Here is a 57,671-nt window from a genome sequence, read left to right on the forward strand (position 1 = left end):
ATTAACGCGAAACGCCGGGACATGCACCTCCTGATCGCGCGTCATCCATAGCGCACCTTTCTCACCCATGGTCACAATAATATTGTTTAACCCTTTATCCACCAGGGAACGGGCGGCGGCACGAATATGGTCATACGACTCCACCGGCATACCGGTTAATATTTCCAGTTCAGTTTCATTTGGTACAAAAAAATCACATTTACAGGCATAAGACATATCTAATTCCCGTAATGCCGGCGCGGGATTTAATAATACTTCGATGCCATGCTTTTTGCCGAACTCAATGGCGTGGTAAACCGTCTCCAGTTGAACTTCCAGTTGCAGGACAATAAGCTGACATTTTTTTAAGTCTTCCGCAGCGCGATCGATATCTTCCGGGGAGAGAAACTTGTTCGCGCCTTTAATAATAAGAATGCTGTTACTGGAGTTCGCATTCACAAAAATCGGCGCCACGCCGCTACTGGTGCACGGGACCTTTTCGACATAGGTGGTATTGATGCCCCAGGATTCGAGATTGCGAATGGTGTTATCTGCAAAGATATCATCGCCGACTTTGGTCAGCATCAGCACTTTGGAGTTGAGCTTCGCCGCCGCAACGGCCTGATTCGCGCCTTTCCCACCGCAGCCGATTTTAAACGCCGGCGCTTCCAGGGTTTCGCCTTCTTTGGGCATCTGGTTGGTATAAGTGATGAGATCCACCATGTTGGAGCCAATAACCGCGATATCCATTTTACACCCTCTCAGAAACAATCACATAACAATGATAATAAAATAACATTATCATGTTACTTCTGTATCATTTGTGACTACGATCGCGATTGGAAGATCATTTCTCTGTTTATTTATTGCACACCCCAGGACTCACTGTTACCTAAAAACAGCATCTAAACTGTTACAATTAACTGAAATTAAACCAGTTACAATCAAAAAAACGCGAACAAACGCGCTTTTAATTCCCGCCAGCCAGACGTATAGTAATGCAGCAAGATGATGTTCTGAGAGACACAAAAATGTTACTCATGGAACATACGCAACATGAATCGCGGAGAAGGTGAATGGAAACCAAGCAAAAAGAACGTATTCGACGTCTGATGGAACTGTTGAAGAAGACCGATCGCATCCATCTGAAAGACGCCGCGCGGATGCTGGAAGTCTCCGTGATGACCATTCGCCGGGATCTCAGCCAGGATGACGAGCCGCTGCCCCTGACGCTGCTCGGCGGCTATATAGTGATGGTCAGTAAACCCGCCGCGCCAGCGGGTGCTCCCTTGCTGGCCAAAAAACCCCATCATCGCGACGATCTGCCCATCGCTATCCTGGCCGCCGGTCTGGTGAGCGAAAACGATCTGATCTTTTTTGATAATGGCCCGGAGATGCCGTTGGTGATCAGTATGATCCCGGATGAGATCGCCTTTACCGGGATCTGCTACTCGCACCAGGTCTTTATCGCGCTCAATGAAAAACCCAACGCCACGGCGATCCTCTGTGGTGGAACGTATCGGGCGAAGAGCGACGCCTTTTACGATGCGAATAACCCGTCGGCGCTGGATTCCCTGAATCCGCGAAAAGTCTTTATCTCCGCCAGCGGCGTACACGAGCACTTCGGCGTCAGTTGGTTTAACCCGGACGACCTCGCCACCAAGCGCAAAGCAATGGATCGCGGACTGCGTAAAATTTTACTGACGCGTTACGCCCTGTTCGATGAGGTCGCCCCCGCCAGCATTGGTCCGCTTTCCACCTTTGATGTCCTGATATGCGATCGTCCGCTACCGGCAGATTATGTCGCCCACTGCCGGAACGGTTCCGTCAAGGTGATTACCCCTGATTCAGACGGCGATTAAGTTACTCAAAGAACACAGCAATTTTGTTGAACATTGTGGGGTCTGACTGATTACGCACCACTTTCACCACATCTTCCAGCTTATCGATTTGGCTGATCATCTGCTCCAGACGCTGATCGTCGTTGACCAGCAACCAGATACGGCTCTTGTCGCTGCTCTGAATCGGTAGACAGAGGATCCCCTCAACGTTAAATGCACGGCGGGCGAACAGCCCACAGACGTGGGTCATCACGCCTGGGTGGTTGCGGACGGTGAGTTCCAGAATGACGTTCTCATGTGATTGTTTCTGCATGGCTTATTCCCCCACCATCTCAGTATTTGCCGCGCCTGGCGGTACCATTGGATACACTTTTTCTTCCGCATCAATGCGGACATGGATCAGCGCCGGCCCCGGTTGGCTGATAATCTCCTGCAATGCGGCCTGCGGGTCAGCTTCGTTATTCAGATCGCAGGTCTGTAAACCAAACCCGGCGGCAATCTGCATAAAGTTGATTGTCCCCGGATACGTCGCAGCAAAAACACCCTGCTTGTAGAACAGGCTCTGCTGCTGATGCACCAGCCCCAGCGCTTCGTTGTTCATCAGGATGATTTTCACATCCAACTGGTTTTCGCTGGCGGTCGCCATCTCCTGAATGTTCATCATCAGACTGCCGTCTCCAGAGAAGCACAGCACTTTCTTATCCGGGTTCGCCAGTGCCGCGCCAATCGCGGCTGGCAGACCAAATCCCATGGTGCCCAGGCCGCCAGAAGTCAGCCACTGGCGAGGACGGTTCAGCGGATAGGCCTGCGCGGCCCACATCTGATGCTGGCCCACATCGGTAGTGATAATCGCGTTATCATCCACGCAGGCCGCTACCGCATTGATCAGGCCGTAGTGGCACAGCGGATCGCTCTCCTGTGGGATAGAGCACGGGAATTCGCGTTGCAGATCGCTGACCAACTGCAGCCACTCCGCGCGCGGGTTCGCGTCAATATGCGGAATCAACTGGGCCAGAACCTCATCCACATCAGCCTGAATAGCGATGTGTGGCTGCTTAATTTTTCCCAGTTCCGCGCGGTCAATATCGACGTGGATAATTTTGGCATTTGGGCAGAACTGCTCGGTTTTGCCAATCGCCCGGTCATCAAAACGCGCGCCCAGCACTACCAGCAGATCCGCCTCCTGCAGGATGTAGTTGGTGCTGCGCGCACCGTGCATTCCCAGCATGCCTAACGACAGCGGGTGCGCCTTCGGTAACATCCCCAGCGCCATCAACGTCATGGTGGTTGGCAGTTGCGCCTTTTCTGCCAGCTCACGCACCCGCTGCGGCGCATTAATCACCCCGCCGCCGAGGTACAGCACCGGGCGCTGTGCGGCGTTAATCATCGCGGCAGCGTCACGAATGCTGTCTGCACTGAATTCCGGCGGCGCCATTTTCTCTGCCGGTTCTGGCATCTCGTCAATCTCGAGAATCGCCATCTGGATATCCTTAGGTATGTCTATCCACACTGGGCCAGGACGTCCGGACTGAGCGAGACGAAATGCGTCGCTCATCACCTGCGGGAGTTCATCGATATGTCTGACCAGATAGTTATGTTTTGTGATGGGGATAGAGATGCCGTAGGTGTCCACTTCCTGGAAGGCGTCGGTGCCAATCATTGAGGCAGGGACCTGTCCGGTGATACACACCATGGGGATAGAATCCAGACGCGCATCGGCGATAGCGGTCACCAGATTGGTAGCACCTGGTCCGCTACAGGCCATACACACCGCCGGTTTACCGTCGGTTCGCGCCATACCCTGCGCAATGAACCCCGCCCCTTGTTCGTGGCGTGCCAGAATATGGCGGATTTGCGTGCTCTGACTTAAGGCATCATAGACGGGAAGAATCGATCCGCCCGGAATGCCAGTGACAATCTTGATGCCCTGACGTTCCAGAAAATGAACGATAAATTCAGCGCCCGTAAAACGCGTACGCTGGGATGTTGATGTTGTGCCCGAACTTGCCATACTCCAGTCCTTTTGTTCTGGGCCGACGCTCCGGGCAGGTCTCTTAAACGAAAAACCCCGCCCGGTTTGCGCCGGCGGGGTTTTGGAATCGTGTGTTGTTCCGGACCCTACGGCGCATTGCCGACGACCACCACCACACGCACGACGACCGCTGCGCTAGATGGCGCAGTTTTTAGTAGGGTCGACGTCAGCATGGAAGAGTTCATTAGGGACCTTGTCTGTTTAATGATTAACAGGATTTATACAAGCACAGCTTTCATAAGCTGACAACGGAAAAATTATCATCTGCGTAAAAATGCGTCGACGATCACGTTTCGCCAGGAAAAAGCGGCCAAAACAAAAAACCCCGCCGGAGCGAGGTTTTTTCAGCGTTATGCGGTTGGTTGCCGCAAAGCACACTGTGTTATGTCAACAGCAAAAGTATACGCGTTCTGCGAAGAACACGCAATTTCGACACGAATTTTGACGCTTTTGAGTATGGATCAGAAGCTCGGTACTGTCCATAAATAACTGTTCATTTATACAGTGTTTATCTATAATATCTCAGTACGCAATGTGTTAGGTGGGGCCGCATCGTAAACCGGCGCAACAAAGTCCTGGCTGAAACGGGTGGTGCCGTCAGCGCCTTAACCCCCCGGTGAGCACACTGTGTTATGTCAACAAAGGTGCTGGTAACAGGCGGCGGAAAGGTACGTCAGCACCGTGCTCCTTTGCCAAAAGGAGACGCGTATGAGCCTCGTGGATATCGCTATTCTTATCCTGAAACTCATCGTTGCAGCCATGCAACTGCTTGATGCTGTTCTGAAATACCTGAAGTAATTCAGATTCAAGTCGCACCAAAGGGGAGCGGGCAACCGCTCCCCTTTTACATCGCAGATGCTTGTGTAGCGATGATATGTTACGTTTTTATGACACTCCCTGATGACGCCTGTGCTATGACCCTTTCTGTTTTCTGCATTTTGTTGTTCGCCGCGCTGCTGCACGCCAGCTGGAACGCCATTGTGAAAGCCGGAAACGACAAGCTCTACGCTGCCATCAGCGTCAGTGGTTCCGCCGCCATCATGGCGCTTGTGTGTCTGCCCTTTGCGCCACAGCCTTCAACCGCCAGTATCCCGTTTTTAGCCGCCTCAACCGTATTACAGGTGGTCTACACCGTGCTGGTCGCCAGAACCTATACTGTCTCCGATATGAGCCAGACTTATCCGCTAATGCGCGGGACGGCACCGCTGCTGGTGGCTATCATCAGCGTACTGTTTCTTGGTGACAGCCTGTCCGCGCTGGCCTGGACGGGTATTGCGGTGATCTGCGCCGCCATCCTCGGCATGGCATTTAATGGTCGCGCTCGTTCGCAGCAGGGCATTGTGCTGGCGCTGATTAACGCCTGTTTCATCGCCGGATATACGCTGGTCGACGGCACCGGTGTCAGGCTCTCGGAAACGGCGCTGGGATATACGCTCTGGACCTTCTTTTTGAACGGCTCCTGCCTGCTGGGATGGGCGATGATGGCCCGTCGTCGTGAGGCATTGCGCTATCTGACGCAGCACTGGAAGAAAGGGATTTTTGGCGGCATTGCCACCATGGGTTCTTACGGACTGGCGCTCTGGGCGATGACCCTCGCGCCGCTGGCAGTGGTCGCTGCACTGCGTGAAACCTCAATCCTGTTCGGCGCGCTTATCGCCTGGCTACTGCTGAAAGAGCGGGTCGCGGGATTACGCCTCGTGGCTGCCGGTGGGATTGCCGCCGGAGCCATTCTGTTACGCCTGTCCTAGAACACACACTCGGCAACATTTGTTGCCGTTTTTTGTTTACATATCCTGCCGTTCAGCCTCTTTTCATTCCCGCCTGCCATCTGGCCTTCTTTTTTTAGTGTGGTAGATTTCACTCGCATTTATGGGAATGCGCAGCACCTTATTCTTATTTTTTCTCTTTTTGAAAAGTATTCAGCGAAATGAAAAGGCAGAGAAACGTCAATTTGTTGTTGATGTTGGTATTACTTGTGGCGGTGGGTCAGATGGCGCAAACCATTTATATTCCTGCCATTGCCGACATGGCTCGCGAGCTAAACGTTCGCGAAGGGGCCGTACAAAGCGTTATGGCAGCCTATCTGCTGACCTATGGCGTATCGCAACTGTTTTATGGCCCGCTTTCTGACCGCGTAGGACGCCGCCCGGTGATCCTCGTCGGAATGTCGATTTTTATGCTCGCCACGCTGGTCGCCATTACGACTCACAGCCTGACGGTGCTGATCGCCGCCAGCGCGTTGCAGGGAATGGGAACCGGCGTCGGCGGGGTGATGGCACGGACCTTGCCGCGCGATCTGTATGAAGGCACGCAGCTGCGCCACGCCAACAGCATGCTGAATATGGGTATTCTGGTCAGTCCGCTGCTGGCGCCGCTCATTGGCGGACTACTGGATACGATGTGGAACTGGCGCGCCTGTTACGTTTTCTTGCTTGTACTCTGTGCGGGCGTCACCTTCAGCATGGCGCGCTGGATGCCGGAAACACGTCCCACTGGCGCGCCGCGCACGCGGCTGATGACCAGCTATAAAACCTTGTTTGGTCACAGCGCGTTTAACTGCTATCTGCTAATGCTGATTGGTGGACTGGCCGGTATCGCGGTATTCGAAGCCTGTTCAGGCGTGCTGATGGGCGCGGTGCTCGGGCTGAGCAGTATGGTGGTGAGTATCCTGTTTATCCTGCCGATCCCGGCGGCGTTTTTCGGCGCATGGTTTGCCGGTCGCCCGAATAAGCGCTTCTCAACGCTAATGTGGCAATCGGTGGTGAGTTGTCTGTTGGCCGGGCTGATGATGTGGATCCCCGGCTGGTTTGGCGTGATGAACGTCTGGACACTGTTGATCCCCGCCGCACTGTTCTTCTTCGGTGCCGGGATGCTATTCCCGCTGGCGACCAGCGGCGCGATGGAGCCATTCCCGTTCCTCGCTGGTACTGCGGGCGCGCTGGTGGGCGGTCTGCAAAACATCGGCTCCGGCGTACTGGCATGGCTTTCCGCCATGCTGCCGCAAACCGGGCAGGGTAGCCTCGGGCTGCTGATGACGCTTATGGGGCTGTTGATTTTGCTTTGCTGGCTACCGTTGGCGGCGCGTTTTTCACACCAGGGGCAAGCGATTTAACAACCGTCTGGCCGGGCGTTTCGCAGTCCGGCGCTATCATCGCCCTTAACAGCGGCTCGTGCGCGGGCCGCCAGGCCCCTTCTTCCCCATCGTAAAACTGCGTATCGGCGTTGATCGCGTAGGGAATTTTCGCCTTCTTCAGCTCACATGCCATGAACGTGGCAAAGGAAAGTTGAGAAGAGGACGGTGGATTCTTGCTGGTTTCTCCCGGGGCCCAACCACCAACCCAACTGACATGCCCACTTTTTTGCTGCCAGTGCACAGCGGTATTGATGCGCGCGCGAATCGCCGCTTTCTCTGCTGCCGTCCCGGACGTCCAGGGGTATTTACCGTTATTTTTCACCGGCCCCCACGGGAAGATATGCCATTCAGCCAGGACATAGTTCTGACTCTGCGACGGTAGCCTGAGATTGAGCAAATCTTCCGGTGCAGCACGCAGACGCGGTGCGACAAAAATCATCCGTTGCGGATCGATGGCGTGGATAGTACGAATAGTTTTGTCATACACCCGGTTCAGGGACGTCAGATTATGATTCAGCTTACCGGCCGGTTCGTAAATCAGATCAAACCCCAGCAGCGGTGCACTGTGGGCAAAATAGTGCGCCACCGCGACCCACCAGTTGATCACCTCTTTTTCGTTGCTCGCACTGGGGTCATTTTTATACTCGTCCGCCTGAAAAGCGATAATTGGGATCACGCCGAACTGCTCGCAGGCCTCCACCAGTTTACGCAGATGAATAAGTCGCGCCTCTGTGGGTTCTCCGATGACCCGAATACGCACATGAGCAATCCCTTTTGCCTTGAAGTCCCGCACCACCAGCGGGTCGAACTCCCGAATACCTTGCTCGGTACGCGCCCAGTCGACGTCCATTCCCACACCGAGTTGCTGCGCATAATGCGCCGCCGTCAGCGGCGGTTGCGCTGCCCCCACGGCAAAACTGGCAAACACAAACAGCGAGACAAGAGGTTTAATCACGATGATCCTCAGCAATGTTGCAGGCGCGATATCACGTATTTAGCACGCTTTTTTATTTACCGTGTAGCAGTTTCGCTTGCGGAAAACGACTTCGCCTGCTCATGCAGCCAGTTGATAAAGGCCTCAATTTTCGGCCATTGCCTGCCGGGTAGCGTCGTCATGTAGTAATGCTGGTGACAGGTCAACGCCATCTCACCGAAAGGAGCGACCAGCTCACCGCTCTCCAGTCGCTTTTGTACCAGACGTCTGCGTCCCATCGCCACGCCGATATGGTTCATGGCAGCAATCACCGCTAAATCCGAACGATCAAAGCCAATTCCCGACGATGTCGGCAAATTCACGGCAAAATGTTGCGCCCAGCTATGCCACTCGTCGGTCCCTGAATCATTGCTCCAGGCCTGGCGATCGTGCAGCAGCGTACAATGCGAAAGATTCACCAGAGATCCCATTAAATCAAAGCGTTGGGCATAATCCGGGCTACAGACGGGGAGAATCGCTTCGTCCATTAGGAAGTGATGCTCCAGTTGGGCCGAAGGCGCATCGTCAAAGTAGAGCGCCAGATCGACACCAGCGCGCTGCAGGTTCACGTTGTCGTTGCCCGTTAATATGGTGAGCGAAATCGACGGATAGCGGCGGGTGAAATCACCGAGCGCTGGCACCAGCCAGCATTGCGCAATAGACGGACGAGAATAGACGGTCAACGTCCCGGAGAGTTCCTGGTTTTTGATATCGAGGATCTCCTGGTTCAGCGTATCCAGCGACGATTTCAGCGCCCAGAATACCCGCTTACCTTCATGGGTGAGTTCCACTTTGCGGTGCGATCGCACGAAAAGCTGGATCCCCAACTCCTCTTCCAGTTGGTTAATGCGGTGGCTGATGGCGCTGGGACTCAGCGATAACTCGTCTGCGGCCATCGCAAAAGACTGATGCCGCGCCGCCACTTCAAATGTGTACAGTTTGGATAATTGCCAACCGTTCAGAAGATGGTTTCTGACTTCGCGAAGGGGTTCCATGAGTACCTCGGTGACTTCAGCTTCAGTCCGGCGAAGTGTAAAAAAGATCGCAGAAAAAATCAGCTTAAAGATGAATGAGAGTGAACCATATCGCAAAATTGAGCGAATATTCGATACAAATCACCTCTTTGATTCAATCTGATTCATGTGTAAGAGGATTTATATCGTTTGTCACCGCACGCCGAATTTTTGTCCAATAGGGGCAGGTAAATCACAGGGCAAGGTGAGATATGCACTCTCAAATCTGGGTTGTGAGCACGCTGCTAATTAGCATTGTGTTAATTGTACTGACCATCGTGAAATTCAAATTCCACCCATTCCTGGCACTGCTGCTCGCCAGTTTCTTTGTGGGGGCCATGATGGGCATGGGACCGCTGGACATGGTCAATGCTATCGAAAACGGGATCGGCGGTACGCTCGGCTTCCTCGCCGCCGTCATCGGTCTTGGTACCATTCTCGGTAAAATGATGGAGGTTTCCGGCGCGGCGGAACGCATCGGCTTAACGCTACAGCGCTGCCGCTGGCTCTCCGCTGACGTCATTATGGTGCTGGTGGGGTTGATTTGCGGGATCACGCTGTTCGTTGAAGTGGGCGTGGTATTGTTAATTCCTCTCGCATTCTCCATCGCGAAAAAAACCAACACTTCTCTGCTGAAACTGGCTATCCCACTGTGTACCGCACTGATGGCCGTTCACTGCGTCGTGCCGCCGCATCCGGCAGCGCTGTTTGTTGCCAATAAACTGGGGGCGGATATTGGTTCGGTGATCGTCTACGGCCTGCTGGTTGGCCTGATGGCGTCGTTGATCGGTGGCCCGCTGTTCCTGAAGTTTCTTGGCAATCGCCTACCGTTCAAACCGGTTCCCGCTGAGTTTGCAGACCTCAAAGTCCGCGAGGAAAACACGCTGCCGTCGTTAAGTGCAACACTGTTTACCGTCCTCCTGCCGATTGGTTTGATGCTGGTGAAAACCGTGGCTGAGCTGAACATGACCAAAGGCAGCACGCTGTACACCCTGCTGGAATTTATCGGCAACCCGATTACTGCCATGTTTATTGCCGTCTTTGTGGCGTATTACATTCTCGGCCTGCGCCAGCATATCGGCATGAGCACACTGCTCACCCATACCGAAAACGGTTTTGGTTCTATCGCCAATATCCTGCTGATCATCGGGGCGGGCGGCGCGTTCAACGCCATCCTCAAGAGCAGCGGTCTGGCAGATACGTTAGCGGTGATCCTCTCCAACATGGATATGCACCCGATTCTGCTGGCCTGGCTGGTCGCATTGATTCTGCATGCGGCGGTCGGTTCTGCCACAGTGGCGATGATGGGCGCCACGGCGATTGTCGCGCCGATGCTGCCGATGTATCCCAACGTCAGTCCGGAGATCATCGCCATTGCCATTGGTTCCGGCGCCATTGGCTGCACGATCGTCACCGACTCCCTCTTCTGGCTGGTTAAGCAATACTGCGGCGCCACCCTGAATGAGACGTTCAAATACTATACGACCGCGACATTTATCGCCTCGGTCATTGCACTGGCTTGCACATTCCTGCTTTCCTTTATCATCTAAGCGCAAAGAGACGTCCTATGGAAAACATACAAAAACTCATCGCCCAGTATCCTTTGGTGGAGGAGCTGGTGGCTCTACGAGAAACGACCTGGTTCAACCCGGGAACCACCTCTCTGGCGGAAGGTTTACCTTATGTGGGGCTGACGGAAGAAGACGTTAAAGGTGCCCACGCCCGTCTGGCGCGCTTCGCCCCGTATCTGGCAAAAGCCTTCCCGGAAACCGCTGCGACCGGAGGGATCATTGAATCTGAGGTCGTCGCCATTCCGGCTATGCAACAACGTCTGGAAAAGCAGTACGGACAGAAAATCAGCGGGGAAATCCTGCTGAAAAAAGACAGTCATCTGCCAATATCTGGCTCAATTAAAGCGCGCGGCGGCATTTATGAAGTCCTGACGCACGCCGAAAAACTGGCGCGGGAAGCCGGTATGCTGACCCCCGAAGAGGACTACAGCGTTCTGCTTTCGCCAAAGTTCACAGCCTTCTTTAGCCAGTACAGCATCGCCGTGGGTTCAACCGGCAACCTGGGGCTGTCTATCGGCATTATGAGCGCCCGCATTGGCTTTAACGTTACGGTGCATATGTCTGCGGATGCCCGTGCATGGAAGAAAGCCAAACTGCGTAGCCACGGCGTCACCGTTGTCGAATACGAAGAAGATTACGGCGTGGCGGTTGAGCAGGGTCGCAAAGCAGCGGAGTCCGATCCAAACTGCTTCTTTATTGACGATGAAAACTCCCGCACGCTGTTTTTAGGTTATGCGGTTGCCGGGCAGCGTCTGAAAGCGCAATTCGAACAGCAAGGCCGCGTGGTGGATGCCGATCACCCGCTGTTTGTTTATCTGCCGTGTGGCGTGGGGGGTGGCCCTGGCGGGGTGGCGTTTGGTCTGAAACTGGCATTTGGCGATAACGTGCACTGCTTTTTCGCTGAACCCACCCATTCCCCATGCATGCTGCTGGGCGTGTATACCGGGCTGCACGACAAGATCGCCGTGCAGGAAATCGGTATCGATAACCAGACAGCGGCAGATGGTCTGGCAGTAGGACGTGCATCCGGCTTTGTCGGCAGAGCGATGGAACGTCTGCTGGACGGGTTGTATACCCTCAGCGATCGGTCTATGTACGACATGCTGGGCTGGCTGGCACAGGAGGAGGACATTCGTCTGGAACCGTCAGCACTGGCGGGAATGGCCGGGCCTCAGCGCGTCTGCGCATCCACTGACTATCAGCAGATGCAGGGCATTAGCGCTGAGCAACTTAATAATGCCACGCACCTGGTCTGGGCGACGGGTGGCGGCATGGTGCCAGAAGCAGAAATGGCGCAATACCTGGCGAAAGGACGCTAACATTCTGCGCGCAGCATCGCCATCAGCTCTGTCGGTGAGCGATGCTGCCTGATCAGATCGCGCATCACGCGCATGTGCGGCGCGGTATAATGGATAAACTCACTGTATCCAGCGCACAGCACACTTTTCCCCCTCTCATCGTGATGTTTTGGACAATCTCCATGACAAAAACGAAATACTGTGCAGCGCTGACAGTCAGGGCTGACCGCCGTTTTTTCCTCATACCGTGAATACCCACACCACACATTCAGCACGATATCAAAAAGCCGGATATGTATACGTCCAATATCTTCACGCACCCAGATATCAAATACCGCAGTGAGAAATGTTCCCCACACCTGCGGCTCCACCGATTCTGCCGTCAGCATGCCGCGTTCATCTCGCTCCACGAGTGGAATAAACTGCAGCAGAGAAGCGCCGCTCTGGCGAAGTTGCTGATACAACGGTTCAGGCCATTGACTGTTCTGGCGATTTACCACCACAGACAGGTAAGCAGTATCATTGTAGAAGCAGTGACGACAATCCAGGTTACAACAAGAGCTGGCCGGTTTGGCCATGACCTGACATCCTGTCATGCTAAATTTCCGATCAAGAGGATAAGTTGGCGAACGTGCGTTACAGCAAACAATATTGCGAGAGATAACACCGCGAGGGAGATCATAAATTTGTCACGAACCGCGCGAGATTGGGAAAAATCGAGGAGCGAAACATCCATCAGATTACGCTTGCGGGTATAGCCCCAGAGAATGATGGCCACGATTGCCAGCACCACAATTGAGACCCAGAACAAAAGCCCCGCCTGATGCCAGTGATGTTTCACTGCCAGCGCCATCAGCGCGCCATAGCCCAGCAGAGTACGAAACCATGCCAGCGAGGTACGCTCCGGCTGCAGTCCCGGATCGGTTATGCGACGGGCCTTACGGCTATCCGGCATACAGCACTAGCGCCATAACGACGATCGCCACAATCGTCAAAATCATACTGATAACCAGCAGAGCGCGGGTATAAGGTAAATCTTCCTTCAGCCGCATCGCCTTTTCATTGCGTAACCAACGCAGATAACCGTAAATCGCCAGGCCGCCAGCAAACAAACAGAGCAGCAATGCTAACAGCTCGCGGATCACCGGCGTGGCGAAGTCTGGCGCCAGTTGGTCAAGTCCGACGCCTGCGGCGAGAAAACCCAGCGCAGTGCGGATCCACGCCAGATAAGTACGCTCGTTTGCCAGCGAGAAGCGGTAATCCGGTGATTCTCCGAGGCGAGAAAGTTTCATGAATATTCCTTGTCGGGCTGCAAGCAGGTTCCAGAATAGCCTAAATCGACAGGAACGAGGAGACCGGCATCGTCCGATGCCGGTCAGGAGGTTTAGTGTAATTCCGGCCAGTAGCCTTTATTCGCCTCAATTAAATCATCGAGAATGACTTTTGCCACAGACGCGCTGGGTACCGTTTTGGATAAGGTGATCGCCTGCCAGAGCTTCTGGTAAGAACGTTGTTCCCAGGCATCCACCACCAGTTTTTCAACCGCCACCTGCTGACTCATAAGCCCTTTCTGGAAGTGCGGAATATCGCCTACGGTTAACGGTTCCGGGCCGTTATGTCCCACCAGGCATGGAATTTCTACCATTGCCGTCGCATCAAAGTTATGAATTGCCCCATTGTTCGGCACAATCAGTAACATCCGCTCCTGAGTATTAAAAGCGATAGCTGCCGCCAGATCGACAATATAGGAAGCATGTTCATCAATCTCCAACTCACCCGCAGAAGCGTTACCGGCATTGATAATCGCCCGACAGGCGCTGAAGACATGCTTCTCACGGTGATCCATCACTTCGTTGGCGCGGGTGCGTTCCGGGTTGGAATGCGCCACCACATAGTCCGGGAAGAGATAGTATTTCAGGTAGGTGTTGGGCATCGTTTGGGGATCGAGCGCCTGCACGTCTTTGGCCTTGGCAAACGTGTCATTCCAGCTTGCTTCGGTATGTACATTGTCAGAAGGCGGCACATAGCCATTTTTCGCCACATATTCGCGTAATTTTGGCATCAGATCGTTTCCGTTCAGATCTTCAATCGACGTCCACCAGCCAAAATGGTTCAGGCCATAGTAACGAACACGCATCTGTTTACGATCTTTAAGGCCAACGATCTGCGCCATGCGTCCTTCAATCCCGATCGGCATATCGCAGATATTAAGAATTTTAGCTTTCGGCCGTAGACGACGGGTTGCTTCCGCCACAATCGCCGCCGGGTTGGAGTAGTTCAGCATCCAGGCATTGGGCGAGTATTTTTCCATATAGTCCACCAGTTCCAGCACGCCGCCGATTGAACGCATGCCATAGGCGATCCCTCCGGGTCCACACGTTTCCTGGCCCAATACACCGTGACGCAGCGGGATTTTTTCGTCTTTTTCGCGCATCGGGTATTTCCCTACGCGAATGTGCGCCATCACGAAATCCACATCGGTAAAGGCTGCTTCGGGATCGGTGGTGTAACTAAACGCGATCTCCGGCGCCTGCTCTTTGAGAATGATTTTGCACGCCTCGGCAATCACCTCCTGACGCGCCCCGTCATTGTCATAGAATTTCAGTGAACGCAGGGGAAACCGGTCCTGATTTGCCAGCAACATCAGTACGATACCTGGCGTAAAAGTACTCCCGCCGCCCGCGATTACCACCGAGAATTTTTTCATGATACTGCCTCCGTCATGGGGATATGTTCGTTTGATAAAGAAGATTTCATTAGCGTTTCGAGCTGGTCGCGAACCTGAGGAACATGCAGGCCAACAATCACCTGAATACCGTTACCGCGACGCACAACGCCGTGCGCACCGAGCGCTTTGAAGACGTCATCACTTTGGGTTTTTGCCATGTCAATCAGGGTGATACGTAACCGGGTGGCACAGTTGTTAATACTTTCGATGTTGGCAGCGCCACCGAGCGCCTGTAGTAAACCGGCAGCCTGACCCAATTGGTTATCAGAAGCGGCTGCTGCGCTGGTTTTTCCGCGCGCGGCCTGGTAATCGGCTTTGCTGTAGAGTTTGATTTCACTCTCTTCACGACCCGGCGTTTTCAGGTTGAAACGCAGGATCAGTGCGCGAAAGATGGCGAAATAGAGGCCCGTAAAACAGACGCCAACGGCAATCTGAATAAACATCATTGACGCATGGTTATGGAACATCGGTATCCAGTTCTGTGGCAGGAATTGATCCAACAGACCACCGCCAAAGTTGCCCACCACACCGCACAGGTACATTACTGTCGCCATTGAGGCTGCCAGCACCGCGTGCACAGCAAAAAGCAACGGCGAGATAAAGAGGAAAGTAAATTCCAGTGGTTCGGTAATCCCCACCAGCATGGCCGTTAGCGTCGCTGGGATAAGTAAACCGGCCACTTTTACACGGTTTTCCGGGGCGGCGGTAAAGTAGAGCGCCAGCGCAATGCCGACTGAGCCAAAGACTTTAGAATTACCATGTAGCGCAAAGCCACCTTCCGGGAACAGGGTTTTCAGCGGTTCAATACTCTGGCTAAATTCCTGCAAGTGCTGTGCCCAGTAAACCTGAATACCACTTTCAACCACCGCCGGACCAAAAATGAACGGCCCATAGACAAAGTGGTGTAAACCGGTTGGGATAAGGATGCGTTCGAGGAAAATATAGACCCACACACCAAGGGCTCCGGCAGAACGCAAAAACGCCTGCAGCGATTCAATACCCATTTGTACTTTTGGCCACCCCAGCAAAGTGAGCCAGGCGCAGGGAATCATCACCAGGAAGGCAATGATGACCACAAATGACGATCCCTGGAAAATCCCCAGAAAAACCGGCAACGGCTTATCGAAATAACGGTTATGGAGCGCGGTGACAATACCTGAAATGGCAATAGCGCCAATAATGCTGGTATCAAGCGTTTTAATCCCGGCCATCATGGTCAAACCGCTACCCGCTGTCGGATCTACGCTGAAATCGACGCCAAAAAAATGGCCCCAGGTCATCCCCATCGCATTGATAAAGTAATTCCATGTCAGGAAGCTGACCAGTACTGCGAGACAGGCACGTCCCTGAGCCTGCTTTGCCAGACCAATGGGCAAACCGACGGCAAAAATCAACGGCATATTGCGGAACACCGCCCACCCGCCTTCTTCAATAATGGTGACGATTTGTGCAAAAAGACTGTTGGGATCGGTGAGCGCTTCACCCACAAAAAGTGGGTTACGGAGCATGATGGCAATACCCACCACAATACCGGCAAAGGGAAAGAGCAGTACCGGGGTGAACATCGCGCCACCAAAACGTTGTATTTGACTGAGCATTTTCACATCCTCATGTAACAACCAGTAGGGAGAGGCCTTTTTTGTAGTGATTGCTGGCCTGACACGAGAATAGAAAGTTGCGATCCTCAGGACATGACATGTCGCGACGATTCGTGATCGCTTTCATGGTTTTAATTTCATCAATGAGGTCTACTTTTTTAATAAAAGTTAGACATCTGAAGGTTTTATCAGCGGTGTTTAAAGGGAAAAAGAGGTCTGGTAGTGATCTACAAATCAATAGCAGAACGACTACGAATTCGCCTGAACTCTTCCGATTACAACATCGGAAGCCCGTTACCGGGTGAAAAAAAGCTCGCCGTCGAATTTGCGGTCTCGCGAATGACGATCCGTAAAGCGATTGAGGTGCTGGTGGGTTGGGGTTTAGTCGTGCGTCGTCACGGGAGTGGCACCTACGTGGCGCGCAAAGATGTCCATCATGAAACCACCAACCTGACCGGACTGGCAGAAGTACTGAAGCAACAGGGGAAAGAGGTGACCAGTCAGGTACTGATTTTCGAACTCATGCCTGCGCCCCCGGCGATTGCCAGCCAGCTTCGTATTCAGATTAACGAACGTATCTATTTTTCGCGCCGCGTACGTTATGTTGACGGTAAGCCCTTAATGCTGGAAGACAGTTATATGCCGGTAAAACTCTTCCGCAACCTCTCACTTATCCATCTGGAGGGGTCAAAATTCGATTACATCGAAAAAGAGTGCGGGATCACGATCAGCGGTAATTATGAAAGTCTGTCACCTGTACTTGCGGATAAACAGCTTTCAACCCAAATGAATGTTCCGGAGCAGACACCGTTGCTACGGATTACGTCACTGTCCTACAGCGATAGCGGGGAGTTTTTGAATTATTCAGTCATGTTCAGAAACGCCAGCGAGTATCAGGTGGACTACCATTTACGGCGCGTCCACCCGGACTCCGTCTGAGGTTAGCCGAGTCCCCAGAAAATCACCGCCAGCAATTGCGGGGTGATAATGCGCAGGAACATTACCAGCGGATACACCGTCGCATATGACAGCGCCGCCGCACCGCTGGTGGCATGCAGGTTGTTGGCGAACGCCAGCGCCGGCGGATCGGTCATCGAACCAGCCAACATCCCGCACAGCGTCAGGTAGTTCATTTTGGCAAAAATACGTGCCAGTAAACCGACGGTGATAAGCGGGATAGCGGTAATAAAAATACCGTAGCCCACCCAGCTCAAACCGTCGCCCTTCGTCAGCGTATCGATAAAGTCACCGCCCGATTTCAGCCCCACCACCGCAAGGAACAGCACAATCCCCAGTTCACGTAGCGCAAGGTTCGCACTCGGCGGCATAAACCAGTACAGCTTACCAATGCTGCCAATACGCCCCAGAATCAATGCCATAATCAGCGGCCCGCCCGCCAGGCCTAGTTTTAATGCTACCGGGAAGCCGGGAACAAAGAGCGGAATTGACCCCAACAGCACACCCAGACCGATGCCAATGAACACCGGCAGCATCTGTACCTGTTGCAGTTTTTGCTGGGCGTTACCGACAACATTGGCAACGGCATCAATCGAGGTCGGTCGCCCCACCAGATTGAGGATGTCACCAAATTGCAGACTGGCATCACTGCTGGCTACCAGTTCAACACCCGCACGGTTTAGGCGCGAGATCACCACGTCATAACGCTCTTTAAAGTGCAAATCGCGGATGCGTTTGCCGAGCACTTTTTCGTTGGTCACCACGACACGTTCAACGCGCAAATCGGTCCCCCGGGTCGACAGTGAGGTATCTACCTCCTGACCAATCACCAGTCGTGCGTTATGCAGATCGCCAGGCTGCCCAACCAGGTGCAGCAAATCACCCAGTTGAATCACGGTTCCTGGCGACGGCACCATCAGCGTCTCCTCACGTTTCAGGCGTGAGCAGATAATTTTATCGCTGTTGAGGATCGGCACATCCTGAATCGCCATATTATTCAGGTTTGGGTTCTCAACGCGGATATTGATGGTCTGAATCAACGAATGCCCGTTAGTGAGCGTCGATTCATGCTGCCGCGCTTCCGCTTCCACATTGACGCGGAATATCATGCGCATCAGCCACATGGTCAGCAAAATACCGCAAATCCCAAACGGATACGCCATGGCGTAGCTCATCCCCATCTGGTCCACCAGCTCCATTGGTGTACCCAGATCGCGCAGGATTTGTTGTCCGGCACCCAGCGCTGGGGTATTGGTGACCGCACCGGAGAATATCCCCAGCACCACCGGCAGCGGAATGGCAAAAATTTTATGCAGAATTGCGGTGACCAGCCCACCCATGATGACGATCAAAATCGCAAACAGATTGAGACGCAGGCCAGAAACCCGCAACGAGGCGAAGAACCCCGGTCCCACCTGAATCCCAATGGTGTAGACAAAAAGAATCAGGCCAAATTCCTGGATGAAGTGCAGCATATCGCCGCTCAGCGTCACTCCAGCCTGATCGACGAAGTGACCGACGATGATACCGCCGAACAACACGCCGCCGATGCCAAAGCCGACACCCCGCACCTTGATATTGCCGATCCATAATCCGACAACCGCCACCAACGCCAGAACGCTGACCGTCAATGCTATATCACTCATTTTTTTGTTCCCTGTGAATAACATTTCTATTTAAGTGGATTATGACTGAACCGTTCAGGCATATATGCAGGGTGGCGCACATTCTGATGCTGAAACGACGCTAAAGCGCCCTTATGATGGGCGTTTCCACCTCTTTTTCCTCATCGCAAACTGAAGTTGCTGAATGCTTTCTTCAGGTAATGGCATCACTCCCTACATCCGGGGCTGTCTTCGCGCACAAAAAAGCCCCGTCATTTCTGGCGGGGCAAAGGCAAGGAGCTAAATTAGCTATTTAATGCAGGACGTTCGCTAATGGCAATGCGTTGTGGAGCCACTGCTTCCGGGACGTTACGGGTTAAATCGATATGCAACAACCCGTTAGTAAACGTCGCTCCGGAAACCTCCATATTTTCAGCCAGCGTAAAGCTCAGGCTGAACGACTGGGTGACCAGTCCCTGATGCAACCACTTGGTTTCTTTTTCAGGCTGCTGCGGCGCGCCCTTAACGGTCAGGCGGGTGCCTTCCAGTTGAATATCCAGATCTTCCTGACGGAAACCAGCCAGCGCAAGCGTAATGCGATAGTGATTATCGTCGCTTTTTTCAATGTTATAGGGTGGGAAGCTCTGGCTTTCGCCGGTGTTTTGTAACGCGGTGGCCAGTTTGTCAAAACCGATCCATTGACGCAGCAGTGGGGATAAATCGTAGTTACGCATAATCATAATCTCCTTCTAAGAAGCGAGTGATATCTGCAAATCCGTAGATTCGCATCGGCTCCCTGTCGGCAAGCCTGGGATAACAGGCCGCGTAGCGCGGCCCGACAGAATTAATTGATTTCGATACGGCGCGGTTTGTTCGCTTCCGGAATCACACGCTCGAGATCGATGTACAGCAGACCATTGACCAGATTCGCGCCGCGAACATGGATGTTCTCAGCTAACTGGAACTTACGCTCAAAGTTGCGTTCCGCGATGCCCTGGTAAAGGTAAGTCCGTTCTTTTTGCTCGTCCGCATGCGCACCTTTCACCACCAGCAGGTTATCCTGCGCGGTGATTTCCAGCTCGCTCTCCGCGAAACCGGCAACGGCAATAGCAATGCGGTAATGATTTTCGTCTACCAGCTCAACGTTGTACGGAGGGTAGCCGCCATTACTCTGGCTCTGGTTATTTTCCAGCAGATTAAACAGACGGTCGAAACCAATAGCAGAACGGTATAGCGGGGATAAATCAAAGTTACGCATAATCAATAGCTCCTGAAATCAGCGAGAATGTCATTGACCTTCCATCATGGACAGGCCGGGTAGTCAGAACACCCATCAGGCGTGTTCTTCATTTGCCTACACCATCAAAATGGGTCTGATTGCGAACTTTTCAAGCATCCCTGACTGACTTTTTTTACAGTTTGCTGTCTATTGCATAGACTGGGTGGAAGCGCACTAAACGTTAAAGTGCGATAGCCGCCACAATGCGACGTGATGAGGATGTTATTTCTGGCAAGGGATCGTTATAACTCATCGTGCAAACACCGATGATCAACAGATGAATAAATCATGATAAGAAATGTGTTGTTAACGCTGATGATGTGCAGTGGGATGGTTTTACTGAGTGGTTGCTCCAGCGTAATGTCACATACCGGTGGTAAAGAGGGAACTTATCCTGGCACCCGCGCCAGCGCCGCTATGATAGGAGATGACGAAACAAACTGGGGTACTAAATCGCTGGCCATACTGGATATGCCCTTTACTGCGGTAATGGACACGCTCCTGTTGCCGTGGGATCTGTTCCGCAAAGATAATTCGGTCAGATCGCGTGTCGAAAGAAGCGAGGAGAGAACACAGGTAACCAACTCCGTCATCCCTCCTGCGAAAATGCCGGCTCCCTGATTACCGCCCGGTTTCTGTCATCCACAGCTGACGGAAACCATCTACCTCTTCCATCCACGCCACGAACTGACCGTCTGGCGAAAATACCACGGCATCCGCAGAGGGTGGATTGCCGTGATTCTGGGTTAAAAAGATAATGTCGCCGCTGTGGACATCACAGCAGGCGATACGGTTATCCAGCACAAATCCCAGCCATTTCCCCGACGGGTGCCAGTTAAACGCGGATTGAATGCCCGTGGCATGATGCGTCAACTGGCGAGGCTCGCCTCCCTGGGCCGGGATCAGCCAAAGTTGCACAATCCCCACGTCATCGCGCATCAGGAACGCAATCTCTGTTGCCTGCGGATTGCTGCGCACCCAATGGCGCGGAACCGTCGCCAGCCCGGGAAAGCGGCGTGCATGGGTAAACGTCAGCCGACGCTGGACAACACCGCGCGGCGGTGAGGGCAAGGTTGCGTCGGTGCCTTCCAGAGGGGCCTCTCCTGGCGTTTTCCAGCCCTCCTCATCCTGCGGCAGTTCTACCAGAAACAGCTCAGGCACTTTCTCACCATTGACGGAAAGCGTATCACCGATAAACGCCAGCGCATGATTTCCCACCCAGCCCTCTTCATAGGCACGAGTGATTTCATCGCTGCCCGGCGTGGGGTCAGGCGTTGTCTGGCTGACCAGTACGCACCAGTGACTACCGCTGTATTCACGCGGGTGCTGCGCGGATACCGCCACCGGTCCATAAGGCACCGCGACGCCAACGTTGCGTAAATCCAGTGCCAAATCACGTTCATGCATCACATGGTCGTTATAGGTAAAGCTGACAAACTCGCCGTCAGGGCTGAAAACATGAACATGACTGCCGCCGCGCAGTGCACCCGGCGTGTAGGGAGAAGTGATATCCATCGCGTCCAGATTTGTCACCTGTCCCTGTTCGGCAATCACGCCACGACGATGATGAAAGTCGTATTGCCACGTCGCGTCCGGGTTTTCAGGCCCATGAATAAACACATATTTCTCCGCCTGCGGATGCACTGTTACCACACCGACGTGCGCTCCCTGCGTTGCGCGATAAATCACCTCCCCCTCACCGGTATGGACATTCACCCGTTCAATGGTCTCGCCGGTAAAAGAAGCCCCTGACGGACGGACGTCAAAAACCAGCCAGTGGCTGTCAGGCGTCCAGGTCCGGGTATTGGTAAGCTGATGATTACGCGGCGTAAAGGTGACTTGCTTCATGGGATGCTCGGGTCAAGGACAATTTCATCAATCATACTTCACAAGGACTTCACTTTCAGGCTTTAGCGTAGTGCCAACTTCATTTTTGTGGATAAAGAGATGGAACATTTCGACGTAGCGATTATCGGTCTCGGCCCGGCCGGCGCAGCGCTGGCGCGTAAACTAAGCGGCAAGATGCGTGTGCTTGCGCTGGATAAAAAACGGCAGTGCGGCAACGAGGGGTTTACAAAACCCTGTGGCGGTTTACTGGCGCCGGACGCACAGCGTTCGTTCATCCGCGACGGGATCACGCTACCGGTGGATGTCATTGCCAACCCGCAGATTTTCAGCGTCAAAACGGTGGATGCCGACGCATCGCTGAAGCGCAATTACCAGCGCAGCTACATCAATATTAATCGTCATGCCTTTGATTTATGGATGAAATCATTGATCCCGGATGAGGTACAGGTGTACCACGACAGCCTGTGTCGAAAAATCTGGCGAGAAGAGGGGAAGTGGCACGTGATTTTTCGCGCCGACGGTTGGGAACAGCAGATTACCGCCCGCTATCTGGTGGGTGCCGACGGGGCAAACTCGTTGGTGCGTCGCTATCTTTATCCGGACCATCAGATTCGCAAATATGTCGCCATCCAGCAGTGGTTCGCGGAAAGTCATCCGGTCCCGTTTTACGCCTGTATTTTCGATAACGCCGCAACGGACTGCTACTCCTGGAGTATCAGCAAAGACGGCTATTTCATCTTTGGCGGCGCGTATCCGATGAAGGATGGCCAGGCGCGCTTCGAGGCGCTGAAAGAGAAAATGACTGCGTTTCAATTCCGCTTCGGCACGCCGGTAAAAAGCGAGAAATGTACCGTACTCTTCCCGTCGCGCTGGGCGGATTTCGTCTGCGGCGAAGAGAACGCGTTTCTGATTGGCGAGGCAGCCGGATTTATCAGCGCCAGTTCACTGGAAGGAATTAGCTACGCCCTGGATAGTGCGGAGATCCTCAGGTCCGTACTGATGAAGGATGCGCCGGATATTAACCGCGCTTACCGGAAAGCCACCCGCAAATTGCGCTGCAAGCTATATGGCAAAATCCTGAAGAGTCGCTGTTTGACGGCGCCCGTATTGCGAAACGCGATTATGCGAAGCGGCATCGCGCATATCCCACTTAGCCAGGATGACCAGCCCACCGCAACGTCTGGCGGGCTGGTAAAGGAGTATTAGCCCACGCGTTTTACATCGCCCACCAGCAGGATGTAAGAGAGAGCGCCAATCAGGGCAACCACGGAGATGTAGACCAGCGCAGGGCCAAATCCATAGTCTTGCGCAAGGTAGCCAATCACCAGCGGAACGGTGATCCCACCCAGTCCACCGACAAAGTTAAACACGCCTCCTGTCAGGCCGATAAGACGCATTGGTGCCAGCGAAGAGACCAGAGACCAGGTGATGGAAGCAAACCCGTTGCCGAAGAACGCTATCGCCATCAGGGTCATAATCCACACCGGATCGTTAGTGTAGTTTGCGCCCATAATGCAGGTAGAGATTAACAGGCCGCAGATAATCGGTGTTTTACGCGCCACGCCAAGCGAGAAGCCTTTTTTCACCAACTTATCCGCCAGCCATCCGGAAAGCAGCACGCCAAAGAATGCGGCCAGAAACGGAACGGTGGTCATAAAGCCCGCCTTCAGCGCGGTAATGCCTTTTTCCTGCGTCAGGTAATTCGGGAACCACGTCAGGAAGAACCACAGCGTAGAGGTGACAGCAAACTGGCCCAGATAAACGCCCACCAGCTTCCGGTGGAACACGAGCTTCCAGTCTGCTTTAGTCAGAGGCTGACGCGCCTCTTTCTTAACAGGCGCATCGCCATCCACCAGACCGCCGCCGTCACGAATATAGTCCAGTTCCGCTTTAGTGATACTTTTGGTTAAACGGGGCGGCTGATACACCTTAAACCAGACAAGCGACCAGACAATGCCGATTCCCCCGGTGACAATGAACACCCAGTGCCAGCTCAGCATCTCCTGAATCCAGATCAGCAGCGGAGTCAGGAATGCCAGACCGACAAATTGTCCTGAAGTATAAAAACCGACGGCGGAAGCGCGCTCATGTTCAGGGAACCAGCTCGTCACCATCCTGTTGTTGGTCGGGAAGGCTGGCGCTTCAAAAATCCCGGTAATCGCGCGCAGACCAATCAGCGACATCAACCCGGTGGCGAAACCCTGGAAGAGGGTTGCCACCGACCAGCCAAATATGGCGATGAAGTAGGTCAGGCGCGAGCCAACACGGTCAAGGAACCAGCCCCCCGGAATCTGGCATAGCGTATACAGCCAGGCAAAAGCCGAGAAGACGTAACCCATTTCCGCTTTCGTAATGCCAAACTCTTCCTGAATATGTGCCGACGCCACCGCGAGATTGGCGCGGTCGACATAACAGATGACCACGGTAATAAAGATCATAACCAGCGTCAGGTAACGGCGACGACCGGTTTTTGCAGCAGTAACTGGAATATCCATCGCAATCTGTCTCCAGATTTTGGGCATAGCGAAGCCGCTCACCATGCCCTGTCATTTACAGAGGGTGTTTGTTTTATTTTTAAAATAAAAAAATTACGCTAATGCGCTAAATAATTCGTGCTGGGGGAAGGCGGCAAGTTTTCGCATCCCCGGGAGCATACAAAAGTATGTGACCGGGGTAAGAAAACGCAGCCAACGCACCACCAGCGCGAAGTATGACGCGCATTTACCACTCCGCTACACTGCCGTCTTCATGACGCCACAGCGGATTACGCCAGTCCGGCGCATTTTTACTCAGCTCAATGACTTTGGCCTCATCAATATCCACGCCAAGTCCCGGCCTCATCAACGGTTTGAAGAACCCGCCTTCCATGTTGAAATCATCTTTGTTTTTCACAAAGTCGAGCAGCTCCGCGCCCTTGTTATAGTGAATGCCCATGCTCTGTTCCTGGAACACCGCATTGCGCGAAACAAAGTCGACGTGCAGACACGCAGCCAGCGCGATCGGCCCCAGCGGACAGTGCGGAGCCAGCGCCACATCATAGGCTTCCGCCATCGCCGCAATTTTGTAGCACTCGGTGATACCGCCCGCATGTGACAGATCCGGCTGCAAAATCGCCAGTCCGCCTGCTTCCAGTACCCGTTTAAACTCAAAGCGCGAGAACATACGTTCACCCGCCGCGATCGGAATATGCGTCTGTTCCGCCAGTTTCGGATAGTACTCCGCCTGTTCTGCCAGCACCGGCTCTTCAATAAACAGCGGACGATAAGGCTCCAGCTCTTTAATCAACACTTTTGCCATTGGCGCGCTAACGCGGCCGTGGAAATCCAGACCAAACTCAATCTCATTGCCAAAGGCTTCGCGGATCTGCGCCACGGTGTTCACTGCACGATCGACCGCTCGCGAGTTATCAATCACTCCCATCTCTTCGCAGCCATTGAGCTTAAAGGTGTCAAAGCCGATATTGCGCAGTTGCTTAATGCCGTCGATCACTTCCGCAGGACGATCGCCGCCAACCCAGCTGTAGGCTTTGATTTTGTCGCGCACCAGACCCCCCATCAGCTGCCAGACCGGGGCATTCAGCACTTTACCTTTGATGTCCCACAGCGCCTGGTCGATACCGGCGATAGCGCTCATCATAATCGGGCCACCGCGATAGAAGCCTGCGCGGTACATCACCTGCCACAAATCGTTAATACGCGCCGGATCCTGACCAATCAGGTAATCACCCAGTTCATGTACCGCCGCTTCGACGGTACGCGCACGGCCTTCAATCACCGGCTCGCCCCAGCCGACGACGCCTTCGTCGGTTTCAATTTTCAGGAACATCCAACGCGGAGGTAAACGGTACGTGGTGAGTTTGGTTATTTTCATTTCACAGCCTCTCGATATGCCTTAACAAATGCCGCCGCCTGCTGCGCGGTACGCGCTACGGACTGTCCGGCGCGATACAGATCGCTGCCCAGCCCCGCGCCTGCACACCCGGCGTTCATCCACTGCGCCAGATTATCTGGCGTTACGCCGCCCACGGCGAAGACTGGAACGCTGGCGGGCAATACCGCTTTCAGCGCGTTGATATAGTCCGGACCAAATGCCGATGACGGGAAAATTTTCAGCGCCTGTGCGCCAGCGTCCAGCGCGGTAAAGGCTTCTGTGGCGGTGGCGCATCCGGGGCAAACCGTCATGCCGTACCCCACCGCACGGCGAATGACCTCTGCATTGATATTCGGCGTCACAATGAGCCGACAGCCCATCTTCGCCAGGCGGTCCACCTGCTCCGGTTGCAGCACCGTCCCGGCGCCGATCAGCGCTTTATCGCCATACGCATCCACCACGGCCGGAATACTTTTTTCCCATTCGGGGGAGTTAAGCGGGATCTCTACCGCGTCAAATCCGGCGTCAATCACAGCGCCAACGTGTGCGATCGCCTCCTCGGGAGTAATACCGCGCAAAATCGCGATAAGCGGAAGATTAGTTTGCCACTGCATGGACGATGCTCCTTATACCTGCCTGAAATGCCGTATCGCCGGACACTGCGGAGACATTGCGCCCAATGGCGTGGAATGCCTGCTGGTAGCGTGACGTCAGCGCTGCGCCAGCGACGAGGGTGATGGACTGCGACCCGGCGAATTGTTCACTCATGCTGGCGACTTCTGCGCCAATCAACAGGCCGGAGAGAAATTCGCTGACCTGCTCGCGCGGGAGATGACCCAGCACGTGAGAGGCGCGGACCTCAAAAAGTTGCGGCAAAACGGCAGCGGCGTGGATCCCACGATCAAGTCCAGCAGTAAATGCGGCTGAAGAAGCCTGCTGCTCCGGCAAACCAGCGCCCACCAGCGAGTGTTGCAGCAGCAAATGGTGTAATTCGCCGGTCATCGCGGTGCAGAAATCGTGAATTTGCTCAGCATCCGTTTGTACCCATTTGCTGTGCGTCCCGGGCATGACATAGACAGGAGAAGGAGAGAGCGTGCGTGCGCCGAGAAGCTGTGTCTCTTCACCACGCATCACATTGTGGTTGTCGTCGCGTGAAACGCACAAGCCGGGAACGATCCAGACATTGTCGTCAACGGCTGTTAACTGCTCGCCAATGGCAGAGAAATGGGCAGGAACCGGCAGATAAGGAGCAATCTTCCAGCCGACGTTGCTACCCACCATCCCTGCCATTACCACCGGTGTGGCGCTGTTGCGCCAGTCCTGTGTGACCTCTGCTAACACCGCTTCGGGGGATTTCCCGTTCAGGCGCGTAACGCCTGCTTCTGAGTACCTGCTTTCCAGGCATTTGTCGCCCTGGTATAACCAGGCGCGCAAATTGGTCGATCCCCAGTCAATAGCGATGTAGCGAGCTGTCATGTGATTTCCTTCAACCTTCGTGTTGAGCTGGCGATCATGGTCAGGGCCGCCTGCTCTGCCGCATTGCTATCCTGATGCCGTATTGCATCGAATAGCGCCTTATGTTCCTGGAGCGTTTTTGGCATGTTGGCTTCATCGCCCATCCAGGTCCGTTCAAATACCGCCCGCTGAAGCGAGGTGATCGCCACGCTCAACTGCTGTAAAACCGGGTTATGCACCGACTGCAATACCGCCTCGTGATAACGGATATCCGCTTCATTAAAAGCTTCCCGGTCCTGGTTGTTGGCGATCATGTCATTGAGCGCCGATTCAATTTCAGCCAAATCACTCGAGGTTGCGCGTTCCGCTGCCCAGCGAGCAATGGCGGGCTCCACCAGGTTTCGTACTTCACTCATCGCGCTGATAAGCCGCGGGTCGTAGTCGTTTTCCAGTACCCATTGCAGCACGTCGGTATCGAGGTAATTCCACTGATTCCGCGGTGTTACAAAAGCACCGCGATAACGTTTCATCTCTATCAGCCGCTTCGCCATTAACGAGCGAAACACTTCGCGAATGATGTTGCGTGAGGTTTCAAACTCCTCACACAGCTCCGCTTCCGCGGGGAGCGCCGCCCCGGGTACGTATTTACCGCTGACAATCTGTTTACCCAGCGTGATCACGATGCGATCGGTTTTATTGAGAGTCATGGAGAGTCCTTTTGCTCTGGAAGGTCCTCTCTACTTTATCGTTATTGCTGAAAACCGCCTCACTTTTGTAGTACTAACGTGACGCCATTCATCGTTGCCATGCGCACAATGTAGTACAACATAAACATGTTGTACTACAATTTAGATCACAAAAACGACAATCGGTAATAAAAATGTTATGAGGCGTAAACCGCGGGGATAAAAAAACCCGCGATCAACGCGGGTTATGGCAAACCGACCGGGAGAAATTATTTCAGGACGTGCTGCTCAATGGCATACGCAACACCATCTTCCAGATTTGATTTAGTGACAAAGTTAGCGATCTCTTTTACCGAGGGGATGGCGTTATCCATAGCCACACCAAGACCGGCATACTCAATCATCGCGATATCGTTCTCCTGATCGCCAATCGCCATAATCTCTTCCGGTTTGATACCCAGCGCATCAGCCAGCGATTTCACGCCGGTACCTTTATTGACGCGTTTGTCGAGGATTTCGAGGAAGTACGGCGCACTTTTCAGCACGGTATACTTTTCTTTCACTTCCGCCGGAATACGGGCGATGGCCCGATCGAGGATCGCAGGCTCATCAATCATCATCACTTTCAGGAACTGAGTTTCTGGATCCATCTTCTCAGCTTCACAGAACACCAGAGGAATGGTCGCGACATAGGATTCATGCACGGTGTAGTAGCTGATATCACGGTTCGCAGTATAGAGCGTGGTACGATCCAGCGCGTGGAAGTGCGAGCCCACTTCACGGGACAGTTTTTCCAGGAACAGATAGTCATCGTAGCTCAGCGCGGTTTGCGCGACGGTACTGCCATCGCCCGCTTTCTGCACCAGCGCACCGTTGTAGGTAATGCAGTAATCGCCGGGCTGTTCCATATGCAGTTCTTTCAGATAGCTGTGCACGCCAGCATACGGGCGCCCAGTGGTCAGCACCACATTAACCCCTTTTTCACGGGCTGCGGCAATCGCACGTTTAACCGCCGGTGAAATGGTGTGATCGGGCAGCAGAAGAGTGCCATCCATATCGATAGCAATGAGTTTGATAGCCATGAATTCCCCGCATGAAATGAGTCCTGACTCATGCTAACGCGATTCCGCTCAAAAAACAGTAAAAGAGTCGGGGATAAAGGGGGATAGGAAGGGGAATCAAGATTCCCCTTTTGACGATCGATTGTAGGCCTGATAAGCAACGCGCCATCAGGCGTAACGCAGAATCTTGCCGGATGGCGGCGTAAAACCGCCTTATCCGGCCTACGGGCGTGGATTAAATATCGATATTTGCCGCTTTCAGGGCGTTCTCTTCGATGAAGGCACGACGCGGTTCAACGGCGTCGCCCATCAGCGTGGTGAACAGCTGGTCGGCAGCAATCGCATCCTTCACGGTAACGCGCAGCATACGACGGCTTTCCGGATCCATGGTAGTTTCCCACAGCTGATCCGGGTTCATCTCGCCCAGACCTTTATAACGCTGGATCGCAAGGCCGCGACGAGACTCTTTCACCAGCCAGTCCAGCGCCTGCTCAAAGCTGGCAACCGGTTGACGACGTTCGCCACGTTCAATAAACGCATCGTCTTCGATCAGGCCACGCAGTTTCTCGCCCAATGTGCAAATACGACGGTATTCCGCACCGGTCACAAACTCGTGATCCAATGCGTAGTCGGTGTCCACGCCATGGGTACGCACACGAACGATCGGCTCAAACAGATTCTGTTCCGTATTGTGCTGAATATCGAACTTCCACAGGCTGCCGTGCTGTTCTTTCTCGTTCAGCTCGGTAATCAGCGCATTCACCCAACGGGTCACGGTCTGCTCGTCAGACAGATTGGCTTCAGTCAGCGTTGGCTGATAAACCAGCTCTTTCAACAGCGCTTTCGGGAAACGACGCTCCATACGACCAATCATTTTCTGCGTTGCGTTGTACTCAGAAACCAGTTTTTCTAACGCTTCACCCGACAGCGCCGGCGCACTGGCGTTGGTGTGTAACGTTGCGCCATCCAGCGCGATGGAGATCTGGTACTGGTCCATCGCTTCATCGTCTTTAATGTACTGTTCCTGCTTGCCTTTTTTCACCTTGTACAACGGTGGCTGGGCAATGTACACGTGGCCGCGTTCAACGATTTCCGGCATCTGACGATAGAAGAAGGTCAACAGCAGCGTACGAATGTGCGAGCCATCGACGTCCGCATCGGTCATGATGATGATGCTGTGATAGCGCAGTTTGTCCGGGTTGTACTCGTCGCGACCGATACCGCAGCCGAGCGCGGTGATAAGCGTCGCCACTTCCTGGGAAGAGAGCATCTTGTCGAAGCGCGCTTTCTCTACGTTAAGGATTTTACCCTTCAGCGGTAGAATCGCCTGGTTCTTACGGTTACGCCCCTGTTTTGCAGAGCCGCCCGCGGAGTCCCCTTCCACAAGGTACAGTTCAGACAGCGCCGGGTCGCGTTCCTGGCAGTCCGCCAGCTTGCCCGGCAGACCCGCCAGATCCAGCGCCCCTTTACGACGAGTCATTTCACGCGCGCGACGCGCCGCTTCACGGGCACGAGCCGCATCAATGATTTTGCCGACCACGATTTTGGCGTCGGATGGGTTTTCCAGCAGATATTCGCTCAGCAGTTCGTTCATCTGCTGTTCTACCGCTGATTTCACCTCAGAGGAGACCAGCTTATCTTTGGTCTGGGAGGAGAATTTCGGATCCGGCACCTTCACAGATACCACGGCAATCAGGCCTTCACGGGCGTCATCACCGGTGGCGCTGACTTTCGCCTTTTTGCTGTAGCCTTCTTTGTCCATGTAGGCGTTCAGGGTACGGGTCATCGCCGCACGGAAGCCGGCAAGGTGCGTACCGCCATCACGCTGAGGAATGTTGTTGGTAAAGCAGTAGATGTTTTCCTGGAAACCGTCGTTCCACTGCAGTGCCACTTCCACGCCGATACCGTCTTTTTCGGTCGAGAAATAGAAGATATTCGGGTGGATCGGCGTTTTGTTCTTATTCAGATACTCTACGAACGCCCTGATACCGCCTTCATAGTGGAAATGATCTTCTTTACCATCGCGCTTGTCTTTCAGGCGAATGGAAACGCCAGAGTTCAGGAACGACAGCTCGCGCAGACGCTTCGCCAGAATCTCGTATTCGAACTCAGTGACGTTAGTAAAGGTTTCATGGCTCGGCCAGAAACGCACCATCGTACCGGTTTTATCGGTATCGCCGGTTACCGCCAGCGGTGCCTGCGGGACGCCGTGCTCGTAGATCTGACGGTGGACTTTGTTATCGCGCTGGATAACCAGTTCCAGTTTCTGCGACAGGGCGTTTACTACGGAGACACCCACGCCATGCAAACCACCGGACACTTTATAGGAGTTATCGTCGAATTTACCGCCTGCGTGCAGAACGGTCATGATGACTTCCGCCGCCGATACCCCCTCTTCCGGGTGAATACCGGTCGGGATACCGCGTCCATCATCCTGTACGGAGACAGAGTTGTCAGCATGGATCGTGACAATAATGTCTTTACAGTGACCCGCGAGCGCTTCGTCGATAGCGTTATCTACCACCTCGAATACCATGTGGTGCAGACCGGTGCCGTCATCCGTATCGCCGATATACATACCCGGGCGCTTACGCACCGCATCCAGTCCTTTCAGGACTTTGATACTGGAGGAGTCATAAGAATTCGACATCAACGTTTCTCGCTCATTTAAACTTGGGTTAATCCGTTATTTTACCCTTTTCCACGGTGAACATCTTCGAATTTTTGTCCGACATGTCCAGAACGTGTTCAGCGCTGATTGCGCTGACAAAGACTTGAGATTGTGTCGCTTTTAATCGACTGGCCAGCAGTCCGCGACGCTCATCATCAAGTTCAGAGGCAAAATCATCTATCAGGTAGAGACACCGTCGTCCGCTCTCACGGGTGAGGAACTCTCCTTGCGCCAGACGTAAGGCGCACATTAGCAGTTTTAACTGCCCACGCGACAAGGTATCTTCCACTGGCGCGCCGTCGGCGCGTATGCGGAAATCCGCTTTATGCGGGCCATGCGCGGTGTAGGTCAACATGCGGTCGCGTTCAAAACCGCGCTCCAGCACCTCAGCATAATCCGTCTCTTTCTCCCAGCCGCGCTGAAAAGAGAAAGAGAGAGAAAATTCAGGAAGAAACTGCTGGCAGGTATCCGCCATATCCTGTGCGATACCGGCGCTGTACTCCGCGCGCCAGGTGCTGATTTGTTCCGCCAGCGGGATCAATTCTTTATCCCACGGACGCAATTGCTCGTAACGACTCACCTGGCGCAGCGCCGCATTGCGCTGCTTGAGCAGGCGCTTGAGGTTGCTCCAGGCGGTGAAAAATCCGGCTTCATTGTGAAAGCATCCCCAATCGAGGAACGCTCTTCTGTATTTGGGGCCACCGTTGAGTAAAGTAAACCCCTCGGGGGTAATCAGTTGCATCGGCATCAACAGCGCCAGTTCTGCCACCTTGTGGCCGTCGGTACCGTCAATACGTACTTTGCTGTCGCCCAGCTTATCTTTGGTCAACCCAATCGACGTCTCACGCTCTTCGCCCTGCAGCCGCCCGTGAAGCACGAACGACTCCTGTTCGTGGCGAATAACGCGACCAATCTGCAAACTGCGAAACGCCCGGCCGTGGCCGAGCGTATAGATAGCTTCCAGAACGCTGGTTTTACCGCTGCCGTTAGCGCCAACCAGAAAGTTAAAGCCGGGGGATAAAGCGAGATCCGCGTTTTCGATATTGCGGAAATCGCGGATCAACAGGCGGGTCAGCGACATTACAGTCTCATTGGCATGACAACATAGGCAGCCGACTGCGACGCCGCATCTTCGATTTGTACGCTCGACACGGAGTCGGTCAGCATGATGCGCACGTTTTCGCACTTCAATGCATTCAGGACATCCAGCACATAGCTAACGTTAAAGCCGATCTCCATTTCGGTCCCCGGATAGGTGACGTCCAGAATCTCTTCAGCTTCTTCCTGCTCCGGGTTGTTAGCGGTGATTTTGAGCTGATTTTCACTCACATACAGACGCACGCCGCGGAATTTCTCGTTAGAGAGGATCGCCGCGCGAGCAAAAGCCTGCTTGAGGATATCGCAGCCGGCTTCCAGATGTTTATCCGGATTCTTCGGCAATACGCGACGGTAATCCGGGAAGCGACCGTCCACCAGCTTAGACGTAAAGATAAAGTCGCCGACGTGCGCGCGGATATTGTTGCTGCCAATCTGCACGCGCAGCGGATTATCGCCGCCATCAAGCATACGCATCAGTTCAATAACGCCTTTACGCGGCACGATCACAGAATGGCTGGGCAGCGACTGGCCAATAGGCATAGAGCAGACCGCCAGACGGTGACCATCGGTCGCCACAGTACGCAATTCTTCGCCTTCAGTCTCAAACAGCATGCCGTTTAAGTAGTAACGCACGTCCTGATGCGCCATAGAGAATTGAGTGGCTTCAATCAGACGCTTCATCGTCGCCTGCGGCAGGGTGAATTCTACCTCGCTCTGCCAGTCATCCAGATTCGGGAAGTCGGCGGCAGGCAGCGTGGAAAGCGAAAAACGGCTGCGACCTGAACGCACCAGCATGCGTTCGCCTTCCAACTGAACGGCGATTTCCGCCCCTTCCGGTAAGCCACGGCAGATATCAAAGAACTTCCGCGCCGGGACGGTGGTCGCACCTGGCTCATGCGGCTGAATCAACGCAACGCGGGCCACCATTTCCATTTCAAGATCGGTACCCGTCAGCGAAAGCGCACCGTCAGCCACCTGCAGCAACAGGTTGCCAAGAATAGGCAGTGTAGGACGACCACCCAGTGGGCCGCTGACCTGCTGAAGCGGCTTTAATAAATGTTCACGTTCAACGGTAAATTTCATAGCGTCACGAAGATAATGTTCTGATTAAGTTTGAGAAATCTTCTTTAATATCATGGCTTTCTTCACGCAACTGCTCAATCTTGCGGCAGGCATGAAGCACCGTAGTGTGGTCTCGCCCACCAAACGCGTCGCCAATTTCCGGCAAACTGTGGTTAGTGAGTTCTTTCGCCAGCGCCATGGCCATCTGACGCGGACGTGCTACCGAGCGAGAACGACGCTTGGACAGCAAATCCGCAATTTTGATTTTGTAATACTCTGCCACCGTCTTCTGAATATTGTCGATGGTGACCAGTTTTTCCTGCAACGCCAGCAGATCGCGCAGCGCTTCGCGAACGAAGTCAATGGTAATCGCCCGACCCGTAAAGTTGGCGTTGGCAATCACACGGTTCAATGCCCCTTCCAGCTCACGCACGTTAGAGCGTAGTCGCTTAGCAATAAAGAAGGCCACTTCACCCGGCAGACGAATGTCGTTCTCGTCGGCTTTTTTCATCAGGATCGCCACGCGGGTTTCCAGTTCCGGCGGTTCGATCGCCACCGTCAACCCCCAGCCGAAGCGGGATTTCAGACGATCCTCAACACCGTTGATCTCTTTTGGATAGCGATCTGAGGTCAAAATGATCTGCTGATTGCCTTCGAGAAGGGCGTTAAAAGTGTGGAAAAACTCTTCCTGGGATCGTTCTTTATTGGCAAAGAACTGGATGTCATCGATGAGCAGGGCGTCGACGGAACGGTAGTAGCGTTTAAACTCTTCGATCGCGTTGTTTTGCAGGGCTTTTACCATGTCCTGTACAAAGCGCTCGGAGTGCATATACACCACTTTGGCATTGGGTTTGCGCGCCATAATGCCGTTCCCCACCGCGTGCAACAGGTGGGTTTTACCCAGACCGGTGCCACCATAAAGGAACAGCGGGTTATAGGCGCCGCCTGGGTTGTCCGCCACCTGTCGCGCCGCCGCGCGTGCTAACTGGTTAGATTTACCTTCAACGAAGTTATCAAACGTGTGTTTAACGTTAACGTTAGAGCGATAGGTCGGTTCTGCCGGCGCGGGCACATTATCCCAGCCAGGACGCGTCGCGACAGGCGCCGCACGCTGTGGCTGCACCTGGTGCGCCACCTGAGCCGGAGCGGCGACGTTGCTGTTCACAGGCGTCTTCAGCGTCTGACTGACGGGTTTCGTCCCGACCTCAAAACGCAGCTGCGGCGCATCTGCACCACAGAAGTTATTCAGCAGCCCATTGATATTGTTAAGGTACTTGTCTCTTACCCAATCGAGCACAAAACGGTTTGGCGCATACAAAGCCAGCGTGTTATCGCTCAGTTCCGCCTGCAAAGGGCGTATCCACATACTGAATTCTGTGGCTGGTAACTCATCCTGCAATCGGGCAAGACACTGCTGCCAAAGCGAAAGTGACACGGCGGACTCCACTCGAACAAAAGTCGATAAATGACAAAGGCTGAAACATTCATGATTGTTGACGCACGTCGACTAGACCCTATGCAAAGGGTGACGTGCGAATTGCTATCTGCAATTTTAACCCGATCAGGATCCTTTGAAACGATCGGGACCGCGGATCATAGCGTAAACTGAGCAAGAGATCTTCTGTTTCTCACAGATTCTTCCCGATTTATCCACAGGTCTTCACAGGACCGGATAAGTGTAAACGATCCTGGAGAAGTGCTGCACGATTTCGCCCGCATATTGGAAAAATTAATGAGTAAAGACGCTATACTGCTAAAACGATCTCATAAAGATCCCGAGCGATCCTTGCGCTTTGTACACCAGGCCGTATAATCTTTCCCCCGTCGCGAGATGCCCGTAACACGGTGTCTACGCTGCCTGTTTTTCACGCGAAAAGGTGCGGAAAAAGGCAGGGATTTAAGGAAAGAGAATTGACTCCGGAGTGTACAATTATTACAATCCGGCCTCTTTAATCACCCACGACTTCGGCGTCCGTCATTCGAAACGCATTCGGGCATCCGTAAAAGTCATGAATTTTTTCAAGTTTAGGTAGAAATCGCCATGAAACGCACTTTTCAACCGTCTGTACTGAAGCGCAACCGTTCTCACGGCTTCCGTGCTCGTATGGCTACTAAAAATGGTCGTCAGGTTCTGGCACGTCGTCGTGCTAAAGGCCGCGCTCGTCTGACCGTTTCCAAGTAATAAAGCTAACCCCTGAGTGGTTAAGCTCGCATTTCCCAGGGAGTTACGTTTGTTAACTCCCAGTCATTTCACATTCGTCTTCCAGCAGCCACAACGGGCTGGCACGCCGCAAATCACCATCCTCGGCCGCCTGAATTCGCTGGGGCATCCCCGTATCGGTCTTACCGTCGCCAAGAAAAACGTTCGACGCGCTCATGAACGCAATCGGATTAAACGTCTGACGCGTGAAAGCTTTCGTCTGCGTCAACACGAGTTGCCAGCAATGGACTTCGTGGTGGTGGCGAAAAAAGGGATTGCCGACCTCGATAACCGTGCTCTCTCGGAAGCGTTGGAAAAATTATGGCGCCGCCACTGTCGCCTGGCTCGCGGGTCCTGATAGCCCTAATTCGGGTCTATCAACGCCTGATCAGTCCGCTGCTTGGGCCGCATTGCCGTTTCACTCCAACATGTTCAAGCTACGGAATTGAGGCATTGCGCAGGTTTGGAGTGATAAAAGGCAGTTGGTTGACGGTGAAACGCGTATTAAAATGCCACCCTTTACACCCTGGTGGTGACGATCCCGTCCCGCCCGGACCATTTGATACCAGAGAACACTAACGATGGATTCGCAACGCAATCTTTTAGTCATCGCTTTGCTGTTCGTGTCTTTCATGATCTGGCAAGCCTGGGAGCAGGATAAAAATCCTCAACCTCAGACCCAACAGACCACGCAGACAACGACCACCGCAGCGGGTAGCGCCGCCGACCAGGGCGTACCGGCCAGTGGCCAGGGAAAACTGATTACGGTTAAGACTGATGTGCTTGATCTGACCATCAACACCCGTGGTGGTGATGTGGAACAGGCCCTGCTGCCAGCTTACCCGAAAGAACTCGGTTCCAGCGAACCGTTCCAACTGCTGGAAACTACGCCGCAGTTTATCTATCAGGCTCAGAGCGGTCTGACAGGTCGTGACGGCCCGGATAATCCGGCTAACGGCCCGCGTCCGCTGTACAACGTCGAAAAAGACGCCTTTGTACTGGCTGATGGTCAGAACGAGCTGCAGATCCCGATGACCTATACGGATGCCGCGGGTAATACCTTTACCAAAACGTTCGTTCTCAAACGTGGTGACTATGCGGTTAACGTGAACTACAGCGTGCAGAACGCCAGCGAGAAACCGCTGGAGATCTCCACCTTTGGTCAGCTGAAGCAATCCATCAATCTGCCGTCTCATCGTGACACCGGAAGCAGCAACTTCGCACTGCATACTTTCCGTGGCGCAGCGTACTCCACGCCAGATGAGAAGTATGAGAAATACAAGTTCGACACCATCGCGGATAACGAAAACCTGAACGTCAATGCGAAAGACGGTTGGGTCGCGATGCTGCAACAGTATTTTGCAACAGCATGGGTGCCACGTAACGACGGTACCAACAACTTCTACACCGCAAACCTGGGTAACGGCATTGCCGCTATCGGTTATAAATCTCAGCCGGTACTGGTTCAGCCTGGCCAGTCTGGTGCGATGACCAGCACCCTGTGGGTTGGCCCGGAAATTCAGGACAAAATGGCGGCTGTTGCACCGCACCTGGATCTGACCGTGGATTACGGTTGGTTATGGTTCATCTCTCAGCCGCTGTTCAAACTGCTGAAATGGATCCATAGCTTCGTCGGTAACTGGGGCTTCTCCATTATCATCATCACCTTTATCGTTCGTGGCATCATGTACCCGCTGACCAAAGCGCAGTACACCTCCATGGCGAAGATGCGTATGCTGCAGCCGAAGATTCAGGCAATGCGCGAGCGTCTGGGCGATGACAAACAGCGTCAGAGCCAGGAAATGATGGCCCTGTACAAGGCTGAGAAGGTTAACCCACTGGGTGGTTGTTTCCCGCTGATCATCCAGATGCCTATCTTCCTGGCGTTGTACTACATGCTGATGGGCTCCGTGGAACTGCGTCATGCGCCGTTTGCCTTGTGGATCCATGACTTATCTGCACAGGACCCGTACTACATCCTGCCGATCCTGATGGGCGTAACGATGTTCTTCATCCAGAAGATGTCGCCGACCACTGTGACCGACCCGATGCAGCAGAAGATCATGACCTTTATGCCAGTCATCTTCACGGTGTTCTTCCTGTGGTTCCCGTCAGGTCTGGTGCTGTACTATATCGTCAGCAACCTGGTCACCATTATTCAGCAGCAGCTGATTTACCGTGGTCTGGAGAAGCGTGGTTTGCATAGCCGCGAGAAGAAAAAATCCTGATTCGGTTGTAGGCCGGGTAAGCGAAGCGCCACCCGGCGGAAGGAACAGTAAAAAAAGGGCGGTCATCTGACCGCCTTTTTTACATTTACGAAGAGAACTATCATGAGCCATAACGACACTATCGTCGCCCAGGCAACCCCACCGGGACGCGGTGGTGTGGGCATTCTGCGCATCTCCGGCCTGAAGGCGCGTGAGGTGGCAGAAGCCGTTCTGGGCAAACTGCCCAAACCGCGTTACGCCGACTACCTACCGTTCAAAGATGCCGACGGTACCGCGCTGGATCAGGGGATCGCCTTATGGTTTCCCGGCCCTAACTCGTTTACTGGCGAGGACGTACTGGAGTTGCAGGGACACGGCGGCCCGGTCATTCTCGACTTGCTGTTAAAACGTATTCTGACGCTGCCTGGCTTGCGTATTGCCCGCCCTGGCGAGTTCTCTGAGCGCGCGTTTCTCAACGATAAGCTCGACTTAGCCCAGGCAGAGGCGATTGCCGACCTGATTGACGCCAGCTCTGAACAGGCGGCACGTTCGGCGTTGAACTCGTTACAGGGGGCGTTTTCTACCCGCGTTAACCATCTGGTGGAAGCACTCACTCACCTGCGCATCTACGTAGAAGCGGCCATCGACTTTCCGGATGAAGAGATCGACTTCCTGTCCGATGGCAAAATCGAAGCGCAGTTGAATAACGTGATTGCCGACCTCGATGCCGTTCGCGCTGAAGCGCGTCAGGGAAGCCTGCTGCGTGAAGGGATGAAGGTGGTCATTGCCGGACGCCCTAACGCCGGTAAATCAAGCCTCCTGAACGCGCTGGCGGGCCGTGAAGCGGCCATTGTCACCGACATCGCCGGTACCACGCGCGACGTGCTGCGTGAACACATTCATATCGACGGCATGCCGCTGCATATTATCGACACCGCCGGTCTGCGCGAGGCCAGCGACGAAGTGGAACGTATCGGTATCGAGCGTGCATGGCAGGAAATTGAGCAGGCGGATCGCGTGCTGTTTATGGTGGATGGTACCACCACAGATGCCGTTGACCCGGCTGATATCTGGCCGGATTTTATCGCCCGTTTACCGTCAAAATTGCCGATTACCGTGGTGCGTAACAAAGCGGATATCACCGGCGAACCGCTGGGCATCAGCGAGGTGAATGGTCACTCACTGGTTCGTCTTTCGGCGCGCACAGGTGAAGGCGTGGACGTATTGCGCAATCATCTCAAACAGAGCATGGGTTTTGATACCAACATGGAAGGCGGCTTCCTGGCCCGTCGTCGTCACCTACAGGCGCTGGCCGACGCCGCTGAGCATCTTCAGCAGGGCAAGGCTCAACTGCTCGGGGCATGGGCGGGTGAACTACTGGCCGAAGAGCTCCGTCTGGCGCAGCAAAGCTTAAGCGAGATCACCGGTGAGTTCACCTCCGACGATCTGCTGGGACGGATTTTCTCCAGTTTCTGTATCGGTAAGTAATCCCGTAGCCCCGAATTCATCGACGATTAATTCGGGGCGTTATCGTTTTATAAGAGGATCTCTTTTTATGGAACATAAACGTTTACTTGACTGCAGTGCTTCCGATTTCGCGTGCATGGACAAAGCCGCGCTGCTGTATGCCATCCGGGCCAGTGAAGGCCGCGTACTCGTCAGTGAAACCATCGCCATTACCCAGCCGTTGCTTAACAACGTCACTAATGCCGAACTTGCCGCATCGCAAGGAGCGGACATTCTGCTGATTAACATGTTCGATAGCGAAGCGCCGCTGATCCAGGGAATGCCTGCCAGTACAAAACCGGAGCAGACGTTACATGAACTACAGCGCCTGACCGGACGCATCATCGGCGTCAACCTTGAGGCCGTTGATCCTGAATTTGCCATTGCGCATGATGACATCTGGAAGATGAAGCCAGGCCGTGCTGCAACCGCAGAGAATGCCCGCAAACTGGTGGCGATGGGGGCGAAGATCCTGGTGCTGACGGGAAACCCTAACAACGGCGTCAGCAATCAGTCACTGGGGAAAGCCGTGAAAGCGATCCACGCCGCCGTCGGTGACAGTGCCATTATTATCACCGGCAAAATGCACGGCGCAGGCATCGTGCGGGAGAGCGGTAGCGCGATTATTAGTGAAAGTGACGTTGCCGCATTTGCCGATCAGGGCGCAGATATCGTGCTCATTCCAGCGCCGGGGACTGTGCCGGGTATGAGCCAGCAAAAGGTAGAGTCGCTGATCGCGTGTGCACACGCGCACGGCGCGCTGGCAATGACGGCAATTGGCACCTCTCAGGAGGGTGCAGACGTCAGTACGATTCGCCAGATAGCCCTGATGAGTAAAATGGCAGGGGCAGACCTCCATCATATTGGCGATACCGGCTATATGGGGATGGCATTGCCAGAAAATATCCTGGCCTATAGCGTGGCGATTCGCGGCGTCAGACATACCTATACGCGTATCGCGCGTTCGGTGAATCGCTAGCGTAATATTGTATTTTATTGAACGATCCTTAATTAATTAAACGATAATTTAACTGTGATAATAATCACAGTTAAATTATTCTCTCATAGACAAATATTTTCATTGCCATAATGTAGCATTGTGTCTAAAGAGGATAACTCAATCATGATTATCTTAAATACATACATCATTTCAAAATGGTTTAATGTTGACAACAAAATTGTCAATCATCACCCTTAAGTTTCCCTGCCTTTATTTTGCCAGAGCATAGGCTATTCGTAGTCTGTTCATTTGGCACATCTCAAACATAGCTCAACGCCTCATTGTGGTTGCATATCGCAACGCCACGAATGCCTGTTCGTTTTTTTAAACGAAAAGACAGTCATGGTCAAAATAAATGGGGAATGAGTTATGCCGGGCATATATATGCCCGTGTGTGGACGTATTGATTTAATACAGTCAAATAAATTAAAGGATTATGTCATGGATAACTTTAAACATTTACCAGAACCCTTCCGTATTCGTGTTATTGAACCGGTAAAACGTACAACCAGAGAACATCGGAATAACGCAATCATTAAATCGGGGATGAACCCTTTCCTGCTGGATAGTGAAGATGTCTTTATTGATCTGCTGACCGACAGCGGTACTGGCGCAGTGACGCAGAATATGCAAGCAGCCATGCTGCGCGGGGACGAAGCCTACAGCGGCAGTCGCAGTTATTATGCGTTATCTGAAGCAGTGAAAAACATTTTTGGTTATCAATATACGATTCCAACGCACCAGGGCCGTGGTGCAGAACAAATTTATATTCCGGTACTAATCAAAAAACGTGAGCAGGAAAAAGGGTTAGACAGAAGTAAGATGGCGGTTTTCTCCAACTACTTCTTCGATACCACCCAGGGACACAGCCAAATCAACGGTTGTGCAGTACGGAACGTGTATATCAAAGAGGCATTTGATACGGGTGTTCGTTACGACTTTAAGGGTAATTTCGATCTCGATGGATTAGAGCGCGGCATTCAGGAAGTCGGCGCAAACAACGTACCGTATATTGTGGCGACCATTACAAGTAACTCTGCAGGTGGGCAACCGGTTTCACTGGCCAACCTGAAGGCGATGTATAACATCGCCAGAAAATATGACATTCCGGTAGTAATGGACTCTGCGCGCTTTGCCGAGAATGCTTACTTCATCCAGAAACGCGAAGCAGAATACCGGGACTGGAGCATTGAAGAAATTACCCGCGAGACTTACAAATATGCCGATATGCTGGCAATGTCCGCGAAAAAAGATGCGATGGTGCCCATGGGCGGCTTACTGTGCATTAAAGACGACACCTATTTTGACGTCTATACCGAGTGCAGAACCCTGTGCGTCGTACAGGAAGGCTTCCCGACATACGGTGGTCTGGAAGGCGGGGCAATGGAGCGTCTTGCGGTGGGTCTGGTGGATGGTATGAACCAGGACTGGCTGGCCTATCGTATCGCGCAGGTACAATACTTAGTTGATGGTCTGGAAGCGATTGGCGTCACCTGCCAACAGGCGGGCGGTCACGCGGCATTTGTTGATGCCGGTAAATTGTTGCCGCATATTCCGGCAGAACAGTTCCCGGCGCAGGCTCTCGCTTGCGAACTCTATAAAGTGGCCGGTATCCGGGCCGTTGAAATCGGTTCATTCTTATTAGGCAGAGATCCTAAAACCGGTAAGCAATTACCTTGTCCGGCTGAGCTTCTGCGTTTAACGATACCAAGGGCGACCTATACCCAATCTCATATGGACTTCATTATCGAAGCCTTTGAGCATGTCAAAGAAAACGCAGTGAATATTAAAGGGCTGACCTTCACCTACGAACCTAAAGTATTACGTCACTTCACCGCTAAACTGAAAGAAGTTTAATTATAAGCATCAGGGGTGGTTATGCGATATAACCACCCCCAGCGATAAATCCACTTCCTTAACATTGTTGCATAATTAAAACATTATAGGTTTACTATAATTAATGAGGCATCATGGAAGAAAATTCGAATGCTAAACATTCCTCTTTTTGGGGAATTATGGTTATAGCCGGCACGGTGATTGGCGGGGGGATGTTTGCTCTCCCCGTTGATTTGTCCGGCGCATGGTTTTTTTGGGGGGCGTTTATCTTAATAATCGCCTGGTTTTCAATGCTGCATTCCGGACTCCTGTTATTAGAGGCAAACTTAAATTACCCCGTCGGATCCAGTTTTAATACCATCACTAAAGATCTTATTGGCAACAAATGGAACATTGTGAGTGGATTTACGGTCGCCTTTGTTCTTTACATTCTTACTTATGCCTATATTTCTGCCAATGGTGCCATTATTAGCGAAACGATATCGATGAATATGGGGTATCGCGTTAACCCCCGAATCGTTGGCATCTGCACCGCCATTTTTGTCGCCAGCGTGCTATGGATCAGTTCACTGGCCGCCAGCCGAATCACCTCCCTGTTTCTGGGGATTAAAATCATCTCTTTTATTATCGTTTTTGGATCATTTTTCTTCCAGGTCGATTTTTCTATATTGCGGGATACAGCAGGCCAGGCCCAAAACAACGCCTCCTACTTCCCCTATATTTTTATGGCTCTACCGGTATGTCTTGCATCATTCGGCTTTCACGGAAATATTCCCAGCCTGATCATCTGCTATGGCAAGAGAAAAGATAAATTAATAAAAAGTATTGTCTTTGGTTCGTTGCTGGCGTTGGTGATTTATCTGTTCTGGCTGTATTGCACGATGGGCAACATCTCGCGGGAAAGCTTCAGTGAGATCATCGCCTCAGGCGGTAATGTTGACTCATTAGTGAAATCATTCCTCGGCACCAGACAAACCGGAATTATCGAATTTTGTCTGCTGGTTTTTTCAAATCTGGCCGTTGCCAGCTCCTTCTTTGGCGTGACGCTGGGGCTATTTGACTATCTTGCGGATCTGTTCAAATTCGACAACTCCGCGATGGGGCGTTTTAAAACCGTCTTGTTAACCTTCCTGCCGCCGGCGCTTTTATACTTAATCTTCCCGAACGGTTTTATCTATGGCATCGGTGGCGCAGGACTGTGCGCAACGATATGGGCCGTGATCATCCCTGCGGTACTGGCTCTGAAAGCCCGCCAGAAGTTCCCCAATAAAATGTTTACCGTCTGGGGCGGAGTCATTATCCCGACTATCGTAATCCTGTTCGGCGTGGCGGTCATTGTTTGCTGGTTTGGCAACGTCTTCAACCTGTTACCCCGATTCAGTTAGCCGTATCTCCTGGCTGACATGCCGCCTCATTCAGGCGGCATGTCTCTGTATATGACCGCGCAGCCAGCTGGCAACCTCTCAGTGAACGTCAGCGCCATTCCCCAAAACCTCTGGATTAAAAGAGACCATCACATCCCTGTTAAGCAACCTGTCCTGACGCAAAAACAGCCAATATGTACCAGGAAATGTAAATGCGCGTAAGGGAGGCTGATTCAGTCGTACTTTTTGGCGATTTACTCTGTCTATAAACCGAGTAAATGTTAATCTCGTCACTATCAACGACCATTAATCATGGAGAGAAAAATGGCGACCCATTTTGCCAGAGGGATCCTGACGGAAGGACACCTGATTTCGATGCGTCTCCCGTCATCCTGTCATCATGAAGCACGAAGACTGCCAACACATCGCCAGACTCGTTTTCTGGCATCCCGAGGGCTTCTCGCCGAACTGATGTTCATGCTGTATGGCACGCTCGAGTTACCGGAAATCGTATACAAAGCCAAAGGAAAACCGGCGTTTCGCGATAAAAATTTGCCCAGTTTTTCCATCGCCTATGCTGGCAATATGGTCGGCGTGACGCTGACCACCGAAGGGGAATGTGGACTGGATATGGAACTCCAGCGCGCTACCCGAGGATTTATCAGCCCCCATTCTGTTGAAGTTCCGGCCTTTTCCAGCATTGAAAGTCTGTGGATCAGCAAGCAAAACGATCCGGACGAAGCGCGTGCACAGATGATCACTTTACGTCAGAGCCTCCTGAAACTGATGGGGGACGTCCGTAATGACGATCCGCGTGAACTACAACTGCTGCCGGGGGCCGGGCGTCTGAAATGCGCGCATGTTACCCAGATTGAAGCTATCTGTGATGCCGAAGACCTGCTGGTGTGGTCGGTTGCGGTTACGCCAGGCATTGATAAACTTCAACTTTGGGAGTTTGATGGTAAGCAGGGCTGGAAAAGCCTGCCTGATATCCAGACCCGCGCGAATGCGCCAACGGGTCGTCTGATGCGATTCGCGCAATTATCTGCTGCGACGTCTTATACGCATAACTGATGGAGTTACCATGTCTGAAACGTTGAATGTTGTTACGTTACTGGGAAGCCTGCGCAAAGGTTCGTTTAACGGTATGGTTGCCCGTACGCTGCCAAAAATCGCCCCGGCAGGAATGGAAGTGAGTGCGTTACCGTCTATCGGTGATATCCCGCTTTACGATGCCGACGTGCAGCAGGAAGAAGGTTTTCCGGCAAGCGTCGAAGCGCTGGCTGAACACATCCGTAAAGCCGATGGCGTGGTTATCGTCACTCCGGAATATAACTACTCGGTACCGGGTGGCCTGAAGAATGCTATCGACTGGCTGTCGCGCCTGCCCGATCAGCCGCTTTCCGGCAAACCGGTGCTTATCCAGACCAGCTCAATGGGGGCGATTGGCGGTGCACGCTGCCAGTATCATCTGCGCCAGATTCTGGTCTTCCTGGATGCGATGGTGATGAACAAGCCTGAATTTATGGGCGGCGTGATTCAGAACAAAGTTGACCCGCAGACGGGTGAAGTGATCGATCAGAGTACGCTGGACCATCTGACTGGCCAGCTCACCGCGTTTGGCGACTACATCCAGCGGGTTAAAGCCTAATAAAAAGCCCGGTGGCGCTAGCGCTTACCGGGCCTACACTCTTCTGTAGGTCAGGTAAGCGAAGCGCCACCTGACACCACAAACCGCACCTTAGTGCGCGTCGATAAACACAATCTTCAGCACAAACAGCAGCGCCACAACCACCACGCACGGACTCAGATCGCGCAGACGACCGGTACCGATTTTCATCACGCAGTAAGAGATGAAGCCCAGCGCGATCCCTTCGGTAATCGAGAAACTGAATGGCATCATCACGGCGGTGATAAATGCCGGCACAGATTCTGTAAGGTCGTCCCACTTCACGCGTGCCAGGCTGGAGGTCATTAACACGCCAACGTAAATCAGCGCCCCCGCGGCCGCATAGCCCGGTACCATCCCTGCCAACGGCGACAGGAAGATCACCAGCAGGAACAGCAGACCCACAACCACGGCGGTCAGACCGGTACGCCCACCGACAGAAACACCGGAAGAAGACTCGATATAAGCGGTGACGGAAGAGGTACCGATAAATGCCCCAGTCACGGAGGAGACGCTATCAACAAACAGCGCCTGTTTCATGCGCGGGAATTTGCCTTTTTCATCCGCCAGACCGGCTTTGTCAGTCACGCCAATCAATGTTCCGGAGGAGTCAAACAGGTTAACCAGCATGAAGGAGAAAATAACCCCTGCCAGACCGATGTTAAACGAGCCCGCCAGATCGACATGCCCAATCACCGACGTGACGCTCGGTGGCGCAGAGACAATGCCGTTATAGTGCACATCACCCACCAACCAGCCCAGCAGCGTGGTGACGATGATAGACACCAGTACAGCGGCGTGAATGTTACGTGACGCCAGGATAGCGATGATAAAGAAACCGAGCACGCCCAACAGTACGCTGTGGGAGGTCAGATTACCGATGCTGACCAGCGTTTCAGGATTCGCGACGATCACGCCCGCGTTTTTCAGTCCCATCATGCCGATGAATAAACCGATACCGCTGGTAATACCCACGCGCAGACTGACCGGAATATTGGCAATCATCCAGTAACGCACGCGGAAGATAGTCAGCAGCAGCAGACCGACGGCGCCCCAGAAAATCGCCCCCATACCGACCTGCCACGACAGGCCCATCGCACCGACCACCACGAAAGCAAAGAACGCATTCAGCCCCATCGCTGGTGCCAGCGCCACCGGCAGGTTAGCGAACAGACCCATCAGAATGCTGCCAAACGCGGCAATCAGACAGGTGGTCACGAAGACGGCGCTGGTGTCCATGCCAGCAACGCCCAAAATTTGCGGGTTAACAAAAACGATGTAAACCATCGTCAGGAAGGTGGTAAAACCGGCTATCACTTCGGTCCGTGCCGTCGTGCCATGTTCGCGCAGTTTAAACACGCGTTCCAGCATCCCCTGACCAGACGTCTGGGTTGTGTGTTGTTGACTCATTATCAATTTCCAAACAAGGAGGGAAAATTCGTCGCTATCCTATACCAAAATGCGACAATAGGGGGTGATTGTGAAATGTTTTTTTCATTGAATTTGCTTATACGGCAACGATTGCGTTGCACAATCAGGCAGTACGTAAACGTTAAACTAATGAAAAGGGAAAGGCATGTCCGGAATTGAAGCGGTATTTTTCGACTGTGACGGTACGCTGGTCGACAGTGAAGTGATCTGTTCCCGTGCGTATGTCGCAATGTTCCAGGAATTCGGTATCACCCTCGATCTCGAAGAAACTTTTAAACGCTTTAAGGGCGTAAAACTCTACGAAATCATTGATATCATTAATGAGGAGCATGGGGTGACGTTGGCCAAAGCCGACTTAGAACCCGTCTACCGCGCCGAGGTCGCACGCCTGTTCGACTCAGAGCTGGAAGTAATCCCTGGCGCAAATACGCTGCTGGACAGCATGACGGTGCCGATGTGCGTGGTCTCAAACGGTCCGGTCAGTAAAATGCAGCACTCGCTGGGTAAACTGGGCATGCTGCATCATTTCCCGGACAAACTGTACAGCGGTTACGATATTCAACGCTGGAAGCCCGATCCGGCGCTGATGTTCCACGCGGCAAAAGCCATGAACGTCAACGCGCAGAACTGCATTCTGGTAGATGACTCTTCTGCTGGTGCACAGTCGGGAATTGATGCAGGAATGGAAGTGTTCTACTTCTGCGCCGATCCGCACAACAAGCCGATCGATCATCCCAAAGTAACGACCTTTACCGATCTGGCGCAACTGCCGGCGTTGTGGAAGGCGCGCGGATGGAATATTACGCGATAATAAAAAAGCCGGATGGCGCTCGCGCTTATCCGGCCTTCAGGATCCATGGTTTTGTAGGGCGGGTAAGCGAAGCGCCACCCGCCAAAAAATCACTCTTTTGGATCTTTACCCGCCAGCAGCTTATCCAGTTCATCGCCACCCACGTGGCGGAAATCCTGGCCCTTCACGAAATAGAAGATGTACTCGCAGATATTCTGGCAGCGGTCGCCAATACGCTCGATAGAACGCGCGCAGAACAACGCGGTCAGCACGCTGGGAATAGTCCGCGAATCTTCCATCATGTAGGTCATCAGTTGGCGCACGATCCCTTCGTATTCCTGGTCAACTTTCTTGTCTTCACGGTAGATACGAACCGCTTCGTCCAGATCCATACGCGCAAACGCATCCAGCACGTCGTGCAGCATCTGTACGGTATGACGCCCCAGTGACTCCAGGCTCACCAACAGCGGCTGATGCTGCTGAGAGAATTTCTCCAGTGCAGTACGACAAATTTTATCCGCTACGTCACCAATACGCTCCAGCTCGGCGATGGTTTTGATGATCGCCATCACCAGACGCAGGTCGCTCGCCGTAGGCTGGCGCTTGGCGATGATGCGAACACAGGCTTCATCGATCGCCACTTCCATCATGTTGACGTGCTTATCGCCATCAACAACGCGTTTCGCCAGCTCGCTGTCCTGATTGTGCATCGCGGTGATAGCATCAGAAAGCTGCTGCTCAACCATGCCGCCCATCGTCATTACCTGAGTGCGGATACTTTCCAGTTCGGCGTTGAACTGACCGGAAATGTGTTTATTAAGGTTTAAATTGTCCATCATTTCTCCAGATGCCCGGGGATATCAACCGTAGCGGCCAGTAATGTAATCTTCGGTTTGTTTCTTCGCGGGCTTGGTGAACAGGTCATCCGTGTTACTGAACTCAATCAACTCGCCCAGGTACATAAACGCCGTATGATCGGAACAACGCGCAGCCTGCTGCATATTGTGGGTCACAATCACCACGGTGTAATCCTGTTTCAGCTCAGTGATCAGCTCTTCGATACGACCTGTTGAGATCGGATCCAGCGCTGAGCATGGCTCATCCAGCAGCAAGACTTCCGGGCGAATAGCGATACCCCGCGCGATGCACAAACGCTGCTGCTGACCACCGGAGAGAGAGTACCCACTCTGGTGCAATTTATCTTTGGTTTCGTTCCACAATGCGGCCTTGGTCAACGCCCACTGCACGCGCTCGTCCATATCCGTACGGGACAACTTTTCAAACAGACGCACGCCAAAGGCGATATTGTCGTAGATAGACATCGGAAAAGGTGTCGGCTTCTGGAAAACCATCCCCACTTTGGCGCGCAGCAGAGCGATATCCTGGGTGTTGGTAAGGATATTGTCACCATCCAGCAGAATTTCACCTTCCGCACGCTGTTCCGGGTACAGTTCAAACATCTTGTTGAACGTACGCAACAGCGTCGATTTACCGCAGCCTGAGGGTCCGATAAACGCTGTCACCTGGTTCTTAGCGATATCCAGGTTAATGTTCTTCAGGGCATGGAATTTGCCGTAGTAGAAGTTCAAATCACGAACCTGAATCTTACCCGGAGCAGTATCAACCATACTCATTTCAATCTCTTCCTCATTCGACGTCGCATCGGCCACGCCGCAAATAATTAACCGTGTTTACTCTTGGCGAAAATAACGCGCGCCAGAATGTTCAGCAGCAGTACGCACAGCGTGATGATCAGCACCCCGGCCCACGCCAGCTGCTGCCATTCAGCAAACGGGCTCATCGCAAATTTAAAGATGGTGACCGGCAGGTTGGCGATCGGCTGCATCATGTCGGTACTCCAGAACTGGTTGGAGAGCGCAGTAAACAGCAGCGGGGCGGTTTCACCCGCGATACGCGCAATCGCCAGCAGGATACCGGTCATGATCCCGGAAACAGACGCTTTCAATGTAATCGCGGAGATCATTTTCCACTTCGGCGTTCCCAGCGCATAAGCCGCTTCACGCAGGCTGTCCGGCACCAGTTTCAACATGTTCTCGGTGGTTCTAATAACGATTGGCACCTGAAGCAGCGCCAGCGCGATCACCCCCGCCCAACCGGAGAAGTGCTCCATCTGCGCCACCACGATGGTGTACACGAACAGACCAACCACAATAGACGGGGCGGAAAGCAGAATGTCATTGATGAAACGAATCACTTCCGCCAGCCAGGATTTGCGACCATATTCCGCCAGATAAATCCCGGCCATGATGCCCAATGGCGTACCAAACACCGTCGCCCAGAGGATCAACAGACCACTGCCCGCCAGGGCATTCGCCAGACCGCCACCCGCCGTATTCGGCGGCGGCGTCATTTCGGTGAACAGCGCCAGCGACATCCCGTCAATACCGCGGGTAATCGTGGACATCAGGATCCAGATGAGCCAGAAAAGGCCAAATGCCATCGTTGCCATTGAGAGCGTGAGCGCAATGCGGTTTTTCATCCGGCGACGCGCCTGCATTTTGCGGCGGGATTCCGCCAGCTCTGCGGTAGTTTGCATTTCAAGCGTAGCCATTAGCGTGCCCCCTCATTCTTCGCAAGGCGCAAAATCATAAACTTAGACGCTGCCAGCACGATGAAGGTAATCACAAACAGAATCAGACCCAGCTCCATCAACGCCGCAACGTGCAGACCGGATTCCGCTTCGGCAAATTCATTTGCCAGCGCCGAGGTGATGCTGTTGCCAGGCATATACAGCGACGCGCTGTCGAGCTGGTAGGTGTTACCGATGATAAAGGTAACCGCCATCGTTTCACCCAATGCACGCCCCAGACCCAGCATAATGCCGCCGATCACCCCATTTTTGGTGAACGGTAGCACGATGCGCCAGATAACCTCCCAGGTGGTGCAGCCGATACCGTAGGCAGACTCTTTCATCATCACCGGCGTCTGTTCAAACACATCACGCATTACCGCTGCAATGTAAGGGATGATCATAATGGCAAGGATTACCCCTGCTGCCAGAATACCGATACCAAACGCCGGGCCGGAGAACAGCGCGCCGACAAACGGAATATTGGAAAGAATATTTCCGACCGGCTCCTGGAAATAAGTGGCAAACAGCGGAGCAAAGATAAACAGGCCCCACATGCCATATACGATACTCGGGATCGCCGCCAGCAGTTCAATCGCGATACCCAGCGGGCGACGCAGCCAGCCAGGCGCGAGTTCAGTCAGAAACAGGGCAATGCCGAAGCTCACCGGAACAGCGATCAGCAGTGCGATAAAAGAGGTGACCAGCGTACCGTAGATCGGTACCAGCGCTCCGTAGATGTCGTTTGGCGCGTCCCAGTCTTTGGTCCACAGAAATGAAAAACCAAATTTCTCAATGCTGGGCCAGGAGGAGATGATCAGAGAGACAATAATGCCACCCAACATCAATAGCACAATCAGCGCAGCCAGTTTTACCAGCGCGCTGAAGATTTTGTCGCCCTTTTTACCCGGTGGGTTAAAAGCAGGCTTGGTTGCAGCCATAAATCACTCTTTCCATTAAACGCGTTTACGAAGTTGCCCCAGCCGGATGGCGCTACGCTTATCCGGCCTACAAAGCGGGCCTACATTCATAACTGTAGGGCGGATAAGCGTAGCGCCATCCGCCAATTCGTCAAAGATATTCTGTTAGTACAGCGCTTTACCGCTGCTATCCTTCACATTAGTCTTCCATGCTGCACGGATCTGCTCAACCACGCTGTCCGGCAGGCTGGCGTAATCCAGGTCATTAGCCTGTTTGCCACCATTTTTGTATGCCCAGTCGAAGAATTTCAGCACTTCAGCACCCTGCTCAGGTTTCTTCTGCTCTTTATGAACCAGGATGAAAGTTGTGGACGTAATGGGCCACGCATCATCACCTTTCTGGTTCGTCAGATCCTGTGCGAAGGATTTGCTCCAGTCAGCACCTTTTGCGGCGTTAGCGAAATTCTCTTCGGTCGGACTGACCGGTTTACCATCAGCAGAAATCAGCCTGGTGTACGCCAGGTTGTTCTGCTTAGCGTAAGCGTATTCAACGTAGCCGATGGAGCCCGGCAGACGCTGTACGAACGCGGCGATACCGTCGTTTCCTTTACCGCCCAGGCCGGTCGGCCAGTTAACGGTAGAGCCTGCGCCCACTTTGGTTTTCCACTCTTCGTTTACTTTTGCCAGATAACTGGTGAAGACGAAGGAGGTACCGGAACCATCAGCACGACGCACGACGGCGATGTTCTGAGAAGGCAGTTTCACGCCTGGGTTCAGTTTGGTGATAGCTTCATCATCCCACTTCTTGATTTTACCCAGATAGATGTCACCCAGTGTTTTACCATCCAGCACCAGTTCGCCAGATTTCAGACCCGGGATGTTCACCGCCAGCACCACGCCGCCAATGACGGTCGGGAACTGGAACAGGCCTTCCTGATTAAGTTTTTCGTCAGACAACGGCGCATCAGAGGCACCGAAATCAACGGTATTTGCAGTAATTTGTTTAACACCACCGGAGGAGCCGATACCCTGGTAGTTGACTTTACTACCGGTCTCTTTCTGATAAGTATCAGCCCATTTGGCATACACCGGCGCAGGAAAAGTTGCACCTGCACCTGTCAGACTTGCTGCTAACGCAGAGAAAGCGCTCATAGATAAGGTCGCGGCGACAACAGTTGCGACAGTGGTACGCATAACTTTCATAATGTCTCCTGCAAGATTTTCGTAAATCATTGTTAAGTGGCTACGATGAGCAAAATAGGACAAACAGGTGACAGTTAAATGTACGAAATATGACAGTTTTATGACAATGGAAATTTACGTTAAATACGCGTTATTTTTTCCATTATTATCATTAAGTTAACTGACTATATGACAATAGCTTTTCAGGAAAATTTTCTTTTTGTGACACTGAAAAAAGTAGCTGAAGATGACGATTTGTCACATTAAAACAGCGGGAGAATTGATTAAAAACAGAGCAGGAGTGAAAAAAAAGCCCCGCTTTCGCAGGGCATGAACGTTTTACTCGACGGTAACCGATTTAGCCAGGTTACGCGGCTGATCTACGTCGGTGCCTTTAATCAGCGCCACGTGATAGGCCAGCAGCTGTAAAGGTACGGTGTAGAAAATCGGCGCAATGACCTCTTCCACATGCGGCATCTCAATGATGTGCATATTGTCGCTGCTGGTAAAACCGGCATCCTGATCGGCGAAGACATACAGTTGGCCGCCACGGGCGCGCACTTCTTCGATGTTGGACTTCAGTTTTTCCAGCAGTTCGTTGTTCGGTGCAACAACGATAACCGGCATATCGGCATCAATCAGCGCCAGCGGGCCGTGTTTCAGCTCACCTGCTGCATAAGCTTCTGCGTGAATGTAGGAGATCTCTTTGAGCTTCAGCGCGCCTTCGAGAGCGATCGGATACTGATCGCCACGGCCCAGGAACAGGGCGTGGTGTTTGTCAGAGAAATCTTCAGCCAACGCTTCAATGCGCTTGTCCTGAGAAAGCATTTGCTCGATACGGCTCGGCAGCGCCTGCAGACCATGAACGATGTCATGTTCAATGGACGCATCCAGACCTTTCAGGCGCGCCAGTTTTGCCACCAGCATCAGCAGAACGGTCAACTGCGTGGTAAACGCTTTCGTCGACGCTACGCCGATTTCCGTGCCAGCATTGGTCATCATCGCCAGATCCGATTCACGCACCAGGGAAGAACCCGGAACGTTACAGATGGCGAGGGATCCCAAGTAACCCAGCTCTTTCGACAAACGCAGACCAGCCAGCGTGTCTGCCGTTTCGCCAGACTGAGACAGAGTGATCATCAGGCTGTTACGGCGTACTGCGGATTTGCGGTAGCGGAATTCAGAGGCGATTTCGACATCGCAAGGAATACCGGCCAGAGATTCAAACCAGTAGCGAGAAACCATCCCGGAGTTGTAAGACGTCCCACACGCGATGATCTGGATATGCTCAACCTGAGACAACAGCTCGTTGGCTTTCGGGCCGAGTTCGCTTAAATCCACTTCACCATGGCTGATGCGCCCGGTCAGGGTGTTTTTAATCGCGTTCGGCTGTTCGTAGATCTCTTTCTGCATATAGTGGCGATAGATGCCTTTATCACCTGCGTCATATTGCAGATTTGATTCAATATCCTGACGCTTCACGTCCACGCCATTTTTATCAAAAATCGCGACAGAACGACGGGTCACTTCCGCAATATCGCCTTCTTCCAGGAAGATAAAGCGACGGGTCACCGGCAACAGTGCCAGCTGATCGGACGCGATAAAGTTCTCGCCCATCCCCAGACCGATAACCAGCGGACTACCCGAACGCGCAGCCAGCAGCGTATCCGGATGACGAGTATCCATGATCACCGTACCGTACGCGCCGCGCAGTTGCGGGATGGTGCGCAGCACAGCATCACGCAGCGTACCGCCCTGTTCCAGTTCCCAGTGTACTAAGTGAGCAATCACTTCGGTGTCTGTTTCTGAAACGAAGGTATAGCCGCGTGCTTTCAGTTCTTCACGCAGCGGTTCATGGTTTTCGATGATGCCGTTATGCACCACCACAATGTGCTCAGAAACATGCGGATGCGCGTTTGCTTCCGAAGGTTCGCCATGCGTAGCCCAACGAGTGTGAGCAATACCGGTGCCGCCGTGCAGCGGATGTTCTTCCGCAGCCTGAGACAGCATCTGTACTTTACCCAGACGACGCAGACGGGTCATATGACCTTCTGCGTCCACCACGGCCAGACCAGCAGAGTCGTAACCACGATATTCCAGACGACGTAAACCTTCGAGAAGGATTTCAGCTACATCACGTTGCGCGATAGCGCCAACAATTCCACACATAGTTTTTTATTCCGAATCAAGGCATTATGCCTGTCGTTGTCTTTCGACCTGTATGCCCGTTTTTTCGGGCGCCCCGAGCCTTGTAGAGAGTGGGGTTATTTTTATAGGTACTGCTTTTGGGCGGGAGGTATATGTTTACCTCCTCTCCCGGGTTTGCCTGATGACGGCTACGCCTTATCAGGCCTACTCAATCGTAGGGCGGGTAAGCGTAGCGCCACCCGCCTTATTGTTACTTTTTCTTCACCGGACGTTTCCATCCCGGCTTATGTACTTGTGGCACACGGCTGATGACCAGTTCATTATCAGCAACGTCGCGGGTGACGGTGGTCCCCGCCGCAATGGTGGCGCCATTTCCTACGGAGACCGGCGCCACCAGTTGGGTATCGGATCCGACAAAAACATCGTCGCCAATGATGGTTTTAAACTTGTTCGCACCATCGTAATTGCAGGTGATCGTGCCTGCGCCAATGTTCACGTTGTCACCAATTTCCGCATCGCCCAGATAGGTCAGATGACCGGCTTTAGAGCCTTTACCGAGACGCGCTTTCTTCATCTCAACGAAGTTGCCCACGTGAGCGCCTTCCATCAGTTCCGCACCAGGACGCAAACGAGCGAACGGTCCAATCGTGCAGGCAACGTCCAGATGGGCATCTTCCACCACGCTGTACGGGCTGATTTCACAATCATCGCCAATGACGCTGTTCTTAATGACGCAACCCGCCCCAATCTTCACGCGATGACCAAGCGTGACGCGACCTTCGATGATAACGTTAGTATCAATTTCAACATCCCGCCCGTGAACGAGCGTACCGCGCAGATCAAATCGCGCCGGATCGCGCAGCATCACGCCCGCCAGCAGCAGTTTTTCCGCTTGCTCGGACTGGTAAACACGTTCCAGACGGGAAAGTTGCAGGCGGTTGTTTACGCCTTCGACTTCACTCAGGCGATCGGGATGAACTGCCGCGATTTCACGACCTTCCTGATAAGCCAGCGCAATGATATCGGTGATGTAGTATTCACCCTGCGCATTGTTATTGGTCAGTTTAGACAGCCAGCGCTTCATGTCAGCGCCATTTGCAATCAGTATCCCGGTATTGATTTCCTGAATCTGACGCTGTTCGTCGCTGGCATCTTTATGCTCAACGATACCTGTCACTTTGCCATTTTCACGCGTGATACGACCATAGCCGCTCGGATCGTCCAGCTTAACCGTGAGCAGACCAATCCCCCCCTGGGGTTTGGCATCGCGCAGACGCTGTAGGGTTTCAATCGAGATCAGCGGGACGTCGCCGTAGAGCATTAAAATATCTTCATCATCGCCAAAGAAAGGCGCTGCCTGCTGCATAGCGTGGCCGGTACCCAACTGCTCCGCCTGCAACACCCAGTTCAGGTTGTCTTCTTTCAGGCTTTTTTTAAGCAGATCGCCACCGTGGCCGTAAACCAGATGTACCTGTGATGAACCTAATTCATTAGCAACATCAATGACATGCTGAACCATCGATTTCCCGGCAAGGGTATGAAGCACTTTTGGAAGATCGGAATACATACGAGTGCCTTTGCCTGCGGCAAGGATCACTACGCTCATCGCTTTATTCAACATACGCGTCCTGACTGTAATTTGAGAACGAATTTATACCGTTTCACTTTGAAAATACTACATTTTTTTCATCGTAAAATGGGAAGAGGATAAAACGCACAATCACGAGTTTTCCCCAACGGAGATAGAGACATTTTCGTCCATTTCTACGGCTTTTGTCTTCTGAAAAGTCACCTGATATCGTGAATAACGCGCCAGGCTAATGTTTTTGCTCTTTTTTTGGCCCATAAAGAAAGATGACATAAAAGCACAATAATGACAGGCAAAAAAAAACCAGCCTGAAATCAGACTGGTTTTTATTTTTCAACCCGGTGTTACATCGCTTTTTTGGTCAACTCGATAACGCGCAGTTTCGCGATCGCTTTGGCCAGTTCCGCAGATGCCTGAGCGTAATCCACGTCACCATGAGAGCTCTTAATGTGCTCTTCAGCCTTACGTTTCGCTTCCAGGGCTCTCGCTTCATCGAGATCCTGCCCGCGAATCGCGGTATCAGCCAGTACGGTCACGCTGCCAGGTTGCACTTCGAGAATGCCGCCAGACAGGTAGATAAACTCTTCATGACCGAACTGTTTAACGATGCGGATCATACCAGGCTTAATGGCGGTGAGCAGCGGAGCGTGCCCTGGGAAAATGCCCAGTTCACCTTCACTACCCGTTACCTGGATTTTCTCGACCAGACCAGAGAACATTTGTTGCTCTGCGCTGACGACGTCCAGGTGGTAAGTCATTGCCATATCACCCTCCGATTAAGGCGTTAAAGTTTTTTGGCTTTTTCTACGGCTTCGTCGATAGAACCAACCATGTAGAACGCCTGCTCTGGCAGGTGGTCATACTCGCCTTCCATGATGCCTTTAAAGCCACGGATGGTGTCTTTCAGGGAAACGTATTTCCCCGGAGAACCGGTGAAGACTTCCGCAACGAAGAACGGCTGGGACAGGAAGCGCTGGATCTTACGTGCACGAGCTACCACCAGTTTGTCTTCTTCAGACAGTTCATCCATACCCAGGATGGCGATGATGTCTTTCAGTTCCTGGTAACGTTGCAGCAGGGACTGTACGCCACGCGCGGTGTCGTAGTGTTCCTGACCAACCACCAGTGGATCCAGCTGACGGCTGGTGGAATCCAGCGGGTCAACGGCCGGGTAGATACCCAGAGACGCGATCTGACGGCTCAGTACCACAGTTGCATCTAAGTGAGCAAAGGTGGTGGCTGGTGACGGGTCAGTCAAGTCATCCGCAGGTACGTATACCGCCTGAACGGAGGTAATAGAACCGGTTTTGGTAGAAGTGATACGTTCCTGCAGAACACCCATCTCTTCCGCCAGGGTTGGCTGGTAGCCTACCGCTGATGGCATACGGCCCAGCAGTGCGGATACTTCCGTACCGGCCAGGGTGTAACGATAGATGTTATCGACGAACAGCAGTACGTCACGACCTTCGTCACGGAATTTCTC

General features: G+C 53.1%; 57 protein-coding genes and 1 other annotated feature (2 of these 58 only partly in view). Of the genes, 22 read left to right on the forward strand and 35 right to left on the reverse strand.

Annotation, left to right across the window (positions count from 1 at the left end; translation table 11 throughout):
- A protein-coding gene (gene rbsK / locus I6L53_RS22530) for a ribokinase (protein WP_042323468.1) crosses the window boundary here: on the reverse strand, positions 1-729 show its 5' portion. Its footprint begins 192 nt before the window's first position; 729 of the gene's 921 nt are visible here — the first part of the coding sequence; it begins with the start codon at positions 727-729; its stop codon lies off the left edge, out of view.
- Between the two features lie 326 nt (positions 730-1,055).
- On the opposite strand from rbsK, the gene I6L53_RS22535 reads away from it, so the two are divergent.
- Positions 1,056-1,841, forward strand: coding sequence for a DeoR family transcriptional regulator (locus I6L53_RS22535; RefSeq protein WP_042323470.1), 786 nt, complete (start codon positions 1,056-1,058; stop codon positions 1,839-1,841).
- 1 nt (position 1,842) lies between these two features.
- Here the strand turns inward: I6L53_RS22535 and ilvN are convergent, their stop codons facing one another.
- From ilvN to ivbL, 3 genes are all read right to left on the reverse strand, one after another.
- On the reverse strand, positions 1,843-2,133 hold the full coding sequence (gene ilvN, locus I6L53_RS22540) for an acetolactate synthase small subunit (protein ID WP_042323472.1): 291 nt from the start codon (positions 2,131-2,133) through the stop codon (positions 1,843-1,845).
- Between the two features lie 3 nt (positions 2,134-2,136).
- A complete protein-coding gene (gene ilvB / locus I6L53_RS22545; RefSeq protein ID WP_042323474.1) occupies positions 2,137-3,831 on the reverse strand; it encodes an acetolactate synthase large subunit in 1,695 nt (564 codons plus the stop codon).
- Positions 3,832-3,938: 107 nt separating this feature from the next.
- Positions 3,939-4,037 carry an ilvB operon leader peptide IvbL gene (gene ivbL, locus I6L53_RS22550; RefSeq protein WP_042323476.1) on the reverse strand — a complete coding sequence of 33 codons (99 nt, stop codon included), beginning with the start codon at positions 4,035-4,037 and terminating at the stop codon, positions 3,939-3,941.
- A gap of 523 nt (positions 4,038-4,560) precedes the next feature.
- On the opposite strand from ivbL, the gene tisB reads away from it, so the two are divergent.
- From tisB to emrD, 3 genes are all read left to right on the forward strand, one after another.
- On the forward strand, positions 4,561-4,650 hold the full coding sequence (tisB, locus tag I6L53_RS22555; protein ID WP_042323479.1) for a type I toxin-antitoxin system toxin TisB: 90 nt from the start codon (positions 4,561-4,563) through the stop codon (positions 4,648-4,650).
- Between the two features lie 116 nt (positions 4,651-4,766).
- A complete protein-coding gene (locus I6L53_RS22560) occupies positions 4,767-5,600 on the forward strand; it encodes a DMT family transporter (RefSeq protein WP_042323481.1) in 834 nt (277 codons plus the stop codon).
- A 179-nt stretch (positions 5,601-5,779) separates the two neighbouring features.
- Complete coding sequence (emrD, locus tag I6L53_RS22565; RefSeq protein WP_042323482.1) at positions 5,780-6,964, forward strand: multidrug efflux MFS transporter EmrD; 1,185 nt, start codon at positions 5,780-5,782, stop codon at positions 6,962-6,964.
- Here the strand turns inward: emrD and I6L53_RS22570 are convergent.
- Together I6L53_RS22570 and dsdC are read right to left on the reverse strand one after the other, a co-directional pair.
- Entirely contained in the window at positions 6,891-7,940 is a 1,050-nt protein-coding gene (locus tag I6L53_RS22570; protein WP_042323483.1) for a cellulase family glycosylhydrolase, read from the reverse strand. The two genes, emrD and I6L53_RS22570, sit on opposite strands and share 74 nt — an antisense overlap.
- A 56-nt stretch (positions 7,941-7,996) precedes the next feature.
- On the reverse strand, positions 7,997-8,953 hold the full coding sequence (gene dsdC, locus I6L53_RS22575) for a DNA-binding transcriptional regulator DsdC (RefSeq protein ID WP_042323485.1): 957 nt from the start codon (positions 8,951-8,953) through the stop codon (positions 7,997-7,999).
- 230 nt (positions 8,954-9,183) lie between these two features.
- On the opposite strand from dsdC, the gene dsdX reads away from it, so the two are divergent.
- Positions 9,184-10,521 carry a D-serine transporter DsdX gene (dsdX, locus tag I6L53_RS22580; RefSeq protein ID WP_042323486.1) on the forward strand — a complete coding sequence of 446 codons (1,338 nt, stop codon included), beginning with the start codon at positions 9,184-9,186 and terminating at the stop codon, positions 10,519-10,521.
- 17 nt (positions 10,522-10,538) lie between these two features.
- Positions 10,539-11,861 (forward strand): D-serine ammonia-lyase, encoded by a 1,323-nt coding sequence (dsdA, locus tag I6L53_RS22585; RefSeq protein WP_042323488.1) that lies wholly within the window; start codon positions 10,539-10,541, stop codon positions 11,859-11,861.
- Here dsdA and I6L53_RS22590 read toward each other — a convergent pair.
- From I6L53_RS22590 to I6L53_RS22610, 5 genes are all read right to left on the reverse strand, one after another.
- Positions 11,858-12,418, reverse strand: a complete 561-nt coding sequence (locus I6L53_RS22590) for a radical SAM protein (RefSeq protein ID WP_224267563.1) — start codon at positions 12,416-12,418, stop codon at positions 11,858-11,860. The two genes, dsdA and I6L53_RS22590, sit on opposite strands and share 4 nt — an antisense overlap.
- A gap of 14 nt (positions 12,419-12,432) precedes the next feature.
- Positions 12,433-12,795, reverse strand: a complete 363-nt coding sequence (locus I6L53_RS22595; protein ID WP_042323490.1) for a DUF202 domain-containing protein — start codon at positions 12,793-12,795, stop codon at positions 12,433-12,435.
- A complete protein-coding gene (locus tag I6L53_RS22600) occupies positions 12,785-13,132 on the reverse strand; it encodes a YidH family protein (protein WP_042323492.1) in 348 nt (115 codons plus the stop codon). The genes I6L53_RS22595 and I6L53_RS22600 overlap by 11 nt, the downstream gene beginning before the upstream one ends.
- A 92-nt stretch (positions 13,133-13,224) precedes the next feature.
- Positions 13,225-14,547, reverse strand: a complete 1,323-nt coding sequence (locus tag I6L53_RS22605; RefSeq protein ID WP_042323495.1) for a 6-phospho-alpha-glucosidase — start codon at positions 14,545-14,547, stop codon at positions 13,225-13,227.
- Positions 14,544-16,166 carry an alpha-glucoside-specific PTS transporter subunit IIBC gene (locus tag I6L53_RS22610; protein ID WP_042323497.1) on the reverse strand — a complete coding sequence of 541 codons (1,623 nt, stop codon included), beginning with the start codon at positions 16,164-16,166 and terminating at the stop codon, positions 14,544-14,546. The genes I6L53_RS22605 and I6L53_RS22610 overlap by 4 nt, the downstream gene beginning before the upstream one ends.
- Positions 16,167-16,388: 222 nt before the next feature.
- On the opposite strand from I6L53_RS22610, the gene I6L53_RS22615 reads away from it, so the two are divergent.
- Positions 16,389-17,105 (forward strand): GntR family transcriptional regulator, encoded by a 717-nt coding sequence (locus I6L53_RS22615; RefSeq protein WP_042323499.1) that lies wholly within the window; start codon positions 16,389-16,391, stop codon positions 17,103-17,105.
- Positions 17,106-17,107: 2 nt separating this feature from the next.
- Here the strand turns inward: I6L53_RS22615 and I6L53_RS22620 are convergent, their stop codons facing one another.
- From I6L53_RS22620 to ibpA, 3 genes are all read right to left on the reverse strand, one after another.
- Entirely contained in the window at positions 17,108-18,769 is a 1,662-nt protein-coding gene (locus tag I6L53_RS22620; protein ID WP_042323501.1) for a putative transporter, read from the reverse strand.
- A 263-nt stretch (positions 18,770-19,032) separates the two neighbouring features.
- The gene (ibpB, locus tag I6L53_RS22625; RefSeq protein ID WP_042323616.1) at positions 19,033-19,461 is read right to left on the reverse strand and encodes a small heat shock chaperone IbpB; all 429 of its coding nucleotides are present in this window, start codon (positions 19,459-19,461) and stop codon (positions 19,033-19,035) included.
- A 110-nt stretch (positions 19,462-19,571) separates the two neighbouring features.
- Entirely contained in the window at positions 19,572-19,985 is a 414-nt protein-coding gene (gene ibpA / locus I6L53_RS22630; RefSeq protein WP_006687722.1) for a small heat shock chaperone IbpA, read from the reverse strand.
- Positions 19,979-20,053: a sequence feature (ROSE (Repression Of Heat Shock gene Expression) occurs in the 5'-region of heat shock genes and acts as an RNA thermometer to modulate expression.), on the reverse strand. Its footprint overlaps the gene before it by 7 nt.
- 241 nt (positions 20,054-20,294) lie before the next feature.
- Here ibpA and I6L53_RS22635 point away from each other — a divergent pair.
- Complete coding sequence (locus I6L53_RS22635) at positions 20,295-20,627, forward strand: YceK/YidQ family lipoprotein (protein ID WP_042323504.1); 333 nt, start codon at positions 20,295-20,297, stop codon at positions 20,625-20,627.
- Here I6L53_RS22635 and I6L53_RS22640 read toward each other — a convergent pair whose 3' ends face one another.
- Positions 20,628-21,854, reverse strand: coding sequence for a YidR family protein (locus I6L53_RS22640; RefSeq protein ID WP_042323505.1), 1,227 nt, complete (start codon positions 21,852-21,854; stop codon positions 20,628-20,630).
- 99 nt (positions 21,855-21,953) lie between these two features.
- Between I6L53_RS22640 and cbrA the strand changes: the two genes are divergently transcribed.
- Positions 21,954-23,060: a colicin M resistance lipid reductase CbrA gene (cbrA, locus tag I6L53_RS22645; RefSeq protein WP_042323508.1), complete on the forward strand. Its 1,107-nt coding sequence runs from the start codon at positions 21,954-21,956 to the stop codon at positions 23,058-23,060.
- Here cbrA and I6L53_RS22650 read toward each other — a convergent pair.
- From I6L53_RS22650 to dnaA, 10 genes are all read right to left on the reverse strand, one after another.
- Positions 23,057-24,394, reverse strand: coding sequence for an MFS transporter (locus I6L53_RS22650; RefSeq protein WP_072015746.1), 1,338 nt, complete (start codon positions 24,392-24,394; stop codon positions 23,057-23,059). The genes cbrA and I6L53_RS22650 overlap by 4 nt on opposite strands.
- Positions 24,395-24,575: 181 nt before the next feature.
- Entirely contained in the window at positions 24,576-25,724 is a 1,149-nt protein-coding gene (gene dgoD, locus I6L53_RS22655; protein WP_042323511.1) for a galactonate dehydratase, read from the reverse strand.
- A complete protein-coding gene (locus tag I6L53_RS22660) occupies positions 25,721-26,338 on the reverse strand; it encodes a 2-dehydro-3-deoxy-6-phosphogalactonate aldolase (RefSeq protein ID WP_042323513.1) in 618 nt (205 codons plus the stop codon). The genes dgoD and I6L53_RS22660 overlap by 4 nt, the downstream gene beginning before the upstream one ends.
- Positions 26,322-27,200, reverse strand: coding sequence for a 2-dehydro-3-deoxygalactonokinase (locus I6L53_RS22665; protein WP_042323514.1), 879 nt, complete (start codon positions 27,198-27,200; stop codon positions 26,322-26,324). Before I6L53_RS22665 ends, I6L53_RS22660 begins: the two co-directional genes overlap by 17 nt.
- Positions 27,197-27,886 carry a D-galactonate utilization transcriptional regulator DgoR gene (gene dgoR / locus I6L53_RS22670; protein ID WP_042323516.1) on the reverse strand — a complete coding sequence of 230 codons (690 nt, stop codon included), beginning with the start codon at positions 27,884-27,886 and terminating at the stop codon, positions 27,197-27,199. Before dgoR ends, I6L53_RS22665 begins: the two co-directional genes overlap by 4 nt.
- A 248-nt stretch (positions 27,887-28,134) precedes the next feature.
- Entirely contained in the window at positions 28,135-28,947 is an 813-nt protein-coding gene (gene yidA / locus I6L53_RS22675; RefSeq protein ID WP_042323517.1) for a sugar-phosphatase, read from the reverse strand.
- 214 nt (positions 28,948-29,161) lie between these two features.
- Positions 29,162-31,576: a DNA topoisomerase (ATP-hydrolyzing) subunit B gene (gyrB, locus tag I6L53_RS22680; protein ID WP_042323518.1), complete on the reverse strand. Its 2,415-nt coding sequence runs from the start codon at positions 31,574-31,576 to the stop codon at positions 29,162-29,164.
- A 28-nt stretch (positions 31,577-31,604) separates the two neighbouring features.
- Complete coding sequence (gene recF / locus I6L53_RS22685; RefSeq protein ID WP_042323519.1) at positions 31,605-32,678, reverse strand: DNA replication/repair protein RecF; 1,074 nt, start codon at positions 32,676-32,678, stop codon at positions 31,605-31,607.
- Complete coding sequence (gene dnaN / locus I6L53_RS22690) at positions 32,678-33,778, reverse strand: DNA polymerase III subunit beta (RefSeq protein ID WP_042323521.1); 1,101 nt, start codon at positions 33,776-33,778, stop codon at positions 32,678-32,680. The genes recF and dnaN overlap by 1 nt, the downstream gene beginning before the upstream one ends.
- Positions 33,779-33,782: 4 nt before the next feature.
- Positions 33,783-35,192, reverse strand: coding sequence for a chromosomal replication initiator protein DnaA (gene dnaA / locus I6L53_RS22695; protein WP_042323523.1), 1,410 nt, complete (start codon positions 35,190-35,192; stop codon positions 33,783-33,785).
- Between the two features lie 297 nt (positions 35,193-35,489).
- Here dnaA and I6L53_RS23860 point away from each other — a divergent pair, with 297 nt between their 5' ends.
- The 12 genes from I6L53_RS23860 (at position 35,490) to I6L53_RS22750 (ending at position 45,521) form a co-directional block, all read left to right on the forward strand.
- Positions 35,490-35,570 carry a hypothetical protein gene (locus I6L53_RS23860; RefSeq protein ID WP_419762346.1) on the forward strand — a complete coding sequence of 27 codons (81 nt, stop codon included), beginning with the start codon at positions 35,490-35,492 and terminating at the stop codon, positions 35,568-35,570.
- 228 nt (positions 35,571-35,798) lie between these two features.
- On the forward strand, positions 35,799-35,939 hold the full coding sequence (rpmH, locus tag I6L53_RS22700; protein ID WP_000831330.1) for a 50S ribosomal protein L34: 141 nt from the start codon (positions 35,799-35,801) through the stop codon (positions 35,937-35,939).
- A 16-nt stretch (positions 35,940-35,955) separates the two neighbouring features.
- On the forward strand, positions 35,956-36,315 hold the full coding sequence (rnpA, locus tag I6L53_RS22705) for a ribonuclease P protein component (RefSeq protein WP_042323525.1): 360 nt from the start codon (positions 35,956-35,958) through the stop codon (positions 36,313-36,315).
- Positions 36,279-36,536: a membrane protein insertion efficiency factor YidD gene (gene yidD / locus I6L53_RS22710; RefSeq protein WP_001307474.1), complete on the forward strand. Its 258-nt coding sequence runs from the start codon at positions 36,279-36,281 to the stop codon at positions 36,534-36,536. Before rnpA ends, yidD begins: the two co-directional genes overlap by 37 nt.
- Positions 36,537-36,538: 2 nt before the next feature.
- Positions 36,539-38,185, forward strand: coding sequence for a membrane protein insertase YidC (yidC, locus tag I6L53_RS22715; protein WP_042323526.1), 1,647 nt, complete (start codon positions 36,539-36,541; stop codon positions 38,183-38,185).
- Between the two features lie 102 nt (positions 38,186-38,287).
- Positions 38,288-39,652, forward strand: coding sequence for a tRNA uridine-5-carboxymethylaminomethyl(34) synthesis GTPase MnmE (gene mnmE / locus I6L53_RS22720; protein ID WP_042323528.1), 1,365 nt, complete (start codon positions 38,288-38,290; stop codon positions 39,650-39,652).
- A 67-nt stretch (positions 39,653-39,719) separates the two neighbouring features.
- A complete protein-coding gene (locus I6L53_RS22725; protein WP_042323531.1) occupies positions 39,720-40,649 on the forward strand; it encodes a DUF7916 family protein in 930 nt (309 codons plus the stop codon).
- 144 nt (positions 40,650-40,793) lie between these two features.
- Complete coding sequence (tnaC, locus tag I6L53_RS23865) at positions 40,794-40,868, forward strand: tryptophanase leader peptide (RefSeq protein ID WP_102603860.1); 75 nt, start codon at positions 40,794-40,796, stop codon at positions 40,866-40,868.
- A 243-nt stretch (positions 40,869-41,111) separates the two neighbouring features.
- Positions 41,112-42,527, forward strand: a complete 1,416-nt coding sequence (gene tnaA, locus I6L53_RS22735) for a tryptophanase (RefSeq protein WP_042323533.1) — start codon at positions 41,112-41,114, stop codon at positions 42,525-42,527.
- Between the two features lie 113 nt (positions 42,528-42,640).
- A complete protein-coding gene (tnaB, locus tag I6L53_RS22740; RefSeq protein WP_042323535.1) occupies positions 42,641-43,891 on the forward strand; it encodes a low affinity tryptophan permease TnaB in 1,251 nt (416 codons plus the stop codon).
- 303 nt (positions 43,892-44,194) lie between these two features.
- Positions 44,195-44,944, forward strand: coding sequence for a 4'-phosphopantetheinyl transferase family protein (locus I6L53_RS22745; RefSeq protein WP_042323538.1), 750 nt, complete (start codon positions 44,195-44,197; stop codon positions 44,942-44,944).
- Between the two features lie 10 nt (positions 44,945-44,954).
- Positions 44,955-45,521, forward strand: coding sequence for an NADPH-dependent FMN reductase (locus I6L53_RS22750; protein WP_042323539.1), 567 nt, complete (start codon positions 44,955-44,957; stop codon positions 45,519-45,521).
- A gap of 90 nt (positions 45,522-45,611) precedes the next feature.
- Here the strand turns inward: I6L53_RS22750 and adeP are convergent, their stop codons facing one another.
- On the reverse strand, positions 45,612-46,949 hold the full coding sequence (gene adeP, locus I6L53_RS22755; RefSeq protein ID WP_042323541.1) for an adenine permease AdeP: 1,338 nt from the start codon (positions 46,947-46,949) through the stop codon (positions 45,612-45,614).
- Between the two features lie 166 nt (positions 46,950-47,115).
- Here adeP and yieH point away from each other — a divergent pair, with 166 nt between their 5' ends.
- Positions 47,116-47,781, forward strand: coding sequence for a 6-phosphogluconate phosphatase (gene yieH, locus I6L53_RS22760; RefSeq protein WP_042323543.1), 666 nt, complete (start codon positions 47,116-47,118; stop codon positions 47,779-47,781).
- A gap of 89 nt (positions 47,782-47,870) precedes the next feature.
- Here yieH and phoU read toward each other — a convergent pair whose 3' ends face one another.
- From phoU to atpD, 9 genes are all read right to left on the reverse strand, one after another.
- Complete coding sequence (gene phoU / locus I6L53_RS22765; protein ID WP_042323545.1) at positions 47,871-48,596, reverse strand: phosphate signaling complex protein PhoU; 726 nt, start codon at positions 48,594-48,596, stop codon at positions 47,871-47,873.
- 24 nt (positions 48,597-48,620) lie between these two features.
- Positions 48,621-49,394 carry a phosphate ABC transporter ATP-binding protein PstB gene (pstB, locus tag I6L53_RS22770; protein WP_042323546.1) on the reverse strand — a complete coding sequence of 258 codons (774 nt, stop codon included), beginning with the start codon at positions 49,392-49,394 and terminating at the stop codon, positions 48,621-48,623.
- 47 nt (positions 49,395-49,441) lie between these two features.
- On the reverse strand, positions 49,442-50,332 hold the full coding sequence (gene pstA, locus I6L53_RS22775; RefSeq protein WP_042323548.1) for a phosphate ABC transporter permease PstA: 891 nt from the start codon (positions 50,330-50,332) through the stop codon (positions 49,442-49,444).
- On the reverse strand, positions 50,332-51,291 hold the full coding sequence (gene pstC / locus I6L53_RS22780; protein WP_042323550.1) for a phosphate ABC transporter permease PstC: 960 nt from the start codon (positions 51,289-51,291) through the stop codon (positions 50,332-50,334). Before pstC ends, pstA begins: the two co-directional genes overlap by 1 nt.
- A 144-nt stretch (positions 51,292-51,435) precedes the next feature.
- Complete coding sequence (gene pstS, locus I6L53_RS22785) at positions 51,436-52,473, reverse strand: phosphate ABC transporter substrate-binding protein PstS (protein WP_042323552.1); 1,038 nt, start codon at positions 52,471-52,473, stop codon at positions 51,436-51,438.
- Positions 52,474-52,791: 318 nt separating this feature from the next.
- Positions 52,792-54,621, reverse strand: coding sequence for a glutamine--fructose-6-phosphate transaminase (isomerizing) (gene glmS, locus I6L53_RS22790; protein WP_042323554.1), 1,830 nt, complete (start codon positions 54,619-54,621; stop codon positions 52,792-52,794).
- A 229-nt stretch (positions 54,622-54,850) separates the two neighbouring features.
- Positions 54,851-56,221, reverse strand: coding sequence for a bifunctional UDP-N-acetylglucosamine diphosphorylase/glucosamine-1-phosphate N-acetyltransferase GlmU (gene glmU / locus I6L53_RS22795; RefSeq protein ID WP_042323556.1), 1,371 nt, complete (start codon positions 56,219-56,221; stop codon positions 54,851-54,853).
- A gap of 311 nt (positions 56,222-56,532) precedes the next feature.
- Positions 56,533-56,952, reverse strand: a complete 420-nt coding sequence (locus I6L53_RS22800) for a F0F1 ATP synthase subunit epsilon (protein ID WP_003023809.1) — start codon at positions 56,950-56,952, stop codon at positions 56,533-56,535.
- 20 nt (positions 56,953-56,972) lie between these two features.
- Positions 56,973-57,671, reverse strand: partial view of a F0F1 ATP synthase subunit beta gene (gene atpD / locus I6L53_RS22805; RefSeq protein ID WP_003023806.1) — the 3' portion only. The gene runs 684 nt beyond the window's last position; 699 of the gene's 1,383 nt are visible here — the last part of the coding sequence; its start codon lies off the right edge, out of view; its stop codon occupies positions 56,973-56,975.

Origin of the sequence: Citrobacter farmeri (assembly GCF_019048065.1) — a bacterium.
Classification (GTDB): domain Bacteria; phylum Pseudomonadota; class Gammaproteobacteria; order Enterobacterales; family Enterobacteriaceae; genus Citrobacter_A; species Citrobacter_A farmeri.

Bases quoted from the DNA above. Each gene is read 5' to 3' on its own strand.
- I6L53_RS22600 (WP_042323492.1), bottom strand. From the start codon at position 13,132: ATGAAACTTTCTCGCCTCGGAGAATCACCGGATTACCGCTTCTCGCTG.
- tnaA (WP_042323533.1), top strand. From the start codon at position 41,112: ATGGATAACTTTAAACATTTACCAGAACCCTTCCGTATTCGTGTTATT.
- dsdX (WP_042323486.1), top strand. From the start codon at position 9,184: ATGCACTCTCAAATCTGGGTTGTGAGCACGCTGCTAATTAGCATTGTG.
- pstS (WP_042323552.1), bottom strand. From the start codon at position 52,473: ATGAAAGTTATGCGTACCACTGTCGCAACTGTTGTCGCCGCGACCTTA.
- I6L53_RS22595 (WP_042323490.1), bottom strand. From the start codon at position 12,795: ATGCCGGATAGCCGTAAGGCCCGTCGCATAACCGATCCGGGACTGCAG.
- ivbL (WP_042323476.1), bottom strand. From the start codon at position 4,037: ATGAACTCTTCCATGCTGACGTCGACCCTACTAAAAACTGCGCCATCT.
- ilvB (WP_042323474.1), bottom strand. From the start codon at position 3,831: ATGGCAAGTTCGGGCACAACATCAACATCCCAGCGTACGCGTTTTACG.
- I6L53_RS22605 (WP_042323495.1), bottom strand. From the start codon at position 14,547: ATGAAAAAATTCTCGGTGGTAATCGCGGGCGGCGGGAGTACTTTTACG.
- ibpA (WP_006687722.1), bottom strand. From the start codon at position 19,985: ATGCGTAACTTTGATTTATCCCCGCTATACCGTTCTGCTATTGGTTTC.
- dnaN (WP_042323521.1), bottom strand. From the start codon at position 33,778: ATGAAATTTACCGTTGAACGTGAACATTTATTAAAGCCGCTTCAGCAG.
- I6L53_RS22800 (WP_003023809.1), bottom strand. From the start codon at position 56,952: ATGGCAATGACTTACCACCTGGACGTCGTCAGCGCAGAGCAACAAATG.
- I6L53_RS22560 (WP_042323481.1), top strand. From the start codon at position 4,767: ATGACCCTTTCTGTTTTCTGCATTTTGTTGTTCGCCGCGCTGCTGCAC.
- recF (WP_042323519.1), bottom strand. From the start codon at position 32,678: ATGTCGCTGACCCGCCTGTTGATCCGCGATTTCCGCAATATCGAAAAC.
- I6L53_RS22660 (WP_042323513.1), bottom strand. From the start codon at position 26,338: ATGCAGTGGCAAACTAATCTTCCGCTTATCGCGATTTTGCGCGGTATT.
- I6L53_RS22745 (WP_042323538.1), top strand. From the start codon at position 44,195: ATGGCGACCCATTTTGCCAGAGGGATCCTGACGGAAGGACACCTGATT.
- emrD (WP_042323482.1), top strand. From the start codon at position 5,780: ATGAAAAGGCAGAGAAACGTCAATTTGTTGTTGATGTTGGTATTACTT.
- gyrB (WP_042323518.1), bottom strand. From the start codon at position 31,576: ATGTCGAATTCTTATGACTCCTCCAGTATCAAAGTCCTGAAAGGACTG.
- I6L53_RS22590 (WP_224267563.1), bottom strand. From the start codon at position 12,418: ATGGCCAAACCGGCCAGCTCTTGTTGTAACCTGGATTGTCGTCACTGC.
- mnmE (WP_042323528.1), top strand. From the start codon at position 38,288: ATGAGCCATAACGACACTATCGTCGCCCAGGCAACCCCACCGGGACGC.
- pstA (WP_042323548.1), bottom strand. From the start codon at position 50,332: ATGGCTACGCTTGAAATGCAAACTACCGCAGAGCTGGCGGAATCCCGC.
- I6L53_RS22635 (WP_042323504.1), top strand. From the start codon at position 20,295: ATGATAAGAAATGTGTTGTTAACGCTGATGATGTGCAGTGGGATGGTT.
- yieH (WP_042323543.1), top strand. From the start codon at position 47,116: ATGTCCGGAATTGAAGCGGTATTTTTCGACTGTGACGGTACGCTGGTC.
- pstB (WP_042323546.1), bottom strand. From the start codon at position 49,394: ATGAGTATGGTTGATACTGCTCCGGGTAAGATTCAGGTTCGTGATTTG.
- I6L53_RS22610 (WP_042323497.1), bottom strand. From the start codon at position 16,166: ATGCTCAGTCAAATACAACGTTTTGGTGGCGCGATGTTCACCCCGGTA.
- I6L53_RS22750 (WP_042323539.1), top strand. From the start codon at position 44,955: ATGTCTGAAACGTTGAATGTTGTTACGTTACTGGGAAGCCTGCGCAAA.
- yidC (WP_042323526.1), top strand. From the start codon at position 36,539: ATGGATTCGCAACGCAATCTTTTAGTCATCGCTTTGCTGTTCGTGTCT.
- I6L53_RS22640 (WP_042323505.1), bottom strand. From the start codon at position 21,854: ATGAAGCAAGTCACCTTTACGCCGCGTAATCATCAGCTTACCAATACC.
- I6L53_RS22650 (WP_072015746.1), bottom strand. From the start codon at position 24,394: ATGGTGAGCGGCTTCGCTATGCCCAAAATCTGGAGACAGATTGCGATG.
- glmU (WP_042323556.1), bottom strand. From the start codon at position 56,221: ATGTTGAATAAAGCGATGAGCGTAGTGATCCTTGCCGCAGGCAAAGGC.
- yidD (WP_001307474.1), top strand. From the start codon at position 36,279: ATGGCGCCGCCACTGTCGCCTGGCTCGCGGGTCCTGATAGCCCTAATT.
- dgoR (WP_042323516.1), bottom strand. From the start codon at position 27,886: ATGACTCTCAATAAAACCGATCGCATCGTGATCACGCTGGGTAAACAG.
- pstC (WP_042323550.1), bottom strand. From the start codon at position 51,291: ATGGCTGCAACCAAGCCTGCTTTTAACCCACCGGGTAAAAAGGGCGAC.
- I6L53_RS22725 (WP_042323531.1), top strand. From the start codon at position 39,720: ATGGAACATAAACGTTTACTTGACTGCAGTGCTTCCGATTTCGCGTGC.
- dgoD (WP_042323511.1), bottom strand. From the start codon at position 25,724: ATGAAAATAACCAAACTCACCACGTACCGTTTACCTCCGCGTTGGATG.
- I6L53_RS22535 (WP_042323470.1), top strand. From the start codon at position 1,056: ATGGAAACCAAGCAAAAAGAACGTATTCGACGTCTGATGGAACTGTTG.
- dsdC (WP_042323485.1), bottom strand. From the start codon at position 8,953: ATGGAACCCCTTCGCGAAGTCAGAAACCATCTTCTGAACGGTTGGCAA.
- I6L53_RS22620 (WP_042323501.1), bottom strand. From the start codon at position 18,769: ATGAGTGATATAGCATTGACGGTCAGCGTTCTGGCGTTGGTGGCGGTT.
- tisB (WP_042323479.1), top strand. From the start codon at position 4,561: ATGAGCCTCGTGGATATCGCTATTCTTATCCTGAAACTCATCGTTGCA.
- I6L53_RS23860 (WP_419762346.1), top strand. From the start codon at position 35,490: ATGAGTAAAGACGCTATACTGCTAAAACGATCTCATAAAGATCCCGAG.
- phoU (WP_042323545.1), bottom strand. From the start codon at position 48,596: ATGGACAATTTAAACCTTAATAAACACATTTCCGGTCAGTTCAACGCC.
- tnaB (WP_042323535.1), top strand. From the start codon at position 42,641: ATGGAAGAAAATTCGAATGCTAAACATTCCTCTTTTTGGGGAATTATG.
- cbrA (WP_042323508.1), top strand. From the start codon at position 21,954: ATGGAACATTTCGACGTAGCGATTATCGGTCTCGGCCCGGCCGGCGCA.
- I6L53_RS22665 (WP_042323514.1), bottom strand. From the start codon at position 27,200: ATGACAGCTCGCTACATCGCTATTGACTGGGGATCGACCAATTTGCGC.
- adeP (WP_042323541.1), bottom strand. From the start codon at position 46,949: ATGAGTCAACAACACACAACCCAGACGTCTGGTCAGGGGATGCTGGAA.
- ibpB (WP_042323616.1), bottom strand. From the start codon at position 19,461: ATGCGTAACTACGATTTATCCCCACTGCTGCGTCAATGGATCGGTTTT.
- yidA (WP_042323517.1), bottom strand. From the start codon at position 28,947: ATGGCTATCAAACTCATTGCTATCGATATGGATGGCACTCTTCTGCTG.
- glmS (WP_042323554.1), bottom strand. From the start codon at position 54,621: ATGTGTGGAATTGTTGGCGCTATCGCGCAACGTGATGTAGCTGAAATC.
- dsdA (WP_042323488.1), top strand. From the start codon at position 10,539: ATGGAAAACATACAAAAACTCATCGCCCAGTATCCTTTGGTGGAGGAG.
- rpmH (WP_000831330.1), top strand. From the start codon at position 35,799: ATGAAACGCACTTTTCAACCGTCTGTACTGAAGCGCAACCGTTCTCAC.
- ilvN (WP_042323472.1), bottom strand. From the start codon at position 2,133: ATGCAGAAACAATCACATGAGAACGTCATTCTGGAACTCACCGTCCGC.